Origin of the sequence: Pseudoalteromonas sp. P1-11, from assembly GCF_001399995.1 — a bacterium.
GTDB lineage: Bacteria > Pseudomonadota > Gammaproteobacteria > Enterobacterales > Alteromonadaceae > Pseudoalteromonas > Pseudoalteromonas atlantica.
The window spans coordinates 553,443-597,298 of the sequence record NZ_LJSP01000001.1 but is presented as its reverse complement, the minus strand read 5'-3'; the positions used below and the strand labels follow the sequence as shown (position 1 = coordinate 597,298).

Genomic DNA, 43,856 nt, shown 5'->3' with positions numbered 1-43,856 from the left:
GTAATTCTGGGCTGATTGCTTGCCAGTTGCCGTTGACATCAACGGTGGCGGTGAGTGGTGTTTCATCGCCATTACTGTCGGTGATAACAATCGTCACCACCGTGCCTTCTGGCTCAGTTGAAGTACCACTAATAAGTGGAGTACTGTCGTTACCAAGTCCCAGTGCATCCACGGTTACAACCGGGGTAATAGTATCTACATTGCCACTGCTGTTGGCGGTGCTCTCATTGCCGGCGGCATCAGTAATACTGGCCGTTACAGTAAAGTCACCTTGTGCCAGGGCACTTGGCACTTCAATATCCCAATGCCCATCCGTACCAACGGTGGTGGTAATGGTTTGCACAGCGCCATCACTGTCAGTCACGGTGAGTGTTACAGTGCCGCCAATTTCGGTTACTGGTGCCTTGTAATGTCGGGGTTAAGTCATTTACATCACCCACGGTTTGCATGGTTAATGTGGGCGCTTGCGTATCTAAAGTAATTGTATCGGTTACTGTTGTTGTGTTTCCTGCTTCATCAGACACGCTCACTTCGATGGTGTTATCACCTTCATTCAAGTCTGTTTGAGGGGTTACTTCCCAACTTCCATTGGCATCTACTGTGGTTGTTAGTGTATGTTCAACACCGTTTTCATCAGTGATCACTACAGTAATCGTTGTACCTACATCAGCATCACTCGTACCTGAAATAGTCGGTGTTGTATCATTGGTTACAGCATCAAAATCAACGGTTAAACTTGGCCCCGCAGTATCAATATTACCGGTTGCTGTATCTAAAGCACTATTGCCTGCAGCATCAGAAACCTCTGCCTGTACAGTATAATCCCCTGAAGCTAACTCTTGAGAAAGCTCTACACTCCAATTCCCTTGTGCATCCGTTGTCGTATTAAACGAGCGAACAACTCCTTGTGAATCTGTAACAGTCAAGCTTATTACAGTGCCAGATACAACGCCTGTAGTATTACCAGCAATAATTGGTGTTGTATCATTACTGGTTTCTAGATCGTTAATTTGTATGGTTGGCGGCGTAATATCAATTACAGCATCAAGTTCTGCTATGGCTGAACCACCGCCTAAATCAGTTACTGTTGCACTGATTGATACATTTCCCTCAGGTAAATCGGCTGGCGGAGTAACACTCCACTGTCCGTTTGCATCAACAACCGTAGTTAAGGTAATAGTCGCACCTGTAGAGTCTGTGATCTGAACTTCAACAGACGAACCTACTTCTGCATTAAATGTATCACCGCTTATTTGTGGGGTTTGGTCGTTGGTTTCACCAATGACATCTATAGTGATAGTTAACGCACTTGTATCAATAGTACCAGAGGCGCTTGCAGTACCTTCATTGCCAGCGTTATCGCTAACAATAGCATCAACAGTATAGCTACCTTCAGCTAAAGCTACGGGTACTTCAACTGTCCAACTTCCATCTGCAATGACTTGTGCGGTGATTGTTTGCACTGCACCATTTGCGTCCGTTACAGTTAAAGTAACAGTTGAGCCTGTAGGTTCCCCGCTTACCGTACCTGATAGAGTTGGTGTAGTATCACTTATATCACCTAGCGCATTTATTGTCACAACCGGCGCTGTTGTATCAACCTCACCTGTGGTAGTGGCCGTGGTTTCATTACCTGCGTTATCGGTTACCGATACCTCAACGGTAAATTCACCTTCACTTAGCTCATTCGGTACATCCACACTAAAGGTGCCATCAGCTTGCACTTCGGTAGTAATGGTTTGTGGGTTACCCGCTTCATCCGTCACGGTGATCGTAACAACTGTGCCCTCAGGCTCGCCCGTGGCAGACCCTGAAATAGTGGGTGTGGTGTCGTTTGTATCACCCACCGGATCTATTACTACTGTAGGCGCTGCGGTATCTATAACGCCTGTAGTTGTGGCTGAGGCTTCATTTCCAGCTGCATCAGTGGCTGTGGCCGTGATTGTAAACTCCCCCTCAGCAATTGCAGTCGTTGCACCTACTTGCCAAGAACCATCTTCAGCGACAACTGCCGTTAAGGTTTGCGAATCACCATTAGAGTCTGTTACTGATACAGTGATCAAGCTACCTGGCTCTACATCAGTTGTGGTACCACTAAATACAGGTGTTGAATCGTTAGAGTCAGTAAAGTCATTTACACTAATAGTTGGTGCGGTTAAATCTATAGAGCCAGTTTGTGAGTCTTGCGCGCTATTACCAGCACTATCACTTACATTTGCCACCACACTAAACTCACCCTCAGCTAATGTTTGTGGGACATCTATACTCCATGTGCCATCACCATTTATAGCAGTGACAAATTGCTGCTCAGCGCCAGCATTATCAGTCACAATCACTGTAACCACACTACCTGCAGCTAAACCTTGAGTAGAGCCGCTTATAGTAGGCGTTGTATCGTTTGTATCACCAATATTATCTATAGTTACGGTAGGTGCGGTTAAATCTATGGTGCCAGTAACCGTTGCTGTACTGCTATTGCCTGCTTCGTCACTTACACTTGCAGTAACTGTAAAGTCACCTTCGCTAAGCTCATTAAGTATATCGGCGCTATAGCTTCCATCGGCATTAGTAATCGCTGTAATAGTTTGTTGATTACCGTCACTATCGGTTATTAATAAGGTAACCTCAGTACCTTGAGGTACATCTACTACGCTACCTGTCACACTCGGTGTTGTATCGTTTGTATCTGTAATTGGGTTAATAGTAATCGCAGGATCAGTTAGATCAATTTCCCCTACTTCAGTAGCAGAGGCAGTATTGCCAGCAGCATCGGTTACTGTTGCAACAACCGTAAATTGACCCTCTACCAACTCATCGGTTGCTTCGATTGACCACGACCCATCAGCATTTGTGGTTACTTGCACAGTTTCTGTTGCGCCATCGCTGCCTGTAAAGGTAACAGTAACAACCGCACCTGCGTCAACATCTTGCGTAGTACCACTAATTGTTGGAGTGGTATCATTAGTATCAATAATAAAATTAATACTTACGGTTAAATCTACATTACCGACCGTACTTGCTTGTGCCTCATTGCCTGCATCGTCTATAACGGCTGCAACTACGGTAAAATCCCCTTCAGGCAGAGGCTCTGTAACTTGAGCGCTCCAAGAACCATCTTCTTGCGTGACCGCTAAAAGATTAAAAGTACTGCCATCACTTGCGGTAATCGTTAGGGTTATAGTGGTACCAGCAGGCACGTTACCGGTATTACCACTTAAAAATGGCGTGGTATCGTTTGTATCTGCAATAGAGTCAATTTGAATAGAAATAGGGGCAAATGTAACTTCACCACTTGTTTGCGCGGATGCTTCGTTACCCGCAGGGTCACTCACTGTCGCGGTAACACTAAACTCTCCACCAGGGATAGCGTTGGGCGATTCAACACTCCACGTGCCATCAGCCTCAAGTGTCGTTGTTAAGGTTTGTATATTACCGTCGCTATCGGTTACTAAAACAGTAATTACAGAGCCTTCAGGTGCCCCTTCAACACGGCCTACAAAAGTAGGGGTTGTGTCATTAGTGTCTGCAATGGCCGTAACCGTTATTTCAGGGCTAGTTAAATCAACTAACCCTTGCTCTATAGCTTGTGCTTCATTACCTGCAGTGTCGGTCACAGTTGCATTAACTTCAAACTCACCTTGTGCTAAAGGGGTAGAAACACTTACAGACCAGCTGCCATCATCATTTGTTTGCGTTAACAGCGTTTGAACTTGCCCATTAATATCGGTAATAACCACGGTAATTACCGAGCCTGCTGCCACATCTTGCGCAAAGCCAGTAATAACAGGGGTTGTATCTTGCGTATCGGCAATCGCATTAATTTCTACAATTGGCGCCGTTAAGTCAATAACTCCAGCATCACTTGCAAGTGCTTGGTTGCCTACGCTATCACTCACCTGCGCATCAACAGTAAAATCACCTTCTGGTAGTGCCACACCCACATCAACAGCCCAACTACCATCTTCACCGGTAATGGCTGTTAAAAGCTGCACTTCGCCTGCACTGTCGGTTACTGTGATTGTTACTTCAGTACCTTGTGGCACACCGGTTGTAGTACCAGTTAATGGTGGCGTAGCATTATTAGTTTCACCCGCTACTGTAACTGTAATTTCTGGAGCGGTTAAATCAATACTCGCAACAGCTTGGTCAATTGCTTGATTACCAGCGGCATCAACTGCTACTGCGTTAACATTAAACTCCCCTTCTGCTAAAGGCGATGTAGTGGTAATACTCCAATTACCTTGCGCATCAACTTGTGTAACAATTGTTTGTTGTGTGCCTGTGCTATCGGTAAGAGTTACAGAGACGTTGTCGCCAGTATTCAAACCCGCTACCGACCCCGTAACCGTTACTGTCTGAGATGCAGAGTCTGCAACTGGGTCAATATTAATTACTGGCGCGGTGGTGTCTATTTCAATAGAAATAGCATCGTTAAACGCATTACCATCTGGGTCGGTGGCTTCTACAACTACGCTCACGGGTCCATCGGCTATCGGGTTAGGCAATGTAATTTCAAACGTGCCATCTGGGCCAATAACCGCGCTTACTACTTGAGAGTTACCATTTTCATCTGTCACAGTAATATTTACTGTTTCACCCACTAAGTTTTCACTTGTTCCACTAATTGTTGGCTGAGATGAATTAGTTAAACCTACTTCATTTAATGATATAGACGCAGTGCCATCATCAGGAACTACCCCATCAGAGGTATCGCGAATATTTAGCGCCTCTGTAGAATCAGGATCAAAGCTTGAATCAAATGCAACGCTATTAGGGTTAACCCCCTCCGCAATACGTGTAAGCTGAACAAATGAGCTTCCTCCACCAGAGCCCGCACCACCAGCACCACCGGCGGCCGTTGCTTCTAAATTATCTAAAATATCACCATCGCCCTCTAAGGCATCTAAAAAGTCAGTAACATCAGAATTAGCCGCCGTTTGGCCATCGTTATTATCAGTTTGTTCTAAGCTTGCAATGGCCGCATCTAGACTTTCGTCAAACACGGTGGTTTCGCTGCTATCGCGGGTTTCTTGTGCTAATAAATCAGGGGTGATCTTTACGTTTTGATTAGCAGGAATCGACAGTGTTTCTCCTTGCACATCAATTGTTAGCGATGAATTATCGGCGGTAACCACTAAATCGCCCACAGTAATAGTATCGCCCACTTCAAGTGGCTTAATTGTGCCATCTTCTAAAACAACACCAGCAGACCCTTTTAAGTCTATTACTAATAATTGATTAGATTCCATTTTACTTACCTCAAACATAAGAATTAAAACTACTAATTAAAATGTAGAACAGCAAAACGCATTAGATACTGTACTCAAGTACAGTTTTTAAAAAAACATTAAAAATAAAAAAGTGGTAGATAATAAATTTTATGCTAGCCAAAACGATTATTTGCGAAAAATGAATTTATTGACTAAACCATAGGGTAGGTATTGATAGCCCAAGTAACCCCTAAGAGGAAGAAATGATTACAAAAAATACTTTACTAAAGCAAAAAGGAAAGCTGCTTATAGGTTTAACGCTAAGTGCGCTTGGCGCAACTAACGTGGTAAAAGCCGATGACAGCTCTGTGGCACCGCTTACATACGTCACCAGTAAAGCAATTGAAAATAATCCAGAGGTACAACAAGCATGGCATACATTTAAATCCTCAATTTATGGCGTAGATGCAGCCCGCTCAGGCTACTTACCTAGCGTTAATGTATCTGCCAGCGCAGGTTATGAGCGCCGAAACTACGGTATAGAAGACGAATACAACCGCAACACTGCAGAGCTTAGTGTTACTCAAATGCTTTACGACGGGTTCAGAACATCTAACACCGTTGAAAGGTTTGAGCGTATTCAGCTCATTCGGTATTTTGAATTACTCTCACAAACAGAGCAAACTGCATTAGATGCATCTATTGCATTTTTAGATGTGCAAAAATTTAAAGAACTTGTGACACTCGCTGAAGAAAACCTGCAAGAACACGAGTCTGTATACCAACAAATTGAACAAAGTGTAGGAGCCGGTGTTGCCCGAGCAGCAGATCTAGAGCAAATTAGCGGGCGCTTATCGCTAGCGCAATCTAATGTGCTAACCGAGTACGCTAACCTGCACGATGTAACCGCGCGTTATTTAAGAGTTGTTGGCGAGCTACCCGTTAATGATATAAAACAAGCCAAATTAGATGAGCAAAACGTGCCCATTTCTATTAACCAAGCGCTTGATATAGCCTATAAAAACAGCCCTGCTTTTTACGCATCGCTTTATAATATAGAGGCGCAAGAAGCCAATGCTCAGGCACAAAAGGCAGCGTTTCATCCAAACGTAGACTTATCTGCCCGTTACGGCACACAAGACAGAGACGAGCTAGGTTTAAATGAAACAAGAACCGAAGCACGGGTAGGTATAGACATAACCTATAACCTGTACAACGGGGGCCTAGATAGCGCCAACCTTGAACAAGCATACCAAGATGTAAATATTGCCAAGTATCAACGCGATCAAGCTTGTGTTGATATTCGTCAAAGCCTACAAATTGCCTATCATAATGTGAACAATATAGAGCAAAAGCTACCCACGCTTGAAAGCTATAAAAACTCGTCAAACAGAGTAAAAATAGCCTACCGAGACCAATTTGATATTGGCCAACGCACCTTGCTTGATGTACTTGACGCTGAAAACGAAGCATTTCAATCTAACCGCTCGTACATTGTTGCTCAATACGATAGACAAACAGCCATTTTAACTATGCTTAACGAAATGGGTAAACTATTGCCAGCTCTAAATGTTATGTCTGACAAGTACCCAACATTAACAGAGTTAACAGATGACCCAATCGTGCATAACGCACAAAGTATATGCCCAAGTTACGATGTAGCTGCCACCTTTAAGCGCAAAGCTTTTTTACAAAAAAAAGCCAAGCAAGATAACGCCTACATGAGCGTTACAGCTATGCCTAGGTATTTAGAAATGCCACCAGAAACCCCTAGCGCATCGAGTTTTGCAGATGACGATAACGACGGCGTACCTAACGAGCAAGACACCTGCCCAAGCACGCCAGCGGGAACAAATGTAGACCTGTCTGGGTGTACTTTGTATGACCAAGCGACCGACTCAGTTGAAATAGGCATTCCCTTTTCAGCCGACTCAAGCCAAGTGCGCCCAGAGTACTTGCAAGAGGTAGAAAAGCTCGCGGAGTTTTTAAAAAATAACCCTGACAAAAAGGTAGAGATCCAAGGTCACGCCTCATTAGATGGCGATAGAAAATACAACCGCAAACTTTCAGAGCAACGCGCCTTTGCCGTAGCACAATTACTTATTGAGCAATTTGGTATAGCGCCTAATCGTGTTCAATCATTTGGTTATGGTATTGATCAGCCACGCGTTAATGAAATTTCGGTACGTGCTAATGCGGCAAACCGCCGTATTGAGGCGGTTATTACCGATAGTTAAGAGGTGCTTAAAACAAATAAATTTAAAATGTTTTACATAACATTGGATGGTATATGGAATTAAATGATGTACTTGATCATGGCGGCGCACTGGTAGATTGCCTTGCAGTATTGTGCCGTTTTCATGATAAAGATTTTTCAAGGGAGGCCTTATTAAATGGCCTCCCACTAACAGATGGAAACTTAACGCCTTCAGGTTTTGCACGTGCTGCAAAACGTGTGGGCTTTAAATCAAAAGTTGTAAATAAGCCTCTTAATCAAATTAATACTGCTTTATTACCCGCTATTATTATTTTAAATAATAACCAAGCGTGCGTGGTAACCGCTATTGATAACCAAAAACAAACAGCGCAAGTTACTTACCCCGAGCTAACTGAGTCTGTTGTAGAAGAAGACCTAGAACAGTTAATTGAAAAATCAACAGGTTTAATTATTTATGCTCATCCAGAGTTTATGTTTGATGAGCGCTCCCCGGTGCTTGAAAAGCTCTCTAAAGACGGCTGGTTTTGGGGCGTAATAAAAGAATGCCGCGCACTGTACAAAGACGTCATAATTTCCGCCATTGCATTAGGCGTTTTGTCTGTTGCCATGCCTTTATTTGTAATGAATGTATATGACCGCGTAGTTCCTAATCATGCAACAGAAACCCTCTGGGTTTTAGCCATCGGTATTTTAATGGCACTGACCGCCGACTTTGTACTGCGCTTAGTACGCAGCTACTTTGTAGAGCTTGCGGCAAGTCGTATAGATGTAAAAGTGTCTGCGGTTATTATGGAGCGCGTACTTGGTATGAAGCTTAAAAATAGGCCCTCATCAGCGGGGTCATTTGCGAGTAACATACAATCGTTTGAAGCCGTACGTAACTTTTTTAGTTCAATAACCTTGGTTGCGCTGGTTGATTTACCCTTTGTTGCTATATACCTAATTGTTATTGCAATAATAGGTGTACCGCTAAGCCTACCCATTATCGCAGGTGCCCTAATACTTTTAAGTTATGGCATAGCAGCCCACAGAAAACTTGAAGCGCTGTCAGAGCAAACCATGAAAGCAAGCTCAATGCGCAACTCCATACTTGTAGAAAGCTTAACCAACATTGAAGATGTAAAAAGTTTTCACAGCGAATGCAAAACCCAATCAACATGGGAAAAATCAACTATTTATATTGCTCAGGTTAATGCGCAAAGTCGCTTAATCTCAAGCTCAATCTCTAATAGCGCAGCGTGGATACAACAATGTGTTGGCGTGATCATTATGATCATCGGTGTTCATTTAGTTATTGAAGGCGAGCTCACGCAAGGGGGATTAATAGCCGCTTACTTACTTTCATCACGGGCAATGGGGCCGCTTGGGCAATGCGCCGCCGTACTTGCGCAATATCATCATGCTGCAATTGCTATGCAATCGCTTAACGAAATAATGGAGAAAGACGTTGAGCGCCCGCCAAATAAACATTGGTTAAGCCACCCCGTATTAAACGGCGAAATAGAATTTAAAGACGTATGCTTTAAGTATGAAGACGACGCGGCCGATGCGCTTAGTAATATTAGTTTTAAAATAAAAGCGGGCGAAAAAGTGGCTATTTTGGGGCGCAATGGTTCGGGTAAAAGCACCCTCGAAAAACTTATTTTAGGCCTTTACGACCCAACCGCAGGCTCCGTAATGGTCGATAACAACAATATACAACAAATAGACCCCGCAGAACTTCGTCATAACATAGGGTACGTACCCCAAAATATAGCGTTGTTTTTTGGTAGTTTAAAAGACAACCTCACTATTAGCGCATGGCATGCTAAAGATGAGCAAATAATTAGCGCATGCGAAAAAAGCCAGTTATTCGAGTTAATAAACTCTCACCCCGATGGGTTTGACCTACAAGTTGGTGAGCAAGGTCGCTTGCTATCTGGCGGCCAAAAACAAGCAATAGGTATCGCGCGTGCATTAATAAACGACCCTCCTATTATGCTGTTAGATGAGCCTACCTCATCGCTTGATCACAATAGTGAAAATAAAATTATTCAAAATTTAAAAACCGCCACCCAAGACAAAACCTTAATTGTAGTTACTCACCGCTCGTCTTTACTTTCGTTGGTCGATCGCATCATCGTGCTCGATAACGGAAAAATAGTTGCCGATGGGCCTAAACAAAAAGTAATTGCCGCACTGAATAACCAAACAGTGGAGCAAGCATCATGAGTGACAATAAAAAGCCACTAGAGCAGCGCTCTTTTGAATCGGTAAGTAAAGCAATAGAAGCACGTAAAAAAGGTAAGCCTTCAATCTTTAATCGCTTATTTAAAGGCTGGCTTTCGCCTCCTGAATCACAAGATTGGGTAGTCGATGCGCAGTGGGAAAAAATGCAGCAAGAGCCTGCCAGCGCACGTTTTTTGTTATACCTCATTTGTATTGCATTTATTTTACTTACAATTTGGGCAGGCTTTGCGCCACTCGATGAGGTAGCCCGTGGTGAAGGACGCGTTATCCCATCAAATAAATTACAGTTAGTGCAATCTTATGATGGCGGTATGGTAGAAAAAATAAACATTCGAGAAGGGCAAATTGTTGAAGAAGGTGACGTATTAATAAAAATCGACCCTACTCGGTTTATTTCAAGCTTTAGAGAAAACCAATCTAAAGTGCAATCACTCACTGCAAAAGTAGCCAGGTTACAAGCCCTTACCAGAAAAGAAGATCTCGTTTTTCCTGATGAGCTTGTTAAGCAAGTACCCGAGGCGGTCGCTCATGAGCGCTCAATATATTTAAGTAATCGCCAAGAATTAGAGCAGCAAGTGGCAATTCATAAACGCCAGCTAGAGCAACGCAGACAAGATCACATTGAAGCAAAAGCCGCTTTGCAACAACACACTAGCGCTCTAAGGCTAAGTAATCGTGAGCTGCAAGTAACACGCCCACTGTTAAGAACCGGTGCTGTATCTGATATAGACATCATTAGGTTAGAACGTGAAATAGTTGATTTAAACGGCGAAATAAACCGTACTAAAGCAGTAATTAACCGGAGTTTATCGGCTATCAACGAAGCTAAAAACAAAGTAACAGAAGTCGAACTTGCGATGATCAACCGCTGGAACAACGAGCTTTCGGAGGCATTGCTGCGTTTAGAGTCGATAAAAGAAACCGAATCAGGGCTTGCCGACAAAGTGGCCCAAACTGAGATCAAATCACCGGTTAAAGGCACGGTACAACGTTTATTGGTTAATACCGTAGGCGGCATTTTACAACCCGGCAGTGACGTTTTAGAAATAGTCCCTTTAGACGATCAACTTATTGTTGAGGCAAAAATACCGCCGAAAGATATTGCCTTTTTACGCCCAGGGCAGCCCGCCATGATTAAATTTAGCGCCTATGATTTTGCGGTATACGGCGGACTAGAAGCCGAGGTACTGCATATAAGTGCAGATACAATTACCGACGACAGAGAAAATACTTTTTATTTAGTGCAATTAAAAACCACTAAAAATAACTTTTCAGAAGAGTTGACTATAATTCCAGGAATGACCACACAAGTGGATATTATTACTGGTAAAAAAACCGTCTTGGAATATTTACTTAAACCCGTACTCAGAGCTACATCGCAAGCAATGACAGAACGCTAAACTGAATTTATTGGAGTAAATTAATGCGTCAAAGTATATTTATTACACAACCCGAACTTGAATCGAGCCACTGGCGAAGTGCGTTTGCAGGTTGTGTAATATGCACCAAAGAACCAAAACAAATTAATGCATCAAGTATTATATGGGTTCTGGCGGGCACTTCGGGATGGCTTGAACTGGTAAAAAAATATGCCCAAAAACGCTTGCCAGTTATTGTAATGACCACAAATCTAGAAATAGAGGAACTTAGAGCAGCCCTGCAAGCGGGCGCAAGAGGCTATGTAGAAGCACTTGCATCTAAAGTAATATTACAACAGGTACTTGAGACTATTTGCTCAGGCGGCCTGTGGTTACCTGGGCAGCTACTATCTAATATTGTTGGGGCACTAAGTCAGCAGCAAATAAATTACACCCAAGCCTGCGATATTCAAAGCTTAACTAAACGCGAACGCCAAGTTGTTGATATAGTTATAACAGGGGCAACCAATAAACAAGCCGCTGAGTCACTAAATATTACAGAGCGGACAATTAAAGAGCACATGAGCTCAATTTTCACTAAGTTAAAAGTGCGCGACCGTATACAACTTATGTTAGCAGTTAAAGGTAACTAGCTTAAGCTGAAATAATAAAACCTTCGCCAGTTATAGTTAACCTAATAAACAAAGGCTTATAGGTTAAATACTTAATTGCATTTACCTATTCACCGCCATTATTAAACCACTCCCCTTTAATTAAAGAGTCGCTTTACGACTCTTTAATAACTCCATCAAAGCCAAGATTAACCAGTGTATCTATATCGTCTTGGCTTGTTACGCCCTGTGCGACCACTTTAATACCAATGGAATGCGCTAATGTGCAAACACCGCGTAAGAAGGTTTGATTGTCTTGGCTGTAACTAATGTTATGCGCGTAAATGCTGTCTATTTTAAGCATTTCTAAGCCAAATTCTTGAATGTTCTTAATCTTAGTAAATTCAGGTCCCACACGTTTAAGTGCCACTTTAGCGCCCATACAACGCACCTGCTCACAAAATTCCTTAAATATATCCTTTTCGTTTACGACAATGTTTTCGCGTATATCAAAACAGATATTTTTTGCCAAATCAGGAAAGGCAGATACATAGGTTAATACCGAGGCAAGCGCGGTATCATCCATTAATGTTTGCGCCGAAAGCTCTACAGCAATCAATTCATTTGGCGGCGCTTCACCGTACTGTTTAACAATTTGCTTGATTAAACTCCAATCCAAACGTGCTAATAGGTTTAAGCGATTAGCCCATTGATAGTAGTAGCTTGATTTATAATGTTGGCCGCCAAATTCTAAACTTAAACTAAGCTGGTGCTGTAACAAGGTGTCGTTAAAACCCATAACCTCTAAACAATTTAACTGTATAGTTTTTTGCTCAAGTGCATCCTCAATAGCCTTTTGCCAGCCAGTAGAGTCATCAAAAATTTCACTCTTTTGTTTATTATCAATGACTTTTGCTTGCACCCCAGGTTTGTTACCTGCTGTTTTTAATAAACCATCTACACGGCGTAATAAATCAAAGCGGGTGTCGTTTTTCTCTATGTAGGTACAACTGTGTACTATGGCCAAATCAATATTTTTGTATTCATCAACAATCGATTTATGCAATGCGGTTATTTGCTCGCTAAGCGCTTGAATATCATCAGTATCGCTAAACAACACAGTAAAGTCGGTATGTGATATACGCGCAATATAGTTTTCTGAAAAGTGCGCCTGATTCGACTCTAAAAACTGTGTTAACACCTGAGAAAAACGGCGTAAAAAGTTAACCATTTCTACACGGCTAATCGATTCACTTATTTTATCTAAATTAACCACCCTAAATAAAAACAAAGCACCATGGGCATGATCTTTCACTTTTTGTAAATGAGCCTCTAATGTGGCACTAAAATACTCTCGATTGGCAAGCCCTGTTAGCTCATCGTGCTGGGCTTTAAAACGCAACTCCTCTAAGCGTTTATTATCTTCTTTTATAATGCGACTAAACCGTGTCGATAATAAATTCATCGACTGCACAAGGCGTGCAAACTCAAAGGTTTTTGGCACTTTTGATTTAATAAAGCGCTTATCGCCAAAGGCGTTAGCTTGGTACACCACATCATCAAGTGGCGTTAAAATTCTACGTAATAAATACGCACTTATGGCACAGGCAAAAAAGGCCACCACTAAAAAGCTAAAAAACAGTTTAAGGGCGCTTTCCCACAATGCTTGCTCAGCATATTGGCTGTGGCTTTCAACAAATAAAGTGCCAAATTGCTGCCAACCGTTGTTAACCTGCCCTACACCTGGCTGTACATTAAGCCCATATACCGCTCTAAACCAAGCTGGTGCGGTATTTTCTAACGTGTCGGTAAATACGCGCTTTACAATAACCTCACCATTTGGGTCTTGCAATTCTATGCGTTTGTAGTGACCGGTATCAAAAGTGGCCGATACTAACAGCTCAAGCTCTACAGGGTCTTTTTCAAGCTGACTAATCATCAGCGCCAAAGAGCTAGCATTATCAACATTTTTTAAATACAGCTGCGTAGAAAAATAGTTTCTAGCAGAGTTAGTACTTATTAACACGCTACTTATAAAGCCAACAAAAATCACCACCAGCAAGGTGATCCACAGCTCTTGTCTAAGAGTGATTTTTCTTTTTTTGAAAAACTTAAATAAGGAAAATGACGCCATTACCACATAACCCCTTCTTGTGATGTCTGCTCCAAAATTTTACGCCAACGCGATAGCCTTGCTGTCGGGCTGGCTACACTTTTAGTCGAGTTATTTGCCCATAAACCTTGGCTGTTAAAACTAAATACCGGGCTTAAATCAACGCGTTTTGCTGCAGGTAACACTTTTGTTATTAAACTATCTAAAATAAGCGGCTGAGCATTAGGCGTAGCAAAGTAGCCTAATACCATGTGTGCTTGTGTTTTGTTTGTACCAGCAAGCTTAGCTTTTACATATATAAGCCTAAGCTTGTCGTCGCTTACGCCTAAGGCGCGTAAACTAATGTATTTAGCAATGGCATAATCTTCACAATCACCTAAACCACGGCCAAGGGTTTCTAATGGCGTAGCCCAATAGTCGTTTTGCTTCCAAAGCTGTATATCGGTTTGGTATCGAAGATTGCGTGCAAAAAAGTCGTTAACAATTAAAATTTGTTGTTGTTCTGGTTTATTTTGGGTGCGCACCAGCATAGTTTGCCAATTACGCGCTACAGTGACTCGCGCAGGGCCATATTTTTGCCCCATTAATTCTATAAAGGTATTAAATTGAATAGTTAAACGGCTCGCAAACACGCCGCTTGAAAGTAAAAAAAATAGCAGTAAATAGCGCAAATTGCTTTTGCACCAAAAAAATAGCTTATTTGAGGAAAGAGTGGGCCTAAGTGTCATTCATAGCCCAAAAAAAGAAAAATTAAAAACATATACCAAACGCTACACTACTTGTTCAAATATTATTCGTAACAACAGCATAGCACTCAATATAAAAGGATGAGATATTTTGTATGTGTTTTTTTACTAGATTTAAATTTTAACTCGGTCATTTCAACTTTGCTTAATACATTAACTAACGTATTGAATCATCGTTGTATTTAAAGCTGATTTATCAAACCCTAGATTTACAGAAAAACGCTCCCGTAAGTAGCAAAGTAATGTATTGCTGTACGAGTATATTCCACGCGTTTAACACTAAAACCAGCTGCTAAAATAGCAGCTTAATCTAGCTTTACTATTTAAAGTACTGGCCAGTTACTTAGTAGTAGGTCACTTTTTTAACTTCACGCGGCTTAATTTCACCTATGTATAAGTCGTGCACGCGCTTCATGTTTAGCTCAAGCTCGGTAACGTATACATCGTCAACTGAGTAAGTTTTAATAATTTGCGCACCTTTAATTATGCCCTGCACTTTACTTTCCATGTAATCGTTTTGAGCAATAGCACCTGCTACAGACGTGCCCGCTGTAATTTTTTGCCCATAAACTTGCTCTGTCAGTTCACGGTACGCCTCAAGCTTAGAGGCCTTAATTGCCATTAATTGCTTTTGTGATTTATTAGCCCCTTGCTGCAAGCTAATAGGTGCATAACCAACCGCTTTAAGTATGGGATAATTATTTGGCTCTACATATTTGTACTCAACATGTTTATCAAACACGTTGCTGCAACCGGCAAGGCTAAGGCTTGCTAAAGTAAGTAATATAATTGCACGCATTTATTTGCACCCTTTAAACTAATTGCGCAAATAAATGCAGGTTTAATGCCATTTGTTATAAAGTCCTCATATTGGTGCAGTCCTTGCTTAGCTAAAGCGTAATTAACTAATTTTATGTGGAGTACCAGTATGAACACGTTTTTATCATCACTATTTGCAGGTGTCACTAGCGCTGCATTATTAACGTTTTCTGCCAGTACTTACGCACAATGGTTTGAATCTACCGGCCATGCACAAATACAAAATGGCGACATAAGCAGCGCTAAATCGGCCGCGATTAAAGATGCGATTACACAAGCATTAGTGTTTTCTGGCGCCCGGGTTAGCTCGGTACAAACCTTGGTAGATGGCGTGCTAACGCAAGATCAGCTAAAAATTAGTAGCCACGGCGAAATACAAAAAATAGAGCTGGTGAGCGAGCAACGCCAAAATCAACAATTTGCCATTACGCTTAGGCTTGATGTATTTGCCCAAACAGAGCAATGCCCACAAAGTAGCTTTAATAAATTTGTTGCTGTAACCCAAAGCCAGCTTGTTCATCGTGAACATGCATTAATGGGTCAAATATTTGACGTAAATAAAGCCATTAGTAAAAAGTTATTTAGCGCTTTGCAAAGCACAAAAATGAGCGCCCTGCCCGTTGCTTACTACAATAAAGCAATTAATGTAGACAATTACTTTAATCAGCAGCACGACTACTCAAATACACAACTAGAAGAGCTTTCAGCCAGAAGCAACGCGCAATATGTTTTATTAAGTCAAATAACCAATTTAGCGCCAAGCGATAAACTCAACAGCGACTACGCCTTTTGGCAAGACGAAACCTACCAGCGCAGCTACGCTATTGAGTTTATGTTGTTTGATGGCACCACGTACGAACAATTATGGCAAAACAGCTATCATACCCAAGCTGTATGGCCATTTGAAAAAACAGCCATAGTTGATGTAAATAGTGATAGGTTTTGGCAATCACCTTTTGGGCAAAGTATTAGCGATATAAATCAAACGGTCAGTTACGATATACAAGCGGCTATGGCGTGTTTTCCTACTAAAGGAAAAATAATGCACATGGAAAACAATAAATTGGTGATAAACCTAGGCAAAGATCATGGCCTTAAAAAAGGCCAACTATTAAGCATTGCGCACCATAACTACTTAACCGATGCACAAGGCAATACTATGCCGCATACCATTACCACGCTTAACACCATTGTGGTTGAGCAACTTTATAAACAAAGCGCCATTGCTGTAAGCCTTAACGACAAGCCTTTGCCTGGGGTACAAATAAACGATGTAGTAGAAGTTGCAAGCCAAGAACGCTAAATAAGCGCCCGCTTTAAATTTGGGTGCTCTACCAACCACTGGGCTAATTGCTCAACGCCCGCCAAACGCGGGTAGTGTTTTCTGCAAGCAAGTACCACATTACGTTGCTGATTAGGAAAAATAGCTAAATAATCAATCCCTACACGCTGTGTACACGCAAGCTTGGGCACAAATGTCACCCCGTCATCTATCGCCACCAGCGCCAATAAAGTCTCTAAACTATTGCCCTGATATTGGTTTGATACATCCACTCCCGCAGCAAAACAAAACTTTTGGGCTTGATCTTTAAAGCAATGACCATCACTTAACATTAATAGGCTACAACTTTGTAAATCGCTTAGCGCTACTTTTTTACGCTTAGATAACGGATTATCGGTTGAAACAGCAACCATAAAGTCTTCTTTGTACACGTTAACCGTATGGTAGTTTTTAAGCTCGGGAACATCGGCCAAAATTGCAAAGTCGAGCTCGCCGTTATCAAGCGCCTCTAGCATAGTCGCTGTTTGCATTTCTATAAACGAAAAGTGGCTCTCGCTAAACGCCGCTTTCATAGAGGTCAGTAAAGCGCTGAGTAAGTACGGCGCAATAGTAGGAATAATACCAATCCTTAGCTTACCTTGTAGCGGCCCGTTTGAAGTAGCCGCCAGCTCTTTTAAGATTTCTGTTTGCTCTAAAATAACGTTTATTTGTGTCAACAAACGTTCACCTTGCGCTGTTAATGTAACTTGCTTAGTTGAGCGGTCAAATAAAACAGCATTAAGCTCTTGCTCAAGCTTTTTTACTTGCCCACTTAGTGTAGGCTGGCTAACAAAACAGGCATCGGCCGCTTTGCGAAAATGCTTGTGGTGCGCTATTGCTTTTACATACTCTAAATCTTTTAAGTTCAAATTCATCTCCACCTGATAGGCTATACCTATTAGTTTAATACAAACAAACGATTGGAACTATATTTAAATTCTCGCCATAATGGCTCCAACAAATCAAGAGGAACAAACTATGTTAAAGAATATTGAAGGTCAAACAATCCCAAACGTTACATTTGCAACACGTCAAAACGACGAATGGAAATCAGTAACCACAGACGAAATTTTTACAGGCAGAACCGTTGTTGTGTTTTCACTACCGGGCGCATTTACACCAACCTGTTCATCAACTCACTTACCACGCTACAACGAGTTAGCCGGTGTACTTAAGCAAAATGGCGTTGATGAAATTGTATGTGTATCAGTAAACGATACATTTGTAATGAACGCATGGGCAGAGCATCAAGAAGCGCAAAACATCACATTATTACCTGATGGCAACGGCGAATTTACTGACGGCATGGGCATGTTAGTAGATAAAAACGATTTAGGCTTTGGTAAGCGCAGCTGGAGATACTCTATGCTAGTTAAAGATGGCGTTATCGACAAAATGTTCATCGAACCAGATTTACCAGGCGACCCGTTTGAAGTTTCTGATGCAGACACAATGCTTGACTACATCAACCCAAAACAAACTAAGCCAGAGCCAGTAACCGTATTTACTAAGCCTGGTTGCCCTTTCTGTAAAAAAGCAAAAGAGCTACTAACAGAAAAAGGCTACGCATTTGAAGAAGTTGTTATGGGTGCAGGCGCTACATTAACAAGCCTTAAAGCAATTTCTGGCCGTGACACTGTTCCACAAATATTTATTGGTGGACAACACATTGGCGGCTCAGACGATTTAGAAAAATACTTTGCTTAATTAAGTAAAAAAATAGCAGGGGCGTACGCGCCCCTCTATATCAATCTCATCGCACAGATTGAAAATAATAAAGGATACCACTATGAAAGAATTACAAACCGATGTTGTTGTTATAGGTGCAGGTACTGCAGGCTTAAGCGCATACCGTAACGCAAAACAATTCACCCCTAACGTTTTAATGATTGAATCAGGCCCGTACGGTACTACCTGTGCACGCGTTGGTTGTATGCCAAGTAAATTACTTATTGCCGCAGCCGAAGCCGCGCATTCAATTGAAATGGCACCTGCATTTGGTGTACATAGCTCAAAGCCACGAATAGACGGCAAAGCAGTTATGGCACGTGTTAAAAGCGAACGAGATCGCTTTGCAGGATTCGTAGTAGAAGCCGTAGACGACATTCCTGATGAAGATAAAATTCGTGGCTACGCTAAGTTTTTAGACGCCAACCGCGTACAAATTGACGATGACATCATTATTACTGCTAAACGCTTTGTAATTGCCACCGGTTCGCGCCCATCATACCCAGGCGTGTTTAATAACTTTGGTGACAAACTTATTATAAACGACGATGTATTTAACTGGGACGACCTACCAGAGTCAGTGGCTGTATTTGGCCCAGGCGTAATAGGCCTAGAAATTGGCCAAGCACTTAGTCGCTTAGGCGTAAACGTAAAATTATTTGGTGTTGGCGGCGCAATTGGCCCACTTACCGACCCAGTAATTAAAGACTATGCAAACACTGTTTTTGCTGAAGAATTTTTTGTAGATACCGACTCAAACGTATCTGACATGATGCAAGTTGGCGATAAAGCTCAGCTTACTTACACCGATAAAGACGGTGCTAAACACACCGAGCAATTTGACTACGTACTTGCAGCCACAGGCCGAGTACCCAACGTAGACAAGCTAGGTTTAGAGAATACCGGCATAGAGCTTGATGAGCGCGGTGTGCCACACGCCGACCCGCACACAATGCAATGTGGTAACTCAAATATATTTATAGCGGGCGATGCCAGCAATATGATCCCCCTGCTACACGAAGCATCTGATCAAGGCACCATTGCCGGTCAAAATGCTGGGCGCTTCCCCGATGTACGCATTGGCCTTCGCCGCGCAAAAATTGCCGCAGTGTTTAGTGACCCACAAATAGCAATGGTAGGCGACAGCTACAAACAAATTACAGACCGCCTAGGTGAATGTGGTTGCTTTGAAGTAGGCGAAGTGAGCTTTGAAAACCAAGGCCGCAGCCGAGTAATGCTTAAAAATAAAGGCCACATGCGCGTTTACGCAGAGCAAGGCACAGGCTTATTTTTAGGTGCAGAATTTATTGGCCCACAAGCCGAACACCTTGCTCATTTATTAGCATGGGCTGTGCAAAACAAAATGACAGTACCAGAAATGCTGGATATGCCATTTTACCACCCAGTAATTGAAGAAGGTTTACGCACTGCCCTACGCGATTTAAATGCCAGACTTAAATTTGGCCCAGATATTATTAACAGCTGTATGGAATGCGGACCAGGCGCTTAACTTTTATACAGTAATAAAACAAATACATACTTGCTAACAAAAAGCCAAAACAGTCGTTTTGGCTTTTTTATGCGCTTTTTTAACGCTAATACCCATTGTATTAAATTATGAGGTATTTATAGCAACAGATAAACAGAGTACATACAAAGGCATAATTTTCGATAGGCAACTGCTCTACTTTAAAATTTATAACGCCGTTTACGCTTTATTTAGCACGCCAGAATGACTAAATTTTTAATTCGATTGCTATAACCTCTCAAAAATTATTTTAGCTGTTACACTTATTTGATTACTCAATCACAACAAGATGGAAAAGCTATGCCCAATAATAAATTTAGACTAGTCACCCGCAGCGATTTCGACGGCTTAGTATGTGCCGTACTGCTCAAAGACTTAGACCTAATTGATGACATTTTATTTGTACACCCAAAAGACATGCAAGATGGCAAAATAGACATAACTGCAAACGACATTACCACTAACCTACCCTACGTTGCTGGCTGTCATATTGCATTTGACCATCACTTAAGCGAAACCGTACGTAACGCAAGCGATATTAAAAACCACGTAATTGACCCTAAAGCCCCTTCTGCTGCACGCGTTGTTTATGATTATTATGGCGGCGCAGAAAAATTTCCAAACATCAGCACAGACATGATGGAAGCCGTAGATAAAGGCGATGCAGCGCAGTTTTCAAAAGACGAAATACTCAACCCAACAGACTGGGTATTAATGAACTTTATCATGGATGCACGCACAGGCCTTGGCCGATTCCGCGAGTTTAAAATTTCAAACTACCAATTAATGATGAAGCTAATTGATGCCTGTAAAGATCAAAGCATTGAAGATATTTTAAAAATGGAAGACGTAGCCGAACGTGTTGCGCTTTATAACGAGCATAACGAAAAGGCCAAAGAGCAAATAGCACAATGCGCAACCGTGCATAAAAACCTCGTGGTGCTAGATTTAACTCAAGAGGAAACTATTTACGCCACCAACCGCTTTGTTATTTACGCCATGTACCCCGACTGCAATATATCAATTCACAAAATGTGGGGCCTTAAAAAACAAAACGTAGTATTTGCCATAGGTAAATCAATCACCAACCGCAGCTCAAACACCAATGTGGGCGAGTTATGCCTTAAACACGGCGGTGGCGGCCACTTAAACGCCGGTACCTGCCAAGTAGAAACCAGCAAAGCCGAAGCAGTGCTTGATGAGCTGATTGATACGATTACGAGTGATGGTTGAGCTGTAAGCTGTAAGCTGTAAGCTGTCGAAATTATAAAGCGAGTAGATTTATATTTACTCGCTTTTTTATACGTAGTTATACTAATTACTGTTTTACTAACACTTCAACTCAGTAGTTATTGGTATCTTAGATTTTTTAAGAGCGGCTTTGAGCTATAAGCGGACGATCGGGTAAACTCGTTGTTAGACAGAAACGTGTTAGATCTGATGGTCTAATACGTTACTGTCAAATTAGGCAAAGTATGTGGATTTCTGTTTGTTAGGCTTTTGTACTGCACCACTGGACTTCCCACAGAAATGATCAAGCATTCTGAGAAACTAACAGCGAAAGATGAGCAAACCCGATTATAAGTTTAACAGCGCATTAAATCTGACGCCCCACATTGTCCGATTTTTTTCTTAAAAGAAAATGACGCAAAAAAGCGTCCAACATGTTCCGCAGTTTATGCGGGCGTTAGCAGTCGATATGAAATTTCGCATAATTAGAAGCATTGAAGCACATATTATTAAAGATCGTGTACCAACTGAGTACAAGAGCTTAGCGGCAGCTTGTGAATCTCAGTTTTCTGAAAAATGTACTTTGATTACTTTTCCACATGATAGAAAAGATGTGATAAAAAGTAACCTTACAGAAAAAGCATTAAAAAAGTTTGGAGAGCCGAGCCAAGATACTTTAATAGTTGTTGGAGGCTGTTTTTCATTAGAATCTGTTGAAAAATTAAAAAAGTACAATGCTGTTTTTCTTGCTCTATCGGAATTCTCATGGACAGATGAGCGGTACACGTTAATAAAGGCAGGCGAACCTAGGTAAAGTCAACTGCTAAGAAGTCGTTTAAAAGGACAAAAACAGTTGGCTTCTAACGAGTTGTTACGAACGTCCGGAAATGGCACTGGGCCGAACTTCGACAAAGAGCGAATTACGGACATTGAGCTAATCTTCATTGTTAAATAATATTATGCTATACCATTATAATGACTCTTTATTTTATAGGGATTTGAAATAACAAATGATGAGAACTTTTTTATTGTGTTGCAGTTTAATCATTGCGACGTCTGCTTATGGAAATATGCCATCCTATTTCAACGAAGACATTGATAGCGAGTACAGAGAGCTGCTTAAACATGCGGACAAGATGCTTCCTCAAACGGATAAACAGCTAGCATACCTTCCTTCATTCTTTCCATTTAGTCTGTTGGATGTTCGCCCAACGAATTTCGTAAATAATAATGACAAGCAAGCCTTTGCAAATTTTAATTTTGGGGTATTAGGAAGTAGGTTCCTGAATATTAATAAGAAGCAACTTTCTAATTTGCCAAGCATCTCAATATGCAAGGAGCAAAAATGTAAAAAAGAACGAATTGAGCTGATAAAGCAGTTTTTAGTGGATTCAAAGAGTGAAGTTGAAATGTTGAGACAAAATACAAATCTTTATATTGTCCAGCAAACGGCACCACATGTTTTTCGCATAAATAACACGTTTTATAGTCCAACGCAGCTTATTACCTACTACCCATCCAAACAAGCAGGATTTATCCCGTCAGGTGACTATAGGCTATCCAAGCCTGAAAAAGCTCCCAAAATGTTGGCATTATCTGAAGTTACTAAGGCTCTGAGAGAGGTGATGGCTAAGTATAATGTTGCTGCAATCACGAGAGTAAACGAAGAGAGTCTCAACATAATCTTTGGAGGTATAAGCGATAACCATTGGGGAATCGTAATTAACCATAAATCAACTATTCCAACTTCTGGTGATTATAGCCATATAGGTTTGGAATTCGATATTGTTCAAAAAGTTTCTGATAGCAGTTTTTACTATCAGACTAACTAATGGCTGTTATTGGCACTACCCAGCCACTCGGCAACATAAAATATTGATAATAATTGGTAAGGTATTTTACTGTGTCGGATGGCGCTTCGCTTATCCGACCTACGCAGGCACAAAAGAGTTACTAATATTGCATTAGGTTTTTGGTTGGTAGCCCCTGCAGGAATCGAACCTGCAACTGCCCCTTAGGAGGGGGCCGTTATATCCATTTAACTAAGAGGCCGCATCGAGCTTACAGCAGCTTACAGCTTACAGCTTACAGCTTACAGCTTACAGCTTACAAAAATTATAACGGCATCTTGTTTTTCATATCAAGCTAAAATTAACTTAATTGCTTGATAAATATATATCTTCTTTGTTTAACACGTACAGCGGTATGAGTTTACGGCTGCTTGCTACAATATGTTTGCTGTGAACATTTATAACGCGGGTATTTACTGCTACGCCATTTGGGCGGTAAATTAACGTACCTGCTAATACATAGTTAGCCATGCTGCTTTCGCTTAGCTTTTCTATATCGCGAGATAACACGAAGTCGCCTCTGTTTGATACATCAATGTTGTCCATGGTTTTAAAATCTACCACGCCGTAGCCAAATTTTTGCAGCTGATGAATAAACGTCTCTGCTAATTGATTACCCAACTGATTACTTTTATTAAGCGATGCGTCTAAATCTACAATGGTGGTAACCGCTATGTTGATGCTGTTGTTATCGGGCGCTTCGGCTTCAAGCGTATCGACTAAATCCAGCGCCATTTGCTCTACATAGTTTGCCAGCGTTTTGTGGTGTTTAAGCGGTGTAAACTGCCTTGCTGTGTCGTACTCACTTTGCTGCTGCACAGATTGGTTGGCATACAAAGGCGTTGGTTGGCTACTTTGCGTTACCACGGTGTAGTCTGAGCGCGTGTTTATGCTTTCGTTATGCTCATTATTTTGCGTTATTGAACAGCCAGTTAATGCTAACGTTGCCGTTAGCCCCGCTATAGCAGATAGTTTGTAAAACATGGTCAACCTCACTCGCTGGCTTGTTTAAGCATAATTCCGTCTGTGCGATAGCTACTGTTTAGCGCATCAACCACTGATTGAGGGATAAACCCTTGCGCACTGCCCACTACCGCTTTACTTTTAATGCCCACTATTCGTGCATTTACCAGTACGCCACCTTGGTGGCTCACAAGTGTTCCTGCTAAAACGTAATTAAAGTTTTGATCTTGGTTTAGCTCTAGGTAGTCGCGGCTAAATACAAAGTCGCCTGCCGGGGTTACTCGCATATAATCGGTGGTTTTAAAATCGATAACCGGTACTCCAAAACTATGCAGTTCGTGCATAAAGCTTTCGGCTATTTGGTTACCTAACAGGCTTCCATCGCTGTAGTCATCATCTAAAAATACAAAGCTAGAAACGGCAAGTGGCGTTTTGTCGTTTACGTATTGCAGGTTTTCGACCATGTCTTGCATTATACCGCGCACATAATGGTTTATATTTTTGCGTTTTGCAGGGGCACTTTTGGTGTAGTTACTTTGCTTGTTTAAATTAGACTGAAATAACGCTTCATTTGGTGCAGGTGCTTTTACCGCACGTTGCTCTGAAACAAGCTGGGCTGCATTGTCTTGCTCAACCTGCTCTGGCTCTGAATGTAGCGAATTTAACATTTGCGAACAGCCAAAGCCTAATGGCAAACATAGGGTAATTAATAGGTTTCTCATGGTGTGCTCCTGATTAATATTCGCTGCGGTACAAAGAGCCGTCACGCTGCTGAATTTTTTCGTTTCCCCACATTACATTTATAGGGATCTCTGTGCTGCCTGCCGACAGTACTTGCTTGTTTTCAATATTAACGAGTCGTGCATTAACTATGTAAGCATGCTGTTGGCGCGTTACAGTGCCGGTGATGACTAAGTCAATATTTTGGCGATTGCGTAATTTACTTAAGTCGCGGCTTAATATGCTGTCTGCGTTTTGCGCTAATATAAGGTTATTACCTAGGCGGTACTCAACGGTATGATAGCCAAGCTGGGTAAATTGCGTTAATAAGCTTTCTTGAATTTGTAAGCTCAAACCCGAGGCCTGCCCTGCTACTAGCTTAGTATCTAAAGCATCTGCATAAAAAAAGCTACTCACACCAATGCGCGCATTGGCATTTAAAGCGCCATTTACATGGTTAAGCTGCGAGGTTAGATTTGCTACATACTCGTTAACGGTATAGGGTGCCATTGCTGCTTTTGGCGCGTCAGTAGGCACACTCGGCTCTGGGGGCGGAACCAAGTTGCAAGCAGTTAAATTTAACAATACTAAAGGCAATAAAAGGCGCATAGTTGCCGTCCTCTTTAAAACATACCGAGGATAAAGCAATTATTATGCCTAATTAACCTAAACTCTGGATAATAAACCTATCTCTAGCCAGAGATAATAAATTTAAGTATCAAGATAGTTCAATATGCTAGTAAGGCTCTTAACCAGAGTTCAGGTTAATTAACTTTGAGGCGTTTTGACGTAGTAGGTTACAAAGCAAGTATTATTGTTTATTAATGACTTACATGCATCCTTTGCTGCTTCTTTTGTTTTAAACGCACCAAGCTTTAATCTATAAAAGGTGTGCTGGTCAATCAGTACTTGCTCGGTATTTACTTCAAGCTTATTTGAGGGTGATTGAAATTGCTTTATAGCAGCTTCAAGTACCGCTTTATTTTTATACGCCCCCACTTGCACAGCAAACAGCGCATTTGTATTCACAACAGCTAAGTGGTTAGTTTGCTGCGGTTTTGGCTGCGCGTTAAGTTGTTTTAATTTATCTACTGTGCGCTGTAATTCACTTTCTAGCTTTAACAGTCTTTCTAGTTGAGGCTTGGTTTGTTGCCACTGCTGCGCTGACTCTTTGAGTACGGCTAAATCATCTTTTTTAATGAGCACCGCCTGCTTTTGGGCCGTTGCGAGTGCGTGAGCACTGTTTGCTAATGCAAAGCCTAAAACTAATGTGGCTAAAAAATCCTTGTAGTGCAGCATAAGTATGTTGTTAATATGGGTAAGAGTGGGCGCTATTTTAACAGCCAATCAACGCTTAGCAAGTCACGCGTGCTAGGACCTATTACGCTTTTATACCAATTAGCTTAATTAAGTAATCTATTATGAGGATAGTAAAACGTATTGATAGCTAGGTAAAAAAATTCGCTATTTAGTTGCTCTAAACGAGATTTATTAACGCAGAACGCAACACGATTAGCCCCGTAAAATAATTATTTATTATTGCGGGTTAGTATCACTATTAAAGTTTAATTGGCTTATCGGTGTAGTTACTTACAATGCAGTCGAGCTTATACATTTTAAATACTTCACAGTCGGCTTTGGCATTTTTAAGGTTTTTATAAGAGCCAAGCTTTAAGCGATAAAAGGTTTTATCATTTATTTTTGCGGTTTCTACGTTGGTTAATATTTTATCTCTAAATAGTGGCGCTGCTTTGGTATTTAGTTCTTGCCAAGCTTTGGCTACATCCTGCTTAGAATCAACCGAGGCAACTTGTAATGCAAATACATGTTTAGGGGTATTAAGCTTTATAGTTTGCTTTTGGTTATTGTTAGCAGCTTTGTAAGTTTGCTGACGACGCGGCTTGTTGATGGTTGTACGTGAAGGCGTGCGAGTGTAACGGCTACTGTAGGCAGGGCTTGCATTAGATTGTGCAATAGCTTTAGAGTTTATTATATCTATATGATTAACCAGGTAAGTAATTTCTTTTTCAAGCTTTAAAATACGCTCTATACCGGCGCGTGCTTGCTGCCATTGCATTGCGGCATCTTTTAATTGCGCAAGCTCTAGTGCAGTTATCGATACGTAATCGGGCGTGGTGTTAGGTATTTCATTATCAACAGCAGGTTTAGCGGTAGGCGTAATAGAGCACGCCGTGCCAAACGTAAGCGTAAAAAGGCATACAAAAAAGTGTTTATAGTATTTTTTTAATTTAAGCATGTACCCGTTATCCTGAAAGCAGTGCCTGTGCACTTACATTTCAGTTAAACATTCTCACAAGAAAGCGTTTAACTTAGCAATTTAAACAATGAGCGATTTTTGCTCCCGCACGCTAATTTACCTGCTTAGATAAAATTAACATGACCCTTCCGTGAGTTTGGCTTTTAATACAACTTTGATGCCAATTAACATAAACTTTACAATATAAATTACGTTATGTTGCTATATAACGCAAGTCAAATTCAGAACATAATTAAGCGTAGACCATCTTTATTACTGGCGGCGTTAAAATTAAGTAAACCCATACCTATTTTTGTATTAATAATTTAGCACTAAAAAAGGCGCCTAAACAGGCGCCTTGGTGGGTAATTTAATAAAACCTAAATTAACGATTTAATAAATGTTTTTAAATCATCTGCAAACTCGTCGCGGCGCAGAGCAAACTCTATCGTTGCTTTTAAGTAGCCTATTTTACTACCACAATCGTGGCTGCGGCCTTTCATTGCGTACGCGTCTACTTTTTCTTGCTGCATTAGCATGGCAATTGCATCTGTAAGTTGAATTTCGTTGCCAGCCCCTTGCGGCGTTTTAGCAAGAAGTGGCCAAATGTTTTCGCTCAATACATAACGCCCTACTACAGATAGGTTTGAAGGTGCTTCATCTACTGGCGGTTTTTCTACCATGTTTATAATTGGCGAGCTTTCACCTTGGTGAAGCTCTACGTCACCTAAATCAACAACACCAAATTTGTCTACTTCGTCCATTGATACTGGCTCAACCATAATTTGGCTGTGCTTAGTTTCTTCAAAACGGGCGATCATCTCTGCTAGGTTGTCTTTTTTAAGGTCGCTCTCTACGTCATCAACAATTACATCTGGCAAAATAACCACAAAAGGTTCGTTGCCAATAATTGGCGCTGCACAGTTAATTGCGTGGCCTAAGCCTTTGGCTTCGCCTTGGCGTACGTGAATAATGGTCACATCTTTAGGGCAAATTGCCTGTACTTCGGCAAGTAATTGCCGCTTTACGCGTTTTTCAAGCGTGGCTTCTAGTTCAAAGCTGGTATCAAAATGGTTTTCGATAGAGTTTTTACTTGAGTGCGTTACAAGTACAATCTCTTTAACGCCTGCTGCTACCGCTTCATTTACTACATATTGAATAAGCGGGCGGTCTACCACAGGGAGCATCTCTTTAGGGATAGCTTTTGTGGCAGGTAACATACGCGTTCCAAGGCCTGCTACGGGGATCACTGCTTTCATCTTGTTCTCCTTAATCTTATTATACTGAAAACGGATATTGGATTGGTTCGTGGCATTGATAGCCTACTACTTCAAAATCGTCTCGTGTTACCCATGTTTCTATATCTTCTAGTGATTTTATGTTTGGGTTAATATTTAATTGCGGTGAGTCAAATGGCTCACGTGTTAACTGCACATCGCGCATTAACGGTAACTGGTTTTCGTAAATATGCGCGTTAGCAATTTTATGATACGCCTTACCTGCTTTATGGCCGGTAATTTGCGCTACCAATGCCAGTAATACAAAGCACTGAATTTGATTAAAATTAAGGCCCAGCGGCACATCGCAACTGCGCTGATACGATGTTAAATACAGCGTGTCGCCAAGCAGCGAAAACGTATGCGTGTGCATACATGGGCGCAAGCAACCAAGCTCAAACTCACCTGGATTATAAAAGGTAATTATTTCACCTCTGTCATCAATCCCGTTTTTTAAGTTATTTATTACTTTAGCAAGCTGATCGAGCGTTGAGCCATCTGGGCGTTGCCAATTGCGCCCTTGCACGCCATAAACGCGGCCCATGTCGTCCTCGCCTTTGCGGTTAGGGTTATTTAGCCATGCGTTATTGTCGTTTGCGTTTGCATCCCAAGTTTTACAGCCTATATCGCGAAATTGCGCTGCGCTATCGTACCCTCGTAAATAACCTAAAAGCTCTGCTATAGCGGCTTTGTAGTAACTTTTACGAGTGGTGATCATAGGAAATTTATTATTACCTACATCGTATTCTAAGTCGGCATTAATAACGGTTAAGCAACGCGTGCCTGTGCGTTTGTTTTCTACCCATACACCTTCGTCAACGATGCGCTGACATAATTTTAAATATTGTTTCATGATCTGTTCTTACTATGCCTTTGCTGCGGTTACAGGTTGCGGTTTTTTGTACGCCCAAATTAATAGCCCTAGGCCACCAATTATCATAGGTAACGAGAGTATTTGACCCATTGAGATAAAATCGGCAAATAGACCAAGCTGCGCATCTGGTTGGCGGAAATATTCAATACAAAATCTAAATACGCCGTACCCTAATAAAAACACACCGGCTACACTGCCTGCAGGGCGAGGCTTTTTAATAAACCATAATAAAATTAAAAACAGGACTAGCCCTTCAAAAAAGGCTTCGTATAACTGCGATGGGTGACGCGCAAGCGGCCCACCCGTTGGAAATACCATTGCCCATGGCACATCGCTTACACGGCCCCATAACTCGCCATTTATAAAGTTACCAATACGCCCTGCTAATAAGCCCACCGGAACCAGCGGCACCACAAAATCTCCCACTGCGAATAGTGATTTTTTGCGGGTTTTGGCAAATAGTATAATAGCGGTAATAACCCCTAATGTTCCGCCGTGGAACGACATACCGCCTTGGTCAATTCTAAATAAATATAATGGATTTTCTAAAAAGTAGCTAAACTGATAAAACAATACATAGCCAATTCTGCCGCCTAAAATAACCCCTAGCATGCCGTAAAAAAGCAAGTCGCTAACTTGCTCTTTAGTCCAGCCAGAGTTTGGTTTTTCGGCTTGACGATTAGCAAACCACATCGCAAATGCAAAACCAATTAAATACATTAAACCGTACCAACGTACGCTTAGCGGTCCAACAGAAAAAATTATTGGATCGATTTGAGGAAACTCAAGTGCCATAAATAAACCTTTAGCTAAAAACCATTTTAAGTGCGATGAGCACAAGCAACACCGCGAAAATTTTCTTTATTATATTAACAGGTAAATAATGAGTTGCTTTAGCCCCTAAGGGCGCCACAAACCACGATGTTATTACAATACCAAATAATGCAGGTAAGTATACAAACCCTGCGAACCCATGGGCTAAATCGGTTACCTGCCAGCCTGCGCTTATATAACCAATAGAGCCAAATAGTGCGATAACAATGCCGCTCGCTGATGCACAGCCTATCGCTTTTTTCATATCAACTGAAAAGTAATTAAGCATAGGGGCAATAAGTGCGCCGCCACCAATACCTATTAAACCAGAAAGCGCGCCCATAAGAGCAGAAATGCTCCCTAAAATAATCCCTTTTGGTAGCGGTTTTTCTTTAAGCGATTTACTACGTGATGCCAACACCATTCTGCCTGCAATAAATACAACACTTATTGCAAACACGCTGCGTAATGCTTGTTCGGGTATTAAACTTGCGGCAAAGCCACTTATTAACGCGCCTAAGCCTACACCCGACATAACCCACGGTGCAATTTGCCACGGCACATTATCATTTTTATGATGAGCCAAGACTGAAGAAGTAGAAGTGAATAAAATAGAGGCAAGCGATGTTGCAATAGAAATAACTAATACGTGTTCAGGTGAAGTAACGTCAAACATCAGTAATAAGCTACTTAAAACAGGCACAATAATTAAACCGCCGCCTATCCCTAATAGCCCAGCTAAAAAGCCAACTACACAGCCAAGTAGCGCACAACTGGACACGAGTAAAGCTAAGTCATACATAGTGTTCTCAAATACCTTTTCGTGCGCCTATATTAAAGGATTATAAAGTTAATAGCATCTTTAAGCGCTGCATTATTTGGCGGTATAGAATAGATCGCCTAATTGGTGTTCAATCATAAAATTGCGCGTTAAGCGCAGTACCTGTTTAGCGTTCGATTGCACTAAACACTCTGCGAGTAATTGCTGCATATCGTTAATATTTAAGCGCCTTAAAATCCACTTTACTTTAGTTAACGACGACATGTTCATACTTAAATGCCTATAGCCCATGGCAATGAGTAAAATAGCGCCCTCTGGCTCGCCGCCTAGCTCGCCACATAAACTAAAGGGTAAACGGTGTTTATTACATTCATTCGCTACTTTATTTAATACCCTTAACACACCGGGGTGGTATGGGTTAAATAACTGAGCCACGCGCGCATTTGCTCTATCGACAGCAAGTAAGTATTGCGTTAAATCGTTACTGCCTACTGAGCAAAAATCTACTTTTTTAGCCCACTCGTCGAGCATAAATATACTTGAGGGTACTTCAAGCATAATGCCCACTTCTGGGCGCTCCAAGTTTTGCTCTGGGTGTTTTTCTGCCAGTTCAAAGTAAGCTTGTTCAAATAACGCGAGCGCTTCGTCTACCTCTTCTGTACCGCTGATCATAGGCAGCATTATTTTTAAATTACCTAAGCCCATGTTTGCTTTTAACATAGCTTTGAGCTGATCTAAAAACAGCTCTGGATGGTCAAGGCTTATGCGTATGCCGCGCCACCCTAAAAAGGGATTTTCTTCGGTGATATTAAAGTAATCTAAAACCTTGTCGCCACCAATATCTAGGGTTCGCATAACCACTGGCGCTGGGTGGTAACTTTTTAGCACCTCCCTATACCAGTTTTCTTGCTCAGCTTGCGATGGAAATTGCCCCTTTTGCATAAACCATGCTTCGGTACGATAAAGCCCTACCCCATCGCAAATATGCGCACTGCTTTGCTCGGTATTAAGCTCAAGCCCTGCATTTAGCATTAAATTTATTTGCTCACCATCTAAGGTAACCGACTGTGCACTTTGCTCTGCTAAAAAGCGATTATTGAGTAGTTTATCTTGGTGCTTTAACTGTGCGTATTCATCGAGTAACACTTGCGAAGGAGAAATATATAAACGCCCAGCAAAGGCATCTAAAATCATTGGTTTAGCATCAAATTGCAATAAGGGTAAATCTTCAATACCCCAAATAGCCGGTATTCCCATCGCTCGGGTTAATATAGAGGCATGGCTATTGGCTGAGCCATTCACACTCACTACACCGGCTAAATGCCCGTTGGGTACTTCAGCCAGCATGGCGGGCGTCAAGGTATTCGCAATTAATATGGTATTGGGTGGGTAATCTTTTACTGCGTGCTCTGTGTTTACAAGGTGGTGTAATACCCTTAAACCTATGTCTTTTACATCAACTGCGCGCTCTTTAATGTAGGGGTCTTGCATGGCATTAAACTGCGAAATAAGCCGCTCAATAACAATTTTTAAGGCGCTTTTTGCACACCAACCCTCTTGTAACTGTACCTCAACGTTGTGGCCTAAACTTTTCGCATCAAGTAATTGTTGGTATACATCAAATACCGCGAGTGCTTCACGTGGGATTGAGTCACTCAAGGTCATAGACAGGGTATTAAATTCTTTGCGGGTGGCAGCAACGGCTTGTGTAAACAAACGGCGCTGCTCGGCGCTATCGGGATCTTTTTTTAGCTCTATAGATTTAAAATCAAGCTTGGGCAGTACCACAAAGGCTTGGCCAATCCCAATACCTGGGGCACTCGAGACCCCTTTGAGCACTGAGGTTTGGTGTGATGATTCGTCTTGGCGTAAAAGCTCTTTTATTTCAGCATGCGCAAGTTGCGAGGCTAGCTGCGCTGAAAGGGTAATTAAAAACGACTCTTCGTCTTGGCTAAAAACCCGCGCCATTTTTTGTTGTACAACAATAACGCCCAATACCTTTTTTTGATGCACCACAGGTACAGACAAAAAGGCATTGTAACCTTCTTCGTTTACTTCGGGGGAGAGCTTAAAACGCGGATGAGATTTTGCAAAAGCAATATTAATAGGCTCTTCACGCTGGGCCACTAAACCTACAAGCCCTTCGGTAAAACCAATTCTAAACTTACCTACGGCGTCGGGGTTAAGGCCTTCGGTTGCCATAAGTACAAAGTTATCTTGGCTGTAGTCGGCAAAATAAATAGAGCAGCACTGGGTTTTCATGGCCTCTTTAACCATTTTCACAAAGCACACTAAGGCACTGTCTAAATTCGCTTGTTGCGAAACAGACTCAGCAATAGTTCTAAGTGTTGCCAGCATTACCTGCTCCTTATTTTATAATTATGCTACTACCTTTTGTGTCGCCACTGTTCTTTATGATGTTCTCTTTTATTAAAAGGCATTGCAAACGGTGCAAACTCTTTCATCACCCGTCTGTATACATCGCGTTTAAACGATACCACTTGCCTTACTGGGTACCAATAACTCACCCAGCGCCAATCATCAAACTCGGGATGATGTGTTTTAAGCAAGTTTACATCTTCATCTTTGCAACGCAGTTTTAATAAAAACCATTTTTGTTTTTGCCCAATACACACCGGACTAGAGTCGCGGCGAATTAATCGCTTGGGTAATTTATAGCGTAACCAATGTTTTGAGCTTGCAACTATTTCTACATCTTCTGGTCGCAAACCTACTTCTTCGTGTAATTCACGGTACATGGTTTGTTCGGGTGTTTCTCCGTCATCAACACCGCCTTGGGGAAATTGCCAAGAATGTTGACCGTAACGTCTAGCCCAAAAAACCTGCCCCTGATTATTGCAAATTACAATTCCGACATTGGCACGAAAACCTTCGGCATCAATCACCTTAGTGCCTCATTTGTAAGTCGATTTTTAATGATTGTTCCACATTAGCTGCAATTCGGCAAACACTATTATCCCCAAAGTCATCACGCCCTAATCGCACGTTTACTATTTACGCTGTGCATAACGACTTAACCTTAAATGAGCACTGAGTAATTACAAGGATAAAATAACCCTTAATTGACGCAACTTTTAGCAAAAAAAGCTAAGCTATGCCTTGATTATTATGTTTCGTGCTATTTACTCACAGCTTGTGTATAACTTTTGATAAACAAGGCTATTTTGCAAACAAGTCCACAATAGCAGATCTAAAAACTCGCTTTCTCCACAGATTCTGTGGATAAACATGTTTATATAGTTGTATTTATCCCATATAGAATTTGCTAACTTAATTAAAGCTGAATGAGTTAATTGAAAATATTAAAGCTAGTCAGTCACTTACAGTTAAACTGTGACTTTTTGGGGTGAGCAAAATTACGCCAAACACAGTACGTATAAAAAACAACCAAAAGCAAAGATATCCACCTTACAGGGGTTTTGCTATCATGGCGCTGTTAATTATTCAAGATAAATGAGTAGCATGCGACCAACAAAACCCCATTCAATTAATGACTTAATGCAACGCGTAAACGCTATTGCCGGTTTAACATTAGGGCAATTAGCCTCTCAATACAGCTTTAAAACCCCTGACGACCTATTACGTGAAAAAGGCTGGACCGGGCAACTTATTGAATACGTGTTAGGCGCTACTGCAGGCTCAAAACCCCTCCCCGACTTTGAAGATTTAGGCGTTGAATTAAAAACACTGCCTATTTCGTATAAAGGAAAACCCTTAGAAACCACTTTTGTGTCGGTTACCCCCCTTATAAACGTAACCGGCATGACGTGGCATACAAGCGCTGTGCGTAAAAAACTCAATCATGTTTTATGGCTGCCTATATTGAGTGAGCGCGATATTGCGCCTTTTGATAGAACCATAGGCAGTGGTTTTTTATGGCAGCCTACGCCTGAGCAAGATGCATTGCTACAACGTGATTGGGAAGAGCAAATGGAGTTAATAGCGCTTGGGCGAGTTGATGAAATATCAGGCCATTTAGGGGATGCCATTCAAATTAGGCCAAAAGCCGCTAATAGCAAAGTGGTTACCGATGCTATTGGCCCAAATGGGCAAACAATAAAAACCTTACCGCGTGGTTTTTATTTAAAAACCAGTTTTACAGGGGCTATTTTAAAGCAGCAGTTTCAGCTCTGAGCTGTACAGAAAATATTATGAGTTAAGCAAATCCTTTTTCGCACTGCGTGCGCGCGTTAGCAAGCTTAACGCCTACAAAGCATTCTCATCTCTTTGATAAATTATCAGGCATAAAAAATCCCCGCATTAGCGAGGATTTTATCATCTAAAATTAAAAATAAGATTCTATATAGAATAGAATTACTGACCTTTAACTTCTTTAAGACCGTTGTAAGGTGCTTTAGAACCTAGCGCTTCTTCAATGCGAAGAAGTTGGTTGTACTTAGCAACACGGTCAGAACGGCTCAATGAACCTGTTTTAATTTGGCCTGCAGCAGTACCTACCGCTAAATCAGCAATAGTTGCATCTTCTGTTTCGCCAGAACGGTGCGAAATAACAACTGTAAAGCCTGCATCTTTAGCCATTTTGATTGCTGCTAACGTTTCAGTTAGTGAACCAATTTGGTTAAATTTAATTAGGATTGAGTTAGCAATACCGTTATCAATACCGCGTTTTAAAATCTTTGTGTTAGTTACGAATAAATCATCGCCTACTAATTGGATTTTATCGCCCATTAATTTAGTTTGGTGTGCAAAGCCATCCCAATCTGACTCATCTAAGCCATCTTCAATAGATACAATTGGGTATTGCTCAGTTAGATCTTTTAAGAAGTAGTTAAACTCTTCTGAAGTGAACTTTTTGCCTTCACCTTTCAGATCGTAAATGTTTGCTTCTTTGTCGTAAAACTCAGAGGCTGCACAGTCCATAGCCAGTGTAATATCTTTACCTAGCTCGTAACCTGCGTTTGCTACAGCTGTTTTAATAGCTGCAAGTGCCGCTTCGTTAGATGCAAGGTTTGGTGCAAAACCACCTTCATCACCTACTGCTGTAGAGTGGCCGTCTGCTTTTAATACTTTAGCAAGGCTGTGGAATACTTCAGCGCCCATACGTAGGCCTTCGCGGAAGTTTTCAGCGCCAACTGGTTGGATCATAAATTCTTGAATATCTACAGAGTTATCTGCGTGTTCACCACCGTTGATGATGTTCATCATAGGTAACGGCATTGAGTAAACACCTGGTGTACCGTTTAAGTCTGCGATGTGCTCGTAAAGCTCAACTTTTTTAAATTGTGCAGCGGCTTTTGCAGTTGCTAGTGATACCGCTAAGATAGCATTTGCACCTAGTTTTTCTTTATTTTCGGTGCCATCTAAATCTAGCATTACTTTATCTACAGCACTTTGTTCTAATGCATTTTGGCCTTTTAGCGCATCCGCAATTTCGTTGTTAATAAAACCAACTGCGTTTAATACGCCTTTACCTAAGTAACGGGCTTTGTCACCATCACGTAGCTCTAGTGCTTCGCGAGTACCTGTTGATGCACCTGAAGGAGCGGCAGCGCGGCCCCAAGAACCATCAGCTAAATATACATCAGCTTCAACAGTAGGGTTACCACGCGAGTCCATAATTTCGCGACCAATTACTTTTACGATTTCTGACATCTTGATTCCTCTATATTCCCAAAATGGTGAGTTCAGCTAACTTTACTACGTTTTATATCTTTTAGTCAGCCCTTTAGACAAAAAAGCCGTGCAATATGCACGGCTTTTTTTAATTACGAAGACGTTTTTTGATGAGTATGAGCAGCTGCTACAAACCCTTCAAATAACGGGTGACCATCACGTGGTGTTGACGTAAATTCCGGGTGGAATTGCGCGGCAATAAACCATGGGTGATCTTTATTTTCGATGATCTCTACTAGTTTTTTATCTTCTGATAAACCGGTAAAGCTTAAGCCTGCTTGCTCTAATTGCTCTACAAAGTTGTTGTTTACTTCGTAGCGATGACGGTGACGTTCAATAATTTCTGTATTGCCGTACACTTCGTGCACCTTAGAACCCGGCGTTAAGTGACATTTTTGTGCGCCTAAACGCATGGTGCCACCTAAATCAGATTTTTCATCACGTATCTCAATGTTACCCTCAGCATCTAACCACTCTGTAATTAAGCCCACCACTGGCGCTTTTGAGTGAATATTAAACTCAGTTGAGTTAGCGTCGGTTAAACCTGCAACATTACGTGCATATTCAATAAGCGCTACTTGCATACCTAAACAAATGCCTAGGTAAGGTACTTTGTTTTCACGGGCATACTTAGCAGCTAAAATTTTACCTTCAACACCACGGCCGCCAAAACCACCTGGTACTAAAATAGCGTCTAGATGAGAAAGCAGTTCTACCCCTTTGCTTTCTAAGTCTTGCGAGTCAACGTATTCAATATTAATGGTTAAACGGTTTTTAAGACCTGCATGCTTAAGTGCTTCGTTAACTGATTTGTATGCATCTGGTAGTTCAATGTACTTACCAACCATACCAATCGTTACTTCGCCAGTCGGGTTAGACTCTTGATAAAGTACTTGTTCCCATTCAACTAAATCAGCTTCTGGTGCGTCAAGGTGGAAACGACGACATACAAAGTTATCTAGCTCTTGTGATTTTAATAGTGCAGGAATTTTGTAAATGCTGTCTACGTCAGGAAGCGAAATAACCGCTTTTTCTTCAACGTTTGTGAACAATGCAATTTTTGCACGTTCGTTGTTAGGCAATTTACGGTCTGAGCGACAAATAAGAATATCTGGCTGAATACCTACAGAGCGTAACTCTTTAACTGAGTGCTGTGTTGGTTTAGTTTTTACTTCGCCTGCAGGGCCTAAGAATGGCACTAGCGTTAGGTGAATAAATAGCGCGCGTTCGCGGCCAATTTCTGTACCTAACTGACGAATTGCTTCAATAAATGGTTGTGATTCAATATCACCTACTGTGCCACCAATTTCTACAATCGCAATATCATGACCTTCAGCACCGTCGTATACACGTTGCTTAATGTCATTTGTGATGTGTGGAATAACCTGAATGGTTGCACCTAAGTATTCACCACGGCGCTCACGACGTAGTACATCTTCGTACACTCGCCCTTGTGTAAAGTTGTTGCGGCTGGTCATTTTGGTGCGAATAAAACGCTCGTAGTGACCTAAATCAAGATCCGTTTCGGCGCCGTCTTCTGTAACGTATACTTCACCGTGTTGAATTGGGCTCATTGTGCCTGGGTCAACGTTTATGTAAGGATCCAGCTTTAAAATGGTAACATCTAAACCGCGGGCCTCTAAAATAGCTGCCAATGACGCTGCTGCAATACCTTTACCCAACGAAGAAACAACCCCGCCAGTAACGAAGATAAATTTTGTACTCATGCGAACCCTAGAATATCAGGAATTAAAAGGAATATAACACCCGAGAAAGAGACTCTGGGTATATCATCAAGACGGGGCGAAATTGTACCAAAACAGCGTTGAGCAATCCAGCTAAAAATAGCGTTTACGCGCACAAAAAATGTTCGTTGATTAACATTAGGTTGTACTGAGCTAATCTTATTTCGCTTTTTTAATGGCTTCCCATGCTTCTTCCATTTCGTCAAGCGTTGCGCGCTCTAAACTTTTACCTTTTGCAATTAAATAACCTTGCACTTTTTCAAAGCGCGCCGAGAACTTATCGTTGGCTTGTCTGAGTAGTTGCTCTGGGTCGCGTTTAACATGGCGAGCCACATTTACTGTGGCAAATAATAAGTCGCCTATTTCTTCTGCTGTATGATCGGATGAAGGGTCGTGCTCAAGCGCTTCTTTTACTTCAAGTACTTCTTCACTTACTTTATCAAGTACCCCGTGGTAGCTTGGCCAATCAAAACCAAGTGCGGCAACACGCTGCTGAATTTTTTTAGCTTTAGTTAGGCTTGGCATATTGGTGGGTATATCTTGCCAAAGTGAGGCTTTGCTTGGCTGTACTTTTGCTACACGCTCTTGTGCTTTAATTGCTTGCCATTGCTTTGCTAATTGCTCGTCGGTTAATGCTTGCTTAGTGTTAAAAACATGAGGGTGACGGCGGGTAAGTTTACTATTTAGCTCACTAACCACGTCGTTAAAATCAAACATGTCCTGCTCTTTAGCAAGTTGTGCGTAAAAAACGATTTGAAACAGTAAATCACCCAGCTCATTTTTAAGCTCGTTTAAATTACCCGACTCTATGCAATCGGCCACTTCAAAGGCTTCTTCTAGTGTGTGCGGTACAATCGATTTAAAATTTTGCTTGCGATCCCACGGGCAACCGTCGGTAGGATCGCGAAGCAACGCCATAATATCGAGGAGTTGCTCAAGGGCGTTACTGTTTGCCATTTTATTGGTTTCGCTTGGCACTGTGAACACCTTCAATTTGATGCAGTTTAGACAAAACCCGGTTTGTGCCCGATAAATCATGCACTTCTATTTGCATAGTAAATACCGCTAACTGATCAGCCCCAACAGTATTAACGTTCATGTTGATCACATTTACTTTTTCGTTAGCCAGTACAGAGCTAATATCGCGAATTAAACCTGAGCGATCGCTTGCTTCTATTTTTATACTTAGCGCATAAGAGCCGTTTATTTCATCTGACCAACTAACCGATATTACACGCTCTGGGTGTTGCTCTTTTAAGTTGTTAAATGAATCGCAATCTTCGCGGTGCACCCCAATGCCACGGCCTTGTGTAATATAGCCAATTATTTTATCGCCAGGTACTGGGCGACAACACTTAGCAACGTGGCTCATTAAACTGCCTACACCATCAACCACAATGCCGTTTTTATCGCCAGTTACTTTACTTGGCGCTTTAAAACGAATTACGGGTTCTTCTTCAGTACGATCACTGACAAAGTTAAGCATTTGGTTTAAGCGAACATCGCCGGCACCTATGGCAACCATTAAGTCATCTAGTTCTTTAAAATTAAAGCGCTTAATGGCTGGGTCTAAATCTTTGTAGGTTAAATCTAGCTTTTGCAGTTCGTTATCAAGAATCTCTTTACCGGCGCTTAAGTTTTTATCGCGGTCGAGCTGTTTAAACCAATGATGGATTTTAGCCCTTGCACGCGACGATTTAATATAACCAAGCGATGGATTTAGCCAATCGCGGCTTGGATTAGGCTGCTTTTGCGTGAGAATTTCTACCTGATCGCCCGTTGATAGCTGATGTGTAAACGGCACTATTTTGCCAAATACTTTAGCCCCTATACAGCGGTGCCCTACATTTGAGTGGATGTAGTAAGCAAAATCAAGCGGTGTAGCGCCAACAGGTAAATCGATAATATCGCCGCTTGGGGTAAATATATAAACGCGGTCTTCTACAACTTGGTTTTTAAGCTCTTCGGCTAAATCGCCCCCATCAACCACTTCTTCTTGCCATTGCAGTAATTTGCGCAACCAGCTAATTTTTTGCTCATAGCCTGAGCCACGCCCAGGTAAAGCGCCTTCTTTGTACATCCAGTGCGCGGCTACGCCTAGCTCTGCATCTTGGTGCATTTCGCTGGTGCGTATTTGTATTTCAACGGTTTTCCCTTCAGGGCCAAATACCACGGTATGAATTGATTGATAGCCATTTTGTTTGGGTGTAGCAACGTAGTCGTCAAACTCTTTATTAAGGTGGCGCCAATTAGTGTGCACAATACCTAGCGCGCCGTAACAATCTTGCAGGCGCTCTACAACAATTCGCATTGCTCTAATATCAAACAGCTGATCAAACTCGTAGTTTTTTTGCTGCATTTTTTTATAAATGCTGTAAATGTGCTTAGGGCGGCCATACACTTGCGCCTCAATACCGGCTTCGCTTAGGCGAGCTTTTACTTGCGCAACCATATCTTCCATATAGGCTTCGCGGGCAAGGCGCTTGTCATCAAGTTGTTTAGCAATGCTTTTATAGGTGTCGGGGTGTAAATACCTAAACGATAAATCTTCTAGTTCCCACTTAAGCTGGCCTATACCTAACCTGTTTGCTAACGGGGCAAAAATATCTGCGGTTTCTTTAGCGGCAATAACACGCTCTTCTTCATCGCCATTTTTTACATTGCGTAAATGGCACACTTGCTCAGCAAGTTTAATCACCACAGCGCGCACATCTTCAACCATGGTAAGTAACATTTTACGAATGTTATCTACCTGCATAGTGCCTTTACCTTGGTGCGATAAAGTACTAATAGCAGCCATTTGCGCAACCCCTGTTAAAAGCATGGCTACATTTTTGCCAAGTTGTGCTTCTACGGTTTCAAGGTCTACTAAGTCATTTAAGTAGTAATGCGTGAGATACGCGGTTGCGAGAGATTCTGCATCTAAATTTAGCTCGGCTAAAATCTCGACCATTTCTATGGCCGTGTTTTGCCGTGCTTGGTTGTCACATGTAACACACAATGCTTGCGCTTTGTTTAGTAGCGTTATTTTCTCTTGCGATAACGCTAACTGTTTTAGGCTAGTAGCAAAGTCACCTGTGTCGTCCTGTTGATGTGATTGACGTGTAGCGACCATAAAACGCTTTACCTCCGTTGAAATAACGCCATTGTTTCTATGTGTCCTGTATGTGGAAACATATTCATTAGCCCAATTTTAGTAACTTCAAAGCCTGCTTGCGAAATAATTGCACTGTCACGGGCTAAAGTAACAGGATCGCAAGAGACGTATAAAATGGTTTTAAACTGCTTTAAAGGTAGTTGCTCTAAAACAGCCATAGCACCTGTACGAGAAGGGTCTAATACTAATACGTCTAGCGCCTTATTAAACCATTGTGCTGTTTCAATTTTTTGCGTTAAATCAAAACAATGAAAGTGCGCATTAGTGATAGAGTTAGTTTGCGCATTTTGCGTCGCCATTGCAACCGCCGATGCAACCCCTTCTACTCCAATAACCGATTTAGCATGCTGGGCTAGCACTAATGAAAAGTTACCAATACCACAAAATAAATCCAATACTTGCTCGTTTCCTTGCAAGTTAAGCCAATTTACCGACTGAGCTAACATAGCTTGGTTAACTTCATCATTTACTTGAATAAAATTACCAAGGCCAAATTCGAATTTTAAATTAAACTTTTCTAAAAAATAATACGGCGTAGGCAAATGAGCCTGCTCTATAACATCACTGTTGTCTTGCCAGGTAATTAACCATTGCTGTGCGTTTGCTGCTTCTTGTATGTAGCTTTTGGCTTCATCTGGTATCGCTTTAGTATGGCGAATAACAATAAAGTTCCCAGCTTCGTTTTGGCACAACTGCAAATGACTTATACTGTGTAGCGCTTTGTATTGATTAATAAGCGTTTCAAAAATACTAAATACGTTAGTAAATGCCTTACTAAGCACATCACATTGCTCAATACTAATCACATTTTTAGAGCTAGGCGCACGATACCCAACTCGCATTTTTTTAGCGGCTTTATCATACATTACGGCAATACGCGCACTGCGTCTGTAATGAGTGGGCTTACTTAAAAGAGGCGCTTGCCAATTTAAGTCGCTTAATTTGGCAAATTTTTGAAACAGTTGCGTCACTGCATTTTGCTTTTCAACCACTTGCTGATTTATTTCTAGGTGCTGCAACTGGCAACCACCACAGTGATTATAATGCTGACAAAAAGGCTGCGTGCGTGCATCGCTTGGATTAATAACCTTAACCAGCTTTGCACTACTGTATTTGGCTTTATCTTCAATTAGGCTTGCCGTTACTTTTTCATTCATTAAAGCGCCGCTTACAAAGCACACTTTGTTATTGTGTTTGGCAACGCCTCGCCCTTGATGATCCATGGCCGTAATATTAAGTGTGAGTGTTTGCTGTTTAAGTGGTTTTTTCTTTGCTTTAAAAATTTGCGCCATGCGGCATTACCTTAAATTTTGTATTACGTATAAGCAAATCAGATGCTTTGAGAATAGCCGATGAACCGTATATACTCGATCCATACTAATAATGATAATAACGCTTCCATTATGACCAAATTAGGCTTACGTGATTCTGTTTTAACCTTAACCTTGATCCCCACAGTGATCATTGGTTTGTTACTTGGCGGCTATTTTACAATAAATCGTTACATTGAGCTTGATGAAATTTTATATCAGCAAGGCAGCTCAATATCTGAACCCTTAGCAATTGCTTTAGAGCAGCCTTTACTTGAAAAAAATAAAAAGCTGCTCAACCGTCTGATTAGTTACACACACAATAAGCACTCCCCAACCATTAAATCGATTGCTATTTTTGATACCAGCAATCAGCTTATTATGACCAGCAACTATCATCGCTCGTTTGATGAACTAACTCAAAAAGAACAAATTGAAAATCTTCACACAACAAAAATTAATAAATCAGAAGAGTTAATCACGTTCTACACCCCTATTTTTAATCATTCTGCGCCGGTATCAAAATGGGATATTAATGATTTTCAAACCCCGCTTGGCACCGTTATTTTACAACTTAATAAAGACCAAGCGATTATAGGCCAGCAGCGAGCGGTTTTAATTAGCGGCATTGTTATTTTATTTTCAATAATATTGGCATCTATTTTAGCGCTTAAGCTTAGCCGTATGTTTATGAACCCGCTTAATAAGTTAGTACTTGCCACCGACAAACTAGTTGAAGGTAAAAGAGACACGGGTTTAAACGACACCATGATGGGCGAATTTGAACTTTTGCGTGAAGGGCTTAATACCATTGCCCACACTATGGTTATGCAAAAAGACGAAATGCAGAAAAATATTGATCAAGCCACGAGTGATTACCGCGAAACCCTAGAGCAATACGAAACCTCAAATATTCAGCTAACTATGGCCAAAAAAGAGGCGCAAGATGCTAACCGCGTTAAGTCCGACTTTTTAGCTAAAATGAGTCACGAGTTACGCACCCCACTTAATGGGGTTATTGGCTTTACGCGCCAATTGTATAAAACACCTTTAAATAAACATCAAAAAGACTACCTCGATACCATAGAGCTTTCTGCCAATAGTTTATTGACAATTATTAGCGACATTTTAGATTTTTCTAAACTTGAAGCAGGCGCAATGGAGCTTGAATCAATCCAGTTTCAACTGCGCGATAGCGTAAACGAGGTTATGACATTATTAGCTCCCTCGGCGCATGAAAAACAACTTGAGCTATCTATTTATATCAACCCACAAGTGCCTGATGATTTAACCGGTGACCCCACTCGCCTTAAACAAGTACTCATTAACTTGTTAAGTAATGC

General features: G+C 41.5%; 34 protein-coding genes and 1 tRNA gene (1 of these 35 only partly in view). 12 read left to right on the top strand and 23 right to left on the bottom strand.

Features of this window, described 5'->3' with window-relative positions; translation table 11 throughout:
• Both AN390_RS02685 and AN390_RS02680 read right to left on the bottom strand, forming a co-directional pair.
• The coding region (locus tag AN390_RS02685; protein ID WP_236695066.1) for an Ig-like domain-containing protein at positions 1-364 on the bottom strand (364 nt) is incomplete at its 3' end.
• Positions 357-5,249 carry a retention module-containing protein gene (locus tag AN390_RS02680; RefSeq protein WP_055252888.1) on the bottom strand — a complete coding sequence of 1,631 codons (4,893 nt, stop codon included), beginning with the start codon at positions 5,247-5,249 and terminating at the stop codon, positions 357-359. The genes AN390_RS02680 and AN390_RS02685, both read right to left, overlap by 8 nt.
• A 224-nt stretch (positions 5,250-5,473) precedes the next feature.
• Here AN390_RS02680 and AN390_RS02675 point away from each other — a divergent pair, with 224 nt between their 5' ends.
• The 4 genes from AN390_RS02675 to AN390_RS02660 are packed head-to-tail and all read left to right on the top strand — an operon-like array spanning position 5,474 to position 11,668.
• Complete coding sequence (locus AN390_RS02675) at positions 5,474-7,447, top strand: TolC family outer membrane protein (protein WP_055252887.1); 1,974 nt, start codon at positions 5,474-5,476, stop codon at positions 7,445-7,447.
• A gap of 53 nt (positions 7,448-7,500) precedes the next feature.
• On the top strand, positions 7,501-9,639 hold the full coding sequence (locus AN390_RS02670) for a type I secretion system permease/ATPase (RefSeq protein ID WP_055252886.1): 2,139 nt from the start codon (positions 7,501-7,503) through the stop codon (positions 9,637-9,639).
• Entirely contained in the window at positions 9,636-11,057 is a 1,422-nt protein-coding gene (locus tag AN390_RS02665) for an HlyD family type I secretion periplasmic adaptor subunit (RefSeq protein WP_055252885.1), read from the top strand. The genes AN390_RS02670 and AN390_RS02665 overlap by 4 nt, the downstream gene beginning before the upstream one ends.
• A gap of 23 nt (positions 11,058-11,080) precedes the next feature.
• Positions 11,081-11,668, top strand: a complete 588-nt coding sequence (locus AN390_RS02660; RefSeq protein WP_024033058.1) for a LuxR C-terminal-related transcriptional regulator — start codon at positions 11,081-11,083, stop codon at positions 11,666-11,668.
• A gap of 133 nt (positions 11,669-11,801) precedes the next feature.
• Here the strand turns inward: AN390_RS02660 and AN390_RS02655 are convergent, their stop codons facing one another.
• The 3 genes from AN390_RS02655 to AN390_RS02645 all read right to left on the bottom strand — a co-directional run bounded on the left by AN390_RS02655 (position 11,802) and on the right by AN390_RS02645 (position 15,284).
• Positions 11,802-13,760 (bottom strand): LapD/MoxY N-terminal periplasmic domain-containing protein, encoded by a 1,959-nt coding sequence (locus AN390_RS02655; RefSeq protein WP_029774508.1) that lies wholly within the window; start codon positions 13,758-13,760, stop codon positions 11,802-11,804.
• Entirely contained in the window at positions 13,760-14,467 is a 708-nt protein-coding gene (locus tag AN390_RS02650; RefSeq protein WP_024033060.1) for a transglutaminase-like cysteine peptidase, read from the bottom strand. The genes AN390_RS02655 and AN390_RS02650 overlap by 1 nt, the downstream gene beginning before the upstream one ends.
• Positions 14,468-14,828: 361 nt before the next feature.
• Positions 14,829-15,284: an LPP20 family lipoprotein gene (locus tag AN390_RS02645; RefSeq protein WP_029774509.1), complete on the bottom strand. Its 456-nt coding sequence runs from the start codon at positions 15,282-15,284 to the stop codon at positions 14,829-14,831.
• A gap of 129 nt (positions 15,285-15,413) precedes the next feature.
• On the opposite strand from AN390_RS02645, the gene AN390_RS02640 reads away from it, so the two are divergent.
• Positions 15,414-16,607 (top strand): flagellar assembly protein FlgT, encoded by a 1,194-nt coding sequence (locus tag AN390_RS02640; RefSeq protein ID WP_055252884.1) that lies wholly within the window; start codon positions 15,414-15,416, stop codon positions 16,605-16,607.
• On the opposite strand, the gene AN390_RS02635 is transcribed toward AN390_RS02640, so the two are convergent.
• A complete protein-coding gene (locus tag AN390_RS02635; RefSeq protein WP_173644019.1) occupies positions 16,604-17,494 on the bottom strand; it encodes a LysR substrate-binding domain-containing protein in 891 nt (296 codons plus the stop codon). The two genes, AN390_RS02640 and AN390_RS02635, sit on opposite strands and share 4 nt — an antisense overlap.
• Positions 17,495-17,603: 109 nt before the next feature.
• On the opposite strand from AN390_RS02635, the gene AN390_RS02630 reads away from it, so the two are divergent.
• The 5 genes from AN390_RS02630 (at position 17,604) to AN390_RS02610 (ending at position 22,943) form a co-directional block, all read left to right on the top strand.
• Positions 17,604-18,332, top strand: a complete 729-nt coding sequence (locus AN390_RS02630; RefSeq protein ID WP_055252882.1) for a glutathione peroxidase — start codon at positions 17,604-17,606, stop codon at positions 18,330-18,332.
• 82 nt (positions 18,333-18,414) lie between these two features.
• Entirely contained in the window at positions 18,415-19,863 is a 1,449-nt protein-coding gene (locus tag AN390_RS02625; protein WP_055252881.1) for a dihydrolipoyl dehydrogenase, read from the top strand.
• 318 nt (positions 19,864-20,181) lie between these two features.
• A complete protein-coding gene (locus AN390_RS02620; RefSeq protein ID WP_055252880.1) occupies positions 20,182-21,114 on the top strand; it encodes a hypothetical protein in 933 nt (310 codons plus the stop codon).
• A gap of 466 nt (positions 21,115-21,580) precedes the next feature.
• Positions 21,581-21,925: a hypothetical protein gene (locus AN390_RS02615; protein ID WP_055252879.1), complete on the top strand. Its 345-nt coding sequence runs from the start codon at positions 21,581-21,583 to the stop codon at positions 21,923-21,925.
• A 196-nt stretch (positions 21,926-22,121) separates the two neighbouring features.
• The gene (locus AN390_RS02610) at positions 22,122-22,943 is read left to right on the top strand and encodes a hypothetical protein (protein ID WP_236695065.1); all 822 of its coding nucleotides are present in this window, start codon (positions 22,122-22,124) and stop codon (positions 22,941-22,943) included.
• 145 nt (positions 22,944-23,088) lie between these two features.
• On the opposite strand, the gene AN390_RS02605 is transcribed toward AN390_RS02610, so the two are convergent.
• From AN390_RS02605 to rppH, 12 genes are all read right to left on the bottom strand, one after another.
• Positions 23,089-23,163: transfer RNA gene (locus AN390_RS02605), tRNA-Arg, on the bottom strand.
• A 104-nt stretch (positions 23,164-23,267) separates the two neighbouring features.
• Positions 23,268-23,945 (bottom strand): FlgO family outer membrane protein, encoded by a 678-nt coding sequence (locus tag AN390_RS02600; RefSeq protein ID WP_055252877.1) that lies wholly within the window; start codon positions 23,943-23,945, stop codon positions 23,268-23,270.
• A gap of 8 nt (positions 23,946-23,953) precedes the next feature.
• Positions 23,954-24,646, bottom strand: a complete 693-nt coding sequence (locus AN390_RS02595; RefSeq protein ID WP_004586248.1) for a FlgO family outer membrane protein — start codon at positions 24,644-24,646, stop codon at positions 23,954-23,956.
• Between the two features lie 13 nt (positions 24,647-24,659).
• Positions 24,660-25,253: a FlgO family outer membrane protein gene (locus tag AN390_RS02590; RefSeq protein ID WP_004586247.1), complete on the bottom strand. Its 594-nt coding sequence runs from the start codon at positions 25,251-25,253 to the stop codon at positions 24,660-24,662.
• Positions 25,254-25,412: 159 nt separating this feature from the next.
• Positions 25,413-25,991: an SPOR domain-containing protein gene (locus tag AN390_RS02585; RefSeq protein WP_055252876.1), complete on the bottom strand. Its 579-nt coding sequence runs from the start codon at positions 25,989-25,991 to the stop codon at positions 25,413-25,415.
• A 211-nt stretch (positions 25,992-26,202) separates the two neighbouring features.
• The gene (locus tag AN390_RS02580) at positions 26,203-26,901 is read right to left on the bottom strand and encodes an SPOR domain-containing protein (protein ID WP_055252875.1); all 699 of its coding nucleotides are present in this window, start codon (positions 26,899-26,901) and stop codon (positions 26,203-26,205) included.
• Positions 26,902-27,281: 380 nt separating this feature from the next.
• Entirely contained in the window at positions 27,282-28,160 is an 879-nt protein-coding gene (gene galU, locus AN390_RS02575) for a UTP--glucose-1-phosphate uridylyltransferase GalU (RefSeq protein ID WP_055252874.1), read from the bottom strand.
• Between the two features lie 19 nt (positions 28,161-28,179).
• Positions 28,180-29,031 (bottom strand): thymidylate synthase, encoded by an 852-nt coding sequence (locus tag AN390_RS02570; RefSeq protein WP_004586243.1) that lies wholly within the window; start codon positions 29,029-29,031, stop codon positions 28,180-28,182.
• A gap of 12 nt (positions 29,032-29,043) precedes the next feature.
• Positions 29,044-29,847, bottom strand: a complete 804-nt coding sequence (gene lgt, locus AN390_RS02565; protein ID WP_004586242.1) for a prolipoprotein diacylglyceryl transferase — start codon at positions 29,845-29,847, stop codon at positions 29,044-29,046.
• Between the two features lie 10 nt (positions 29,848-29,857).
• Positions 29,858-30,667: a sulfite exporter TauE/SafE family protein gene (locus tag AN390_RS02560; protein WP_055252873.1), complete on the bottom strand. Its 810-nt coding sequence runs from the start codon at positions 30,665-30,667 to the stop codon at positions 29,858-29,860.
• A gap of 72 nt (positions 30,668-30,739) precedes the next feature.
• A complete protein-coding gene (gene ptsP, locus AN390_RS02555; protein ID WP_004586240.1) occupies positions 30,740-33,004 on the bottom strand; it encodes a phosphoenolpyruvate--protein phosphotransferase in 2,265 nt (754 codons plus the stop codon).
• 29 nt (positions 33,005-33,033) lie between these two features.
• Positions 33,034-33,552, bottom strand: coding sequence for an RNA pyrophosphohydrolase (gene rppH / locus AN390_RS02550; protein ID WP_004586239.1), 519 nt, complete (start codon positions 33,550-33,552; stop codon positions 33,034-33,036).
• 577 nt (positions 33,553-34,129) lie between these two features.
• On the opposite strand from rppH, the gene mutH reads away from it, so the two are divergent.
• Positions 34,130-34,801, top strand: a complete 672-nt coding sequence (gene mutH, locus AN390_RS02545) for a DNA mismatch repair endonuclease MutH (protein WP_055252908.1) — start codon at positions 34,130-34,132, stop codon at positions 34,799-34,801.
• Between the two features lie 180 nt (positions 34,802-34,981).
• On the opposite strand, the gene eno is transcribed toward mutH, so the two are convergent.
• From eno to rlmD, 5 genes are all read right to left on the bottom strand, one after another.
• Positions 34,982-36,280, bottom strand: coding sequence for a phosphopyruvate hydratase (eno, locus tag AN390_RS02540; RefSeq protein ID WP_029771921.1), 1,299 nt, complete (start codon positions 36,278-36,280; stop codon positions 34,982-34,984).
• Between the two features lie 113 nt (positions 36,281-36,393).
• Positions 36,394-38,028 (bottom strand): CTP synthase, encoded by a 1,635-nt coding sequence (locus AN390_RS02535; RefSeq protein WP_004586236.1) that lies wholly within the window; start codon positions 38,026-38,028, stop codon positions 36,394-36,396.
• 177 nt (positions 38,029-38,205) lie between these two features.
• Complete coding sequence (mazG, locus tag AN390_RS02530) at positions 38,206-39,003, bottom strand: nucleoside triphosphate pyrophosphohydrolase (protein ID WP_055252907.1); 798 nt, start codon at positions 39,001-39,003, stop codon at positions 38,206-38,208.
• A 1-nt stretch (position 39,004) separates the two neighbouring features.
• Positions 39,005-41,161: a GTP diphosphokinase gene (gene relA, locus AN390_RS02525; RefSeq protein ID WP_024033076.1), complete on the bottom strand. Its 2,157-nt coding sequence runs from the start codon at positions 41,159-41,161 to the stop codon at positions 39,005-39,007.
• Between the two features lie 8 nt (positions 41,162-41,169).
• On the bottom strand, positions 41,170-42,495 hold the full coding sequence (gene rlmD, locus AN390_RS02520; protein WP_055252872.1) for a 23S rRNA (uracil(1939)-C(5))-methyltransferase RlmD: 1,326 nt from the start codon (positions 42,493-42,495) through the stop codon (positions 41,170-41,172).
• 111 nt (positions 42,496-42,606) lie between these two features.
• Here rlmD and barA point away from each other — a divergent pair, with 111 nt between their 5' ends.
• Positions 42,607-43,856: the 5' portion of a two-component sensor histidine kinase BarA gene (barA, locus tag AN390_RS02515; protein ID WP_055252871.1), read on the top strand. It continues 1,525 nt past the right edge of the window; only the first 1,250 of its 2,775 coding nucleotides appear in the window; it begins with the start codon at positions 42,607-42,609; the stop codon falls past the right edge of the window.

Coding starts and splice junctions, on each gene's coding strand:
- AN390_RS02680 (WP_055252888.1), bottom strand. CDS start 5,249: ATGGAATCTAATCAATTATTAGTAATAGACTTAAAAGGGTCTGCTGGT.
- AN390_RS02675 (WP_055252887.1), top strand. CDS start 5,474: ATGATTACAAAAAATACTTTACTAAAGCAAAAAGGAAAGCTGCTTATA.
- AN390_RS02670 (WP_055252886.1), top strand. CDS start 7,501: ATGGAATTAAATGATGTACTTGATCATGGCGGCGCACTGGTAGATTGC.
- AN390_RS02665 (WP_055252885.1), top strand. CDS start 9,636: ATGAGTGACAATAAAAAGCCACTAGAGCAGCGCTCTTTTGAATCGGTA.
- AN390_RS02660 (WP_024033058.1), top strand. CDS start 11,081: ATGCGTCAAAGTATATTTATTACACAACCCGAACTTGAATCGAGCCAC.
- AN390_RS02655 (WP_029774508.1), bottom strand. CDS start 13,760: ATGGCGTCATTTTCCTTATTTAAGTTTTTCAAAAAAAGAAAAATCACT.
- AN390_RS02650 (WP_024033060.1), bottom strand. CDS start 14,467: ATGACACTTAGGCCCACTCTTTCCTCAAATAAGCTATTTTTTTGGTGC.
- AN390_RS02645 (WP_029774509.1), bottom strand. CDS start 15,284: ATGCGTGCAATTATATTACTTACTTTAGCAAGCCTTAGCCTTGCCGGT.
- AN390_RS02640 (WP_055252884.1), top strand. CDS start 15,414: ATGAACACGTTTTTATCATCACTATTTGCAGGTGTCACTAGCGCTGCA.
- AN390_RS02630 (WP_055252882.1), top strand. CDS start 17,604: ATGTTAAAGAATATTGAAGGTCAAACAATCCCAAACGTTACATTTGCA.
- AN390_RS02625 (WP_055252881.1), top strand. CDS start 18,415: ATGAAAGAATTACAAACCGATGTTGTTGTTATAGGTGCAGGTACTGCA.
- AN390_RS02620 (WP_055252880.1), top strand. CDS start 20,182: ATGCCCAATAATAAATTTAGACTAGTCACCCGCAGCGATTTCGACGGC.
- AN390_RS02615 (WP_055252879.1), top strand. CDS start 21,581: ATGAAATTTCGCATAATTAGAAGCATTGAAGCACATATTATTAAAGAT.
- AN390_RS02610 (WP_236695065.1), top strand. CDS start 22,122: ATGATGAGAACTTTTTTATTGTGTTGCAGTTTAATCATTGCGACGTCT.
- AN390_RS02600 (WP_055252877.1), bottom strand. CDS start 23,945: ATGTTTTACAAACTATCTGCTATAGCGGGGCTAACGGCAACGTTAGCA.
- AN390_RS02595 (WP_004586248.1), bottom strand. CDS start 24,646: ATGAGAAACCTATTAATTACCCTATGTTTGCCATTAGGCTTTGGCTGT.
- AN390_RS02590 (WP_004586247.1), bottom strand. CDS start 25,253: ATGCGCCTTTTATTGCCTTTAGTATTGTTAAATTTAACTGCTTGCAAC.
- AN390_RS02580 (WP_055252875.1), bottom strand. CDS start 26,901: ATGCTTAAATTAAAAAAATACTATAAACACTTTTTTGTATGCCTTTTT.
- galU (WP_055252874.1), bottom strand. CDS start 28,160: ATGAAAGCAGTGATCCCCGTAGCAGGCCTTGGAACGCGTATGTTACCT.
- AN390_RS02570 (WP_004586243.1), bottom strand. CDS start 29,031: ATGAAACAATATTTAAAATTATGTCAGCGCATCGTTGACGAAGGTGTA.
- lgt (WP_004586242.1), bottom strand. CDS start 29,847: ATGGCACTTGAGTTTCCTCAAATCGATCCAATAATTTTTTCTGTTGGA.
- AN390_RS02560 (WP_055252873.1), bottom strand. CDS start 30,667: ATGTATGACTTAGCTTTACTCGTGTCCAGTTGTGCGCTACTTGGCTGT.
- ptsP (WP_004586240.1), bottom strand. CDS start 33,004: ATGCTGGCAACACTTAGAACTATTGCTGAGTCTGTTTCGCAACAAGCG.
- mutH (WP_055252908.1), top strand. CDS start 34,130: ATGCGACCAACAAAACCCCATTCAATTAATGACTTAATGCAACGCGTA.
- eno (WP_029771921.1), bottom strand. CDS start 36,280: ATGTCAGAAATCGTAAAAGTAATTGGTCGCGAAATTATGGACTCGCGT.
- AN390_RS02535 (WP_004586236.1), bottom strand. CDS start 38,028: ATGAGTACAAAATTTATCTTCGTTACTGGCGGGGTTGTTTCTTCGTTG.
- mazG (WP_055252907.1), bottom strand. CDS start 39,003: ATGGCAAACAGTAACGCCCTTGAGCAACTCCTCGATATTATGGCGTTG.
- relA (WP_024033076.1), bottom strand. CDS start 41,161: ATGGTCGCTACACGTCAATCACATCAACAGGACGACACAGGTGACTTT.
- rlmD (WP_055252872.1), bottom strand. CDS start 42,495: ATGGCGCAAATTTTTAAAGCAAAGAAAAAACCACTTAAACAGCAAACA.